Annotated in this window: 41 protein-coding genes and 1 pseudogene (1 of these 42 cut by a window edge); all 42 read right to left on the bottom strand. The window is 67.8% G+C overall.

Annotated elements, in window-relative coordinates; translation table 11 throughout:
• Nucleotides 1-294 precede the first annotated feature (294 nt).
• Nucleotides 295-2,670 (bottom strand): methyl-accepting chemotaxis protein, encoded by a 2,376-nt coding sequence (locus M2299_RS02045; protein ID WP_032975460.1) that lies wholly within the window; start codon nt 2,668-2,670, stop codon nt 295-297.
• 98 nt (nt 2,671-2,768) lie between these two features.
• Nucleotides 2,769-3,152, bottom strand: coding sequence for a hypothetical protein (locus tag M2299_RS02040; protein ID WP_025878966.1), 384 nt, complete (start codon nt 3,150-3,152; stop codon nt 2,769-2,771).
• A 137-nt stretch (nt 3,153-3,289) separates the two neighbouring features.
• On the bottom strand, nt 3,290-3,781 hold the full coding sequence (locus tag M2299_RS02035; protein ID WP_025878967.1) for a chemotaxis protein CheW: 492 nt from the start codon (nt 3,779-3,781) through the stop codon (nt 3,290-3,292).
• Between the two features lie 229 nt (nt 3,782-4,010).
• A complete protein-coding gene (locus M2299_RS02030) occupies nt 4,011-4,784 on the bottom strand; it encodes a flagellar brake protein (RefSeq protein ID WP_025878968.1) in 774 nt (257 codons plus the stop codon).
• A gap of 213 nt (nt 4,785-4,997) precedes the next feature.
• Nucleotides 4,998-7,244 carry a methyl-accepting chemotaxis protein gene (locus M2299_RS02025; RefSeq protein ID WP_280883756.1) on the bottom strand — a complete coding sequence of 749 codons (2,247 nt, stop codon included), beginning with the start codon at nt 7,242-7,244 and terminating at the stop codon, nt 4,998-5,000.
• Nucleotides 7,245-7,629: 385 nt separating this feature from the next.
• Nucleotides 7,630-9,609, bottom strand: coding sequence for a chemotaxis protein CheA (locus tag M2299_RS02020; RefSeq protein ID WP_100436237.1), 1,980 nt, complete (start codon nt 9,607-9,609; stop codon nt 7,630-7,632).
• Between the two features lie 45 nt (nt 9,610-9,654).
• A complete protein-coding gene (locus M2299_RS02015) occupies nt 9,655-10,020 on the bottom strand; it encodes a response regulator (RefSeq protein WP_025878971.1) in 366 nt (121 codons plus the stop codon).
• Nucleotides 10,017-10,325: an STAS domain-containing protein gene (locus M2299_RS02010; protein ID WP_032975458.1), complete on the bottom strand. Its 309-nt coding sequence runs from the start codon at nt 10,323-10,325 to the stop codon at nt 10,017-10,019. Before M2299_RS02010 ends, M2299_RS02015 begins: the two co-directional genes overlap by 4 nt.
• A 94-nt stretch (nt 10,326-10,419) precedes the next feature.
• A complete protein-coding gene (locus M2299_RS02005) occupies nt 10,420-11,784 on the bottom strand; it encodes a chemotaxis protein CheW (protein ID WP_280883755.1) in 1,365 nt (454 codons plus the stop codon).
• A complete protein-coding gene (locus M2299_RS02000; protein WP_280883754.1) occupies nt 11,781-12,563 on the bottom strand; it encodes a ParA family protein in 783 nt (260 codons plus the stop codon). Before M2299_RS02000 ends, M2299_RS02005 begins: the two co-directional genes overlap by 4 nt.
• Nucleotides 12,564-12,684: 121 nt before the next feature.
• Nucleotides 12,685-13,581: pseudogene (gene motD / locus M2299_RS01995) on the bottom strand (flagellar motor protein MotD); the annotation flags it as partial.
• Between the two features lies 1 nt (nt 13,582).
• The gene (locus M2299_RS01990; protein ID WP_025878976.1) at nt 13,583-14,323 is read right to left on the bottom strand and encodes a flagellar motor protein; all 741 of its coding nucleotides are present in this window, start codon (nt 14,321-14,323) and stop codon (nt 13,583-13,585) included.
• A gap of 146 nt (nt 14,324-14,469) precedes the next feature.
• Complete coding sequence (locus M2299_RS01985) at nt 14,470-16,296, bottom strand: chemotaxis protein CheA (RefSeq protein WP_059064123.1); 1,827 nt, start codon at nt 16,294-16,296, stop codon at nt 14,470-14,472.
• A gap of 2 nt (nt 16,297-16,298) precedes the next feature.
• Nucleotides 16,299-16,904, bottom strand: a complete 606-nt coding sequence (locus M2299_RS01980; protein WP_025878978.1) for a protein phosphatase CheZ — start codon at nt 16,902-16,904, stop codon at nt 16,299-16,301.
• A complete protein-coding gene (cheY, locus tag M2299_RS01975) occupies nt 16,904-17,296 on the bottom strand; it encodes a chemotaxis response regulator CheY (protein WP_005413247.1) in 393 nt (130 codons plus the stop codon). The genes M2299_RS01980 and cheY overlap by 1 nt, the downstream gene beginning before the upstream one ends.
• A 19-nt stretch (nt 17,297-17,315) precedes the next feature.
• A complete protein-coding gene (locus tag M2299_RS01970; RefSeq protein ID WP_025878979.1) occupies nt 17,316-18,059 on the bottom strand; it encodes an RNA polymerase sigma factor FliA in 744 nt (247 codons plus the stop codon).
• Nucleotides 18,056-18,943 carry a P-loop NTPase gene (locus tag M2299_RS01965; protein WP_025878980.1) on the bottom strand — a complete coding sequence of 296 codons (888 nt, stop codon included), beginning with the start codon at nt 18,941-18,943 and terminating at the stop codon, nt 18,056-18,058. Before M2299_RS01965 ends, M2299_RS01970 begins: the two co-directional genes overlap by 4 nt.
• Nucleotides 18,930-20,561 (bottom strand): flagellar biosynthesis protein FlhF, encoded by a 1,632-nt coding sequence (flhF, locus tag M2299_RS01960; protein ID WP_280883753.1) that lies wholly within the window; start codon nt 20,559-20,561, stop codon nt 18,930-18,932. The genes M2299_RS01965 and flhF overlap by 14 nt, the downstream gene beginning before the upstream one ends.
• Nucleotides 20,562-20,706: 145 nt before the next feature.
• Nucleotides 20,707-22,809 (bottom strand): flagellar biosynthesis protein FlhA, encoded by a 2,103-nt coding sequence (gene flhA / locus M2299_RS01955; RefSeq protein WP_032974843.1) that lies wholly within the window; start codon nt 22,807-22,809, stop codon nt 20,707-20,709.
• Nucleotides 22,806-23,936, bottom strand: a complete 1,131-nt coding sequence (flhB, locus tag M2299_RS01950) for a flagellar biosynthesis protein FlhB (RefSeq protein ID WP_280883752.1) — start codon at nt 23,934-23,936, stop codon at nt 22,806-22,808. The genes flhA and flhB overlap by 4 nt, the downstream gene beginning before the upstream one ends.
• 166 nt (nt 23,937-24,102) lie before the next feature.
• Complete coding sequence (locus M2299_RS01945) at nt 24,103-26,232, bottom strand: bifunctional diguanylate cyclase/phosphodiesterase (protein ID WP_280883751.1); 2,130 nt, start codon at nt 26,230-26,232, stop codon at nt 24,103-24,105.
• A gap of 161 nt (nt 26,233-26,393) precedes the next feature.
• Nucleotides 26,394-27,185 carry a flagellar biosynthetic protein FliR gene (gene fliR, locus M2299_RS01940; RefSeq protein WP_105164005.1) on the bottom strand — a complete coding sequence of 264 codons (792 nt, stop codon included), beginning with the start codon at nt 27,183-27,185 and terminating at the stop codon, nt 26,394-26,396.
• 16 nt (nt 27,186-27,201) lie between these two features.
• Nucleotides 27,202-27,471, bottom strand: coding sequence for a flagellar biosynthetic protein FliQ (locus M2299_RS01935; RefSeq protein WP_005413254.1), 270 nt, complete (start codon nt 27,469-27,471; stop codon nt 27,202-27,204).
• Nucleotides 27,472-27,580: 109 nt separating this feature from the next.
• On the bottom strand, nt 27,581-28,360 hold the full coding sequence (fliP, locus tag M2299_RS01930; RefSeq protein ID WP_025878986.1) for a flagellar type III secretion system pore protein FliP: 780 nt from the start codon (nt 28,358-28,360) through the stop codon (nt 27,581-27,583).
• A gap of 1 nt (nt 28,361) precedes the next feature.
• The gene (gene fliO / locus M2299_RS01925; protein ID WP_280883750.1) at nt 28,362-28,769 is read right to left on the bottom strand and encodes a flagellar biosynthetic protein FliO; all 408 of its coding nucleotides are present in this window, start codon (nt 28,767-28,769) and stop codon (nt 28,362-28,364) included.
• A complete protein-coding gene (gene fliN / locus M2299_RS01920) occupies nt 28,766-29,101 on the bottom strand; it encodes a flagellar motor switch protein FliN (protein WP_025878988.1) in 336 nt (111 codons plus the stop codon). Before fliN ends, fliO begins: the two co-directional genes overlap by 4 nt.
• Nucleotides 29,098-30,102, bottom strand: a complete 1,005-nt coding sequence (gene fliM, locus M2299_RS01915; protein ID WP_025878989.1) for a flagellar motor switch protein FliM — start codon at nt 30,100-30,102, stop codon at nt 29,098-29,100. Before fliM ends, fliN begins: the two co-directional genes overlap by 4 nt.
• A 10-nt stretch (nt 30,103-30,112) precedes the next feature.
• Complete coding sequence (locus M2299_RS01910; RefSeq protein WP_099842429.1) at nt 30,113-30,628, bottom strand: flagellar basal body-associated FliL family protein; 516 nt, start codon at nt 30,626-30,628, stop codon at nt 30,113-30,115.
• Between the two features lie 222 nt (nt 30,629-30,850).
• Nucleotides 30,851-32,014 carry a flagellar hook-length control protein FliK gene (locus M2299_RS01905; RefSeq protein ID WP_099842430.1) on the bottom strand — a complete coding sequence of 388 codons (1,164 nt, stop codon included), beginning with the start codon at nt 32,012-32,014 and terminating at the stop codon, nt 30,851-30,853.
• Complete coding sequence (gene fliJ, locus M2299_RS01900; RefSeq protein ID WP_025878992.1) at nt 32,014-32,481, bottom strand: flagellar export protein FliJ; 468 nt, start codon at nt 32,479-32,481, stop codon at nt 32,014-32,016. Before fliJ ends, M2299_RS01905 begins: the two co-directional genes overlap by 1 nt.
• Nucleotides 32,478-33,878 (bottom strand): FliI/YscN family ATPase, encoded by a 1,401-nt coding sequence (locus M2299_RS01895; protein WP_025878993.1) that lies wholly within the window; start codon nt 33,876-33,878, stop codon nt 32,478-32,480. Before M2299_RS01895 ends, fliJ begins: the two co-directional genes overlap by 4 nt.
• Nucleotides 33,875-34,516, bottom strand: a complete 642-nt coding sequence (locus M2299_RS01890; RefSeq protein WP_140227014.1) for a FliH/SctL family protein — start codon at nt 34,514-34,516, stop codon at nt 33,875-33,877. Before M2299_RS01890 ends, M2299_RS01895 begins: the two co-directional genes overlap by 4 nt.
• The gene (fliG, locus tag M2299_RS01885) at nt 34,513-35,499 is read right to left on the bottom strand and encodes a flagellar motor switch protein FliG (RefSeq protein WP_025878995.1); all 987 of its coding nucleotides are present in this window, start codon (nt 35,497-35,499) and stop codon (nt 34,513-34,515) included. The genes M2299_RS01890 and fliG overlap by 4 nt, the downstream gene beginning before the upstream one ends.
• Nucleotides 35,500-35,509: 10 nt before the next feature.
• Nucleotides 35,510-37,156, bottom strand: coding sequence for a flagellar basal-body MS-ring/collar protein FliF (fliF, locus tag M2299_RS01880; protein ID WP_025878996.1), 1,647 nt, complete (start codon nt 37,154-37,156; stop codon nt 35,510-35,512).
• Between the two features lie 12 nt (nt 37,157-37,168).
• Nucleotides 37,169-37,534, bottom strand: a complete 366-nt coding sequence (fliE, locus tag M2299_RS01875) for a flagellar hook-basal body complex protein FliE (protein WP_025878997.1) — start codon at nt 37,532-37,534, stop codon at nt 37,169-37,171.
• A gap of 520 nt (nt 37,535-38,054) precedes the next feature.
• Nucleotides 38,055-38,471, bottom strand: coding sequence for a hypothetical protein (locus M2299_RS01870; protein ID WP_280883749.1), 417 nt, complete (start codon nt 38,469-38,471; stop codon nt 38,055-38,057).
• 249 nt (nt 38,472-38,720) lie between these two features.
• Nucleotides 38,721-40,226, bottom strand: a complete 1,506-nt coding sequence (locus tag M2299_RS01865) for a sigma-54 dependent transcriptional regulator (protein ID WP_025878999.1) — start codon at nt 40,224-40,226, stop codon at nt 38,721-38,723.
• Complete coding sequence (locus M2299_RS01860; RefSeq protein ID WP_280883748.1) at nt 40,223-40,600, bottom strand: response regulator transcription factor; 378 nt, start codon at nt 40,598-40,600, stop codon at nt 40,223-40,225. Before M2299_RS01860 ends, M2299_RS01865 begins: the two co-directional genes overlap by 4 nt.
• A 14-nt stretch (nt 40,601-40,614) precedes the next feature.
• A complete protein-coding gene (gene rpoN / locus M2299_RS01855) occupies nt 40,615-42,024 on the bottom strand; it encodes an RNA polymerase factor sigma-54 (protein ID WP_025879001.1) in 1,410 nt (469 codons plus the stop codon).
• 300 nt (nt 42,025-42,324) lie between these two features.
• Complete coding sequence (locus M2299_RS01850; protein WP_025879002.1) at nt 42,325-42,957, bottom strand: response regulator transcription factor; 633 nt, start codon at nt 42,955-42,957, stop codon at nt 42,325-42,327.
• A gap of 91 nt (nt 42,958-43,048) precedes the next feature.
• Entirely contained in the window at nt 43,049-43,627 is a 579-nt protein-coding gene (locus M2299_RS01845; RefSeq protein WP_025879003.1) for a PilZ domain-containing protein, read from the bottom strand.
• Nucleotides 43,624-43,731 carry the 3' end of a hypothetical protein gene (locus M2299_RS01840; protein ID WP_025879004.1) on the bottom strand. It continues 186 nt past the right edge of the window, so 108 of the gene's 294 nt are visible here — the last part of the coding sequence; its start codon lies off the right edge, out of view; the stop codon is at nt 43,624-43,626. Before M2299_RS01840 ends, M2299_RS01845 begins: the two co-directional genes overlap by 4 nt.

The raw sequence follows: 43,731 nt of genomic DNA, 5'->3' as shown, positions 1-43,731 counted from the left end.
GGGGGGGGGGGCCCCCCCCCCCCCCCCCCGGCGGGGGGGGCCCCCGCGCCCCCCCCCCCCCCCCCCCCCCCCCCCCCCCCCCCCCCCCCCCACGACTCATCTGGCATCCCGGTGTCGGACGGCAAGTGCGTTGAGTTTCCAATTGGAGAGAGGGGTCAGATCCGTATTCCTGCGGAAAGCGGATCTGACCCCGGAAGCGCTGCGCCCTTGGCTGGACAACACCTGGCGAGGCCGCAAAAAAAAAACGCCCCAGCGCAGGGCCGGGGCGTTTTCGTGCCTCAGGTCAGGCGGGAATCAGAATTCCTGCCAGTCTCCATCAGCCAGTTCGGTGGCCATGGATCGGCCGCCGGTGCTGCGGCGGGCCGGCGGTGCGGCCGCTGCCGGAGCCGGGGCTGCCGGTGCAGACGCGCGCGGTGCCGGTGCGCGCGTGGCGACCACGGCTTCTGCTTCGTCGACCACGAAGATCGAGACTGCCTCGCTCAGGTGGCCCGCCTGTTCTTCCATCGCACGTGCGGCGGCGGTGGCTTCTTCCACCAGCGCGGCGTTCTGCTGGGTGGTTTCGTCCATCTGCACCACGGTCTGGTTGACCTGTTCGATGCCGGCGCTCTGCTCCTGCGAGGCAGCAGAGATCTCGGACATGATGTCGGTCACGCGCTGCACCGAGGCAACAATTTCGCCCATGGTGGCGCCGGCCTTGTGCACCAGCGCCGAGCCGTCGTTGACCTTGCCGACCGAGTCGTCGATCAGGCCCTTGATCTCCTTGGCGGCGGCGGCCGAGCGCTGGGCGAGGGTGCGCACTTCGCTGGCGACCACGGCGAAACCACGGCCCTGTTCGCCGGCACGGGCCGCTTCCACCGCCGCGTTCAGCGCCAGGATGTTGGTCTGGAAGGCAATGCCGTCGATGACCGAGATGATTTCCGCGATCTTCTTCGACGAGGCCTGGATGGCCGACATGGTGGTGACCACCTGGCCGACCACTTCGCCACCCTGCGAAGCCACGCCGTGCGCGCCGATGGCGAGCTGGTTGGCCTGGCGTGCGTGCTCAGCGTTCTGGCGCACGGTGGAGGTCAGTTCCTCCATCGAGGCGGCGGTTTCTTCCAGATTGGCGGCCTGCTGTTCGGTACGGCGCGACAGGTCGCTGTTGCCGGAGGCGATTTCGCCGGCGGCCGAGCTGATCGCACGGCTGGACTGCTTGATGCGGGTGACGATCTCGCTCAGCTGCGCGGCCGTGGCATTGGCATCGTCGCGCATGCGGGCGAACACGCCCTGGTAGTCGCCGTGCATGCGCACGGTCAGGTCGCCCTGCGACAGTGCGGCGAGCAGGCCGGAAATCTGTTCGATGCTGCCCGAGTTGGCGTCCAGCAGGCCGTTGATCTGCTGGGCCAGCTGCAGGAAGAAGCCTTCCTTGTCGTTGGCATCGATGCGGCCGGACAGGTCGCCGGCAGCGGCCTGGGCGATCACCCGTGCCACTTCCGCCTCGACCTGCGCTTCCTGGGTGCGGTCGCGCCATTCCACCACGTAGCCGACGGTGTCGCCGTCTTCGTTGCGGATGGTCGACACGACTTGGGCGAACTGGGCATCGCCGTACTGCATCGGGCGGCGGGCAACGCCATGCTGCTTGAGGTTGGCCAGCAGGGTGTTGTCCATCTCGCCGCGGTGTTCAAGCACGGTGACCGGCTTGCCGACCAGCGAGGCGTGGACGTCGAAGTCGGGCAGGTCGCGGCGCAGCTCGTCCTGGTACTGGGCCAGGGTCTGCTGCAGGGCGCGGTTGCTGTAGACGATGGTGTTGTTGGGGTCGGTGAGGTAGACGCCGGTCGAGCTGTAATCCAGCGCGGTGCGGATGCGCAGGTTCTCGCGGGCGATGGCCTGGTCGGTTTCGGTGCGCTCGCGCAGGTCGCGCTGCATGCGCTGCATGGCCTGCATCAGTTCGCCCACTTCGTCCTGGCGGCTGACATCGATGTGACCATCGAGCTTGCCACCGGCGACGTCGTTGGCCACCGAGACGGCGCCACGCACGCTGCCGACCAGGGCACGGGCGAACAGCCACACCAGCACCAGGCCGAGCGCGGCGCCGCCGAGCAGGGCGATGACGGTCAGCACGGCCGAGGCGGAGTAGGTGGAGGCCGCTTCGTCGCGCGAGGCGCGGGCGAGGCGGTTGTCTTCGGCGATCAGCGCTTCAAGCGCGGCGCCGGCCTTGCGGTGTTTGGTGCGGGTCTCGCCGACGAAGGTGTCGATCGCATCGTCGGGCAGGTCCAGCTCCAGCATTTCGGTGACGCTGTCATAGGAGGCCAGCGCGTCCTTCCAGTCCTTGGCGAAGGTGTCGAACAGCTTCTTCTGCTGTGCGTTGTCGACCAGCTTCGGATAGTCCTTGATCGACTTGTCCATGCTGGTGCGCAGTTCGACGGCCTGCTTGCGGGCGTCGGCCTTGACGTCGTCGCTGGCGCGGATCAGCTGCTGGTAGGCGCTGTTGCGGTACTCGCCGAGCATGCCGCGCATCTCGCCGGCCATGCGGATGCTCTCCATGCGTGAACCAGCCAGTTCGGTGGTCACGTTGTTCAGCGAATGCAGGCCACGGTAGGCGACGATGCCCTGCAGCAGCATCACCAGCAAGAGGACACCGAAGGTCAGCATGAGCTTCGGCATCAGTTTCAGGTTGTTGATCCACGGCATGGGCGTTGCGATCTCCTAAGGCAGACGCGGCCGGGCGCGGGGCCCGGTTGCAACAGCCGCGCCGGCACGCTGGCCGGCGCGGTCTGACGGACAGCGGATTACTTGATGTTGGCCAGCTTCAGGCTGGACGGCGAGCTGACTTCGATTTCCGCGCGCGAGGCGTCGCGCTGGATCTTGCCGATCACGCACACGGTCTTGCCTTCCAGGGTTTCCAGCGGGAAGGAGAACTTGCCGCGGTTCTCGCCGGCGATGCGTGCCGAGAAGGTGTGGCGCGGGAAGGCGCCGCCCATGTACAGGAAGGTCGGCTGGCCTTCGGAACCTTCTGCGAAGCGGGCCTTTTCGACCTTGCCGCAGACCATGCCGTCCTTGCCGACGGCGCGCGGTGCCATCTCCGGCGGAATCATCTCGGCCGACTGCGCGAAGGCGGAGGAAGCGGTGGTGGCCAGGACGGCAGCCGAAACGAACGCAAGCAGGGACTTCATCGGGGTGATTCTCCGGGGATGGTGATGGTGGATCCGGCCTTGGCGCGTTCCTGCGCGACCGGCTTCTGTCCCCCTATCGGCGTGGATGAGGGGAACTGAAGGGCTGCGTAACAGAAACGTGAAAAAGGTCCGTTTGCTCAGGCGGCAGCGTCTTCGACGACGTTGGTCTGGCCCATGTCGGCGCTGTCCAGCAGGGTTTCGATATCCAGCAGGATCAGCATGCGGTCGTCGTGGGTGCCGATGCCGGAGATGAAGCGGGTGTCGACGGCCGCGCCGAATTCCGGGGTCGGGCGGATCTGCTCGGCCGACAGCGGGATCACGTCGGAGACGCTGTCGACCACGATGCCGACCACGCGGTCTTCCACGTTGAGCACGATCATCACGGTGAAGGCGTCGTAGCGGGCGTCTTCCAGGCGCAGCTTCAGGCGCAGGTCGATCACCGGCACGATGGTGCCGCGCAGGTTGATCACGCCCTTGATGTAGTCCGGGGCATCGGGGACGCGGGTGACGGCGTCGTAGCCGCGGATTTCCTGCACCTTGAGGATGTCCACGCCGTAGTGCTCGGCACCGAGGGTGAAGCTGAGGAATTCGCCATCGGCGCCGGCGGCGGAGCTGTTCTTGTCGTTCATCGAGGGGTCCTGGTTCTGCCGGAAGTGCCGGTGTCAGGCTCGATATCGGCTCCTGGGTGGGGGACTTTAGGCATCTGGTAGTGGCGGCCGCTGGCCGGCAATCCTGCATCCACGCATGGCGTGGATCTACTGGCTCCCGCATCCACGGATGGCGTGGATCCACCGGCTCCTGCATCCACGCGGTTTCGAGGTTGCCGGCCAGCGGCCGGCACTACCCGCCGTGGGGGTGTCAGAGCTCGCCGTTGCGGCGTGCCTTGCGCTGGCGGTCGATGCGGAAGATGTAGCGCTGGATGGCGCTGTCGCCACCGCGCGGCAGGTCGTCGAAGCGCATGCCGACGCGCTTGACCTCGGTGCCGTTGGGCAGGCGTTGCGGCAGCAGGTTGCAGACCACCAGTTCGATCTGCAGGTCCGGGCCATCGGGCATCGACAGCTGCGCCCGGTAGCGCTGCTGCAGGCTGAAGATGGCGCAGTCGGTGGGCACGGTTACCGCCAGGCCGCCGCCACTGATGTCCACCACCCGCATCGACAAGGCTTCGGCGCGGGCCTCGCCCGGTGGCAGCAGCAATTGCGGTGAGTCGGTGATGGGGGTCTCCAGCCGGTACAGTTCGCGCCGCTGCAGGTGCACCAGTTCATCGGGCAGCGGTGCACGGAACGCCACATGGCCCTCGTTGTCCACGCGCTGCAGGTCATGCAGGCGGAAACGCACCAGTACCCGTTCCAGCTGGGCGAAGCAGAGCAGGTGGTCGGACTGTTCGGCGGCGCGGTTGGAAGCCTCCTGCGGGCTGCCATCGAGCAGCAGGAAATCCTCGTCGTCGTCCAGTTCAAGCAGGGCGGTGGGGAAGGATCGATCGCGGCCGTCGATATGGGCGTTGATCAGTGATCGCTGGTCGATCAGTGAACGCAGCAGCTGCCGCACCTGGCGGGGGTTGCGGACCAGAAAGCGATCATCCGCGGCGTCGGCCGCATGGACTTCGGGCAGTGCAGTGTCGTGGCCGTCGGACATGGAATCTGTGGTCAGGGGCGGGCGCCGACGCGTGTGGGCGCGTGGCTCGAAAGAGGTATCGGCTGCGTTGCGGATTTATGTAGCACCGAACGCACTCGTTTGCTCCGTTGTGCCATGCCCGCGGCGGTCGGGCAAGCGTGGTGCCCGGGCCGGGCATGGCCCGGCGCTGCCTTTCCGCTGACGGGGTGGCGCGCGGCCACCCCGATGCTGCGATCAGAACTCCTGCCAGTCGCCGTCACCGGCCAGGGCCGGCTGCGCCACGGGCTTGCGCACGCGCGCGGGTGCGGCGATGGATGCGGGCGCTGCCTTGCGCGGAGCACTGCTGGCCACGGCCATGGCTGCGCGCGGTATCGCATTGCCCGCGCTCGGTGCGGCCAGGCGGAAGCGTGCGACGGCCTCGCCCAGCTGTGCGGCCTGGTCTTCCATCGCCCGCGCTGCGGCGGTGGCTTCTTCCACCAGCGCGGCGTTCTGCTGGGTGGTTTCGTCCATCTGCACCACGGTCTGGTTGACCTGCTCGATGCCGGCGGACTGTTCCTGCGAGGCGGCGGAGATCTCGGCCATGATGTCGGTCACGCGCTGCACCGACGCGACGATCTCGCCCATGGTGCTGCCGGCCTGGTGGACCAGGCTGGAACCCTCGGCGACCTTGCCGACCGATTCGTCGATCAGCCCCTTGATCTCCTTGGCGGCGGCGGCCGAGCGCTGGGCGAGGGTACGCACCTCGCTGGCGACCACGGCAAAGCCACGGCCCTGTTCGCCGGCACGGGCCGCTTCCACTGCGGCATTCAGCGCCAGGATGTTGGTCTGGAAGGCGATGCCATCGATGACCGAAATGATCTCGGCGATCTTCTTCGAGGAGGCTTCGATGGCCGACATGGTGGTGACCACCTGGCCGACCACTTCACCGCCCTGCGAGGCCACGCCATGCGCGCCGATGGCGAGCTGGTTGGCCTGGCGCGCGTGGTCGGCGTTCTGGCGCACGGTGGAGGTCAGTTCCTCCATCGAGGCGGCGGTTTCTTCCAGGTTGGCCGCCTGCTGTTCGGTACGGCGCGACAGGTCGCTGTTGCCGGAGGCGATTTCGCCCGAGGCCAGGGTGATGCTCGAGGTGCTGGCCTGGATCTGGCTGACGATCTGGGTCAACTGGGCGACGGTGGTGTTGGCATCGTCACGCATGCGGGCGAACACGCCGTGGAACTGGCCGTCCATGCGTGCGGTCAGGTCACCTGCGGCGATGGACTGCAGCAGCTGCGACAGCTGGCCAAGATTGCCGTCGGCGACCTCCATCATGCTGTTGAGCTGCTCGATCATCACGCGGAAATCGTGATCGAAGCGCTGCGCATCGCCGCGCTGGCTGAAATCGCCGGCGGCAGCAGCCGATGCCAGCTGCTGGATCTGCGTGTTGATGGCCAGCAGGCTGGCCTTGGCCGCATCCATCGATTCGTGCAGGATCGCGCGGCTGCCCGGCAACCGGCGCGCATCGGGGGCGAGGTTGCCGGTGGCGTACTGGTTGAGCACATCGATGGCATCACGGATCGCATCGAGGTGTTCGAAGATCACCGTGTTGATGCCGCCGGCGAGCTGGCCATAGACGCCCGGGAAGTCTTCCGGAATGCGGTGGCTGATATCGGGGCCGGCATGCATCTGTGCCATCAGCTGGGTCTGCTCGGAGAAGCGACGCAGCATCGCGGTCATCTCCGCGGTGGCCGCCAACATGCGACCCGCCTCATCCTTGCCGGTGGCCTGGGTAGTGACACTGAGATCGCCGCGGGCGACGGCCTGGATGGCATGCACTGCCTTGCCCAGCGGGCCGACCACGGCGCGCGAGATGATCACGGCCAGGGTGGCGGCGACCACGACCAGCAGCACGATGGCGGCGATGATGGCCAGCATGCTGTTGCGGTGGGTCGCGTTGGCGTCGTCGATCTTGCCCTGCATCTGGGTTCCCAGCAGCGCACCCAGCGCCTTCAGGTCTTCGAAGGCTTTGCGGCGCAGGGGGCGCGACTGCTCATCGGAAATCTGCCGGGCCGCTTCGCCATCACCGGCGGTGGCCGCTTCGCGCAGCTTGGTATTGGCGGCGAAGTAGCCATCGACGTCGGCCTGCACGGCCTGGTACAGCGTGCGCTCCTTGTCGCCGGACGGCAGCTTGGCATAGGCCGCCAGCTGCTCGCGCACCACTGCAGCGGTGTCGTTCATGCGCTTGTTGTAGTCGGCCACTTTCTCCGGCTGGTCCAGCATGCTGATCTGGGCCAGTTCATAGGTGCGGAACTCACCCAGCTGCGAGCGCACTTCACCGAGGTACTGCACCGATGGAATGTCGTTGGTCGCCATCGAGGTCAGCTTGGCGTTGGCTTCGGACAGGCGGACCAGGGCGAACGCACCCAGCACGACGGTCATCAGGGTGGTCAGGGTGAATCCCACAGCCAGCTTGCGGGCGATGGGCAGATCGTGGAACCACTTCATGCAGGGTGCTCCAAGGTGGGCAGAATACCGGCGGCGGCGCCGCGGGCAAAAGGTCGTTGCAGGAGGAAACGGTGGTGCCGGGTGAAGGATCGGTGACTGCCGTCAACCCGAGATAGCGGCGCAGCTGCGCCGTACTTTATGGACCGATGTCACATTCGCTGGCGTAGGGGAAACCAACGGAAAGCAAGCAGTGGCGGGGCTTTTGCAGTGACGGCGTGGTTTCAGGCGAAACCATGCGCCCGATCAGGTTCACGACGCAGGACGACGGAGTTCACAGTTGCGGGCGCCGCCGCGTTGCGCGTGGGTACGATTGCTGCCTGCGCCCGCGCGCAAACGAAAACCGCCGCCCCGGAGGGCGGCGGTCAGGTACAACGTGTAGCGCAGCTCAGGCGGCCTGCGGCACCCGCAGCGAACGCACCAGGCCGCCGATGTCGACGATCAGGGCGACGCGGCCATCGCCGAGGATGGTGGCACCGGAGACCCCGCCGATGCGGCGGTAGTTGTTCTCGATGTTCTTCACCACAACCTGCTGCTGGCCGACCAGTTCGTCCACTTCCAGCGCGATCTTCTGGCCATCGCCTTCAACCACCACCACCAGCGATTCACTGCCGGGTGCACGCTGGCCATAGCCGTAGTACTCGCTCAGCGACAGGATCGGCAGGTATTCGCCACGCACGCGCAGCACGCGGCCTTCGCCGGCCATGCTGCGGATGTCGTCAGGCTGCGGCTGCAGTGCTTCAAGCACGTAGGCCAGCGGCAGGATCAGGGTTTCGCCGGCCACCGCCACGGTCATGCCGTCGAGGATGGCCAGGGTCAACGGTAGCCGGATCAGCGTACGGGTGCCGGTGCCGAGGCCGCTTTCAATCTGCACCTCGCCACCGAGCGCCTGGATGTTGCGGCGGACCACGTCCATGCCCACGCCACGGCCGGACAGGTCGGTGACCGCATCGGCGGTGGAGAAGCCGGGCTGGAAGATCAGGTCCCAGACCTGCGAGTCGGTGGGGTTGTCCGGTACGGCCAGGCCGCGTTCCTGCGCCTTGGCCAGGATCTTCTCGCGGTTCAGGCCGCGGCCGTCGTCGCTGACTTCGATGACGATATGACCGCCCTGGTGCGAGGCAGCCAGGGTGATCGTGCCGGTCTCGTCCTTGCCGGCATCGCGACGCACGTCCGGCATTTCCAGGCCGTGGTCGATGGAATTGCGGACCAGATGCACCAGCGGATCGGCGATCTTCTCGATCAGGCCCTTGTCCAGCTCGGTGCCTTCGCCGATGGTGCGCAGGCGCACGTGTTTGCCCAGGCGGCCGGACAGGTCGCGGACCAGGCGCGGGAAGCGGCGGAACACTGCGTCGACCGGCAGCATGCGCACGCCGATCACAGCCTCCTGCAGGTCACGGGTATTGCGTTCAAGCAGGTCCAGGCCGGCGAACAGGCTCTCGGCATGCACCGGGTCCAGCGCGTGCGAGACCTGCTTGAGCATGGCCTGGGTGATGACCAGTTCGCCGACCAGGTTGATCAGTGCATCGACCTTGTCGACGCTGACACGGATGGAGGTTTCTGCTTCCTGGCTGGCCCCGGTGCTGGCCGTCGGTGCGGCAGCGGCGGGCGCAGGCGCAGCGACCGGCGCGGCAGCCGGTGCCTGCGTGGCCAGGCTTGGCGGTGCGGCCGGACGGATGTCCAGTTCGCAGTCGTCCAGCACCCAGGCGAAGGTGTCTTCGATCTTGCTGCGCGGCACCTTGCCGACCAGGCCCAGGTCCCACGCCAGGTGGGCTTCAAGCGGGTCGAGCTGGGCGAAGCCGGGCAGGCGATCCATGCGCGCGGCCACCTGCAGCGAACCCAGGTGTTCCAGTTCGCGGATGATGCGCAACGGGTCGTTGCCACTCATGAACAGTGACGGCGCCGGGGTGAAGCCGATCTGCCAGGCTTCCGGCGTGTCGTCCACCTTGCTGGCGGCAGTGGGTGCAGCGGCGGCGGGTGCCTGGCCGGACAGCACCGCTTCCAGGCGCGCCTTCACCGCAGCGACCGCTGCAGGATCGGCGGGCTGGCCGTGCTCGGCCTCGCGCAACAGGGCGCGCAGTACGTCCACCGACGACAGCATCGCATCGACGGCGTTGCCTTCCAGTGCGCGCTTGCCGGCCCGCAGCTCATCGAGCAGCGTTTCCAGCACATGGGTCAGCCCGGCGATGGCATCGAAACCGAACGTGCCTGCGCCACCCTTGATGGAGTGGGCGGCACGGAACACCGAGTTGATGATCTCCGGGTCCTGTTGTCCCGATTCCAGGGCCAGCAGGCCAGCCTCCATGGCGTCGAGGCCTTCGCGGCTCTCCTCGAAGAAGGTGGCGTGGAAGCGTTGCAGGTCCATGCTCATGGCAGTGGCGATCCGGAAGCGAAGAGGGGGAGCAGTGCGGGGCGATCAGCCCAGCACTTTCTGCACGGTGGCGACCAGCTGTTCGGGATTGAACGGCTTGACCAGCCAGCCGGTGGCACCGGCGGCCTTGCCTTCGGACTTCTTGTCCGCTGCCGACTCGGTGGTCAGCATCAGCATCGGCGTGAACTTGTAGTCCGGCAGCTGGCGCAGTTCGCGGATCAGCGCGATGCCGTCCATGTTCGGCATGTTGACGTCGGTGACCACCGCATTGAAGCGCTGGCCCTTGGCACGTCCGAGCGCGACCGCGCCGTCTTCAGCTTCTTCGACGGCAAAACCGGCCGAGGTGAGGGCGAAGGAAACCATCTGGCGCATCGACGCCGAATCGTCCACCACCAAGATACGTGCGCTCATGCAGCGTTCTCCACAGATTTCAGGTTGTCATGGGGTACGTCCAGGCCCAGGGCCTGGGTGACGCCCAACAGGCGTGCAGCGTCACGGAAGGTTGCAGTGCAACCGTGGAAGCCGGTGCCCAGGCCTGCCTCGCGACGGGCCTGCACGAAGGCGCACAGCACCTGCATGCTGGCGGTGTGGATGCGGCCGACCTGGCTTGCATCCAGGGTCAGCTCGCCTGCTTCCGCCACCAAGGGCGAAAGGCGGTTCTTGAGCTCGGTGCTGCTCTCGATGCCGAGATCCTCACCCAGTTCGACAGTGCTCATCGTTGCTCCGGACAAACGGTTCCAGCATTCATAACGGCACCATGGGGCGGTTCTTTAGGGGTATCGGCGCTGCGCGCCGATTCAGAGCACGGATTCACCCCAGCAGCTGCGTGGCGTCGAGCAGGATCATCGGCCGCTGGCTGATGCGGGCCACACCACGGAACAGTTCATTGGAGATCTGGCAGATGCGGGCGGTATCGGGTGGTTCGATCTGCGAGTCGGTCAGGTTGGCGACGTCCTCCACGGCCGACACACGCAGGCCCAGGGTCTCGCCGTTCTCCTCAAGCACGACGATGCGGGTCTGCGCGTCATCCTCGGCGGAGGCCGCACCCAGGTGCAGGCCGAGATCCATCACCGGCACCACCTGGCCACGCAGGTTCATGATGCCGAGCATTTCCGGGGCAGTGCCGCGCAGTGGCAGCAACGGCACCGGCAGCACCACTTCCTGCACCTTCAGCAGTTCCAGCGCGTAGGCCTGGGTGCCACAGCGCAGGCGCAGCCAACGCGACGTGCGTTCGCCGGCGCGGCGGTTCTGCGGATGCGGGCTGCTGGCGGGCTGATGCGCCTGGGCCTGCAGCTCCTGCCAGGAACCGGGGCGGTTGCTGGAGGGGGTGTCCACCGCGAACTGCGGCGGCGGTGCGACAGCGGCGCGGGTCATCGATGGCATCGGTGCTGGTGCGGGGCGCGCGGCGGCCTTGGCAACGGCCGGCGCAGCGACGGCAGCAACCACCTCGCCTTCGGCGGCGGCTTCGAAGGCGGCCTGCAATCCGGGGCTGTCGGTGTGCGCCAGGCTGTCGGCGGCGTCGGTTTCGTAGATCACTTCGTCCGGCAGGTCATCCCAGGTGGGTTCGGGCGCGGGCGGTGCGACAGCGGCAGTGGCCACGGGCGCGGTTTCATGGACGACCTCGGCCGGCAGGTCGTCCCAGGTGGGCTCGCGGTCAGCGTCGGCGGCAGGTGCGGCAGCAGCGTCGAAGGCGGCTTCCAGCGCCGCATCATCGTTGGCCGGAGCGGCTGCGACGGCGTCGGTTTCGTAGATCACTTCCGCCGGCAGATCGTCCCAGGTCGGCTCGCGCCCGGTATCGGCCGCAGGCGTGGCAACGGCGTCGAAGGCGGCTTCCAGCGCCGCATCATCATTGGCCGGAGCGGTTGCGACGGTGTCGGTTTCGTAGATCACTTCGGCCGGCAGATCGTCCCAGGTCGGCTCGCGCCCGGTATCGGCTGCAGGCAAGGCAACGGCGTCGAAGGCGGCTTCGAGCGAAGCATCGTCGTTGGCCGGGGCCACTGCGAAGGCGTCGGTTTCGTAGACCACTTCGGCCGGCAGATCGTCCCAGGTCGGCTCGCGCTCGCCGTCGGCTGCTGCGCTCGTCGGGCGTGGCGCGGCATCAGCGGCGACCGGTGCGACGGCAATGTCGCCGAGCAGTTCGTCCAGATAGTCGTCCAGCATCCCGGTGGTGTTCATGCCGCCTGCTCCAGGGCACGTGCGTCCTCACCGAGGATCCAGTTCAACGCACGCCGATAGGCCGCCAGGCCGCGTCCCGGGTAGTCCTCGCCGATGCTCGGCAGGGTCAGGCCGGCCGCGTTGCTGATGCGGGTGTCGATCGGAATCGCGTCTTCCCAGACGCGGCTCGCGTGGCGGTCCTGCATGGCGCGCAGCGATTCATTGCCGGTGCGGGTGCGGCGGTCGAACAGCGTCGGCAGGATCGAGATCGGCAGCGGCCGGCGGCGCGAACGCTCGACCATCTCGCCGGTGCGGACCATGCCATCCAGGCCGTGCAGGGCCAACGGCTCGGCCTGGGTGGGAATGATCAGGCGATCGGCCGCGGCCAGCGCATTGATCATCAGCAGGCCCAGGGTCGGTGCGCAGTCCAGCAGGATGTAGTCGTGCTGGCCCTGGTGGCGGGCGAGCGCGTTCTGCAGGGCCAGGCCGAGGCCAGGCTGGTTGGCGCTGCGTCGTTCCAGCGTAGCCAGCGAAGCCTGCGCGCAAACGTAATCGAGTCCGCCGATGTCGCTGGCATGGCTGAGCGTGGACAGGTCGGCCGGCGGTGCGCCGAACAGTTCCAGCACGCCGGCCGGTGCCGGCTCGATCGGCACGCCGAAGGCGCGGGTCAGCGAGGCATGTGGATCGAGATCGATCAGCAGCACGCGGTGGCCGAGCGCGGCCAGGCCGCGACCGAGGGCGAGGGTGGTGGTGGTCTTGCCGACTCCGCCCTTCTGGTTGGCGACTGCCCAGATGCGCATCGGATTACTCCTTCATTGCCGGGGGAACGGCGGCGCCGACACGGCTGCCAGCCGGCACCGGTGGCAACTGCACCGGTGCGATGGGGGAAGTGGGGGTGGTGGCCGGTGCTGCGGTGGCCTGTTCGCTGGCGCCGCGGGCAGTGCCGGTGGCGGCATTCAGGCGTTCGCCGAGCGGGTCCACCGAATGACTGGTGTCGGCCAGGATGATGACCATCACCCGCCGGTTGCGATTGCGGCCCTGTGCGCTGTCGTTGTCTTCGCGGGGGCGGAACTGGCCGTAGCCGACCATCGCCAGCCGCGATGGCTGCAGCCCCTGGTCGGCAAACAGATGCACCACGCTGGCCGCGCGCCCGGCCGACAGCTCCCAGTTGGACGGGAAGGTGGCGGTGGCGATCGGCACGTTGTCGGTGTGTCCTTCCACGCGCACGCTGTTGGGCACGTCGCGCAGCACGCCGGCCAGACTGGCCAGGGTGTCGCGCGCATGCACGTCCAGCGCCGCCGAGCCGGTCGGGAACAGGATGTCGCTGTTGATCTCCACTTCGATCCACAGCTCGGTGCGGCGCACGCTGATCATGCCGCGGTCGATCAGTGGCGCCAGCGCGGCGGTCAGGCGGTCGGCGATGCTGTTGAGCTGGCGCTCGGCACGCGCGATCTGTTCCTGGTTGTGCACCGACACCGGCATGCGCATCTGCGAGGCCATCGCCGGCAGCAGGGTGGGGTCGTGCGAGGGCGCGGGAGCGGACGGCCCGATCTTGGTGCCGGACTTGATCACCGACGGGCTGTCCCAGCCGCCGCCCTGCACCTGCTTGTTGCCCACCTGCACCGGATTGATGGTGCGCGGCGCACCACCGAAGGCATCGGTGAGGGCGTCGGCCATGATCCGGTACTTGCCCTCGTTGACCGAGGAGATCGCGTACATGACCACGAAGAAGGCGAGCAGCAGCGTCATCAGGTCGGCATAGGGGATGGCCCATGCCTCGTGATTGGCGTGCTCTTCGTGGTGCTTGCGGCGGGCCATGTCAGTGCAGGAAGCCGGAGAGGTTGGTTTCGATGTTGCGCGGGTTCTCGCCCTGGGCAATCGAGATCAGGCCTTCGATGACCATTTCGCGGTCGCGGCTGGAATGGGCGATGACGCCCTTCAGCTTGGCGGCGATGGGCAGGAACAGCAGGTTGGCCGAGGCGATGCCGTAGATGGTGGCGGTGAACGCGGCGGCGATGCCGTGGCCGAGCTTGCTCGGGTCGGCGAGGTTCTTCATTACCGCGATCAGGCCGAGCACGGCGCCGATGATGCCCAGCGTGGGTGCATAGATGCCCATGCTTTCAAACACCTTGGCAGCGGCCTGGTCCTGGTGCTCCTGGCTGCCCAGTTCGATCTCCAGCATGTGCCGGATCGATTCGGGTTCAACGCCGTCCACCAGCAGCTGCAGGCCCTTGCGCAGGAACGGGTCCTGCTGCGCTTCCACCTGCGATTCCAGGCCGAGCAGGCCCTGGCGGCGGGCGATGTTGCTCCATTCCACGATCTGCTGGATCAGTTCGCGACGGTCGCTGTGCGGCGGCCGCACGACCCAGCGCACGATCTTGAAGGCGTGCTTGAACACCGCTGGCGAGGTGTGCAGCAGGATGGCGGCGATGGTGCCGACGATGACGATCACGAACGCCGCAGGCGACCACAACGACGCCAGGCCGGCGCCCTTGAGGATGCTGCCACCGACCAGCGAGGCCAGGGCGAGGAAAAGTCCAATGAGGCTGAGTCTATCCATGGGTCCGGTATCGGCTTGTATGAATGGGACTTGAGACACCGGTAGGTCGTGTACAGACGGTAGTCACAGTTTTCGGGTCGCCGGGCATGGCCCGGCGCTACCCTGCGGGGCCGTTTCCGGTAGCGCCGGGCCATGCCCGGCGGGCTTCAGCGCAGCCCGTCCACGTCCAGGATCAGCGCCATGCGACCATCGCCGATCAGGGTTGCACCGGCATAACCACGCAGGCCGCGCAGGGCCTTGGGTAGTGGCTTGATGACCACTTCCTCACGCCCGCGCACCTGGTCCACCACCAGCCCGAAGCGTGCTTCACCGGCCTGCAGCACGACGATGGTCAGCAGGGGCGAGGTGGCCGGCGTCACATCCAGCCATTGCCGCAGGTCGACCAGCGCCAGCGTGTGCGAGCGGCGGTCGAGCACGGCGCGGCCGTCGAACCAGCCCAACGAGGTGCGCGGCGCATGCAGCACTTCCATCACACGGGCCAGCGGCAGTGCGTAGACGTCTTCGCCGGCCTGCACCAGCAGGGTCGGCAGGATCGCCAGGGTCAGCGGTACGCGGATCATGAAACGGCTGCCGCGGCCCAGTTCCGACTGGATCTGGATCTGCCCGCTCAGCTCGCGGATGCGCGACTGCACCACGTCCATGCCGACGCCGCGGCCGGAAATGTCGGTGACCTGCTGCTTGGTCGAGAACCCTGGCAGGAACACCAGGTGCAGGCATTCCTCGCTGCTCAGGCGGGCGGCGGCTTCCGGATCGATCAGGCCCTTCTCACGCGCCTTGGCGCGCAGTTTTTCCGGATCGATGCCGGCGCCATCGTCCTGCACTTCGATGCTGACGTAGTCGCCTTCCTGCTGTGCCGACAGGCGCACGTGGCCCATCCGCGGCTTGCCCTGCGCTTCGCGCAGGTCAGGCATTTCCACGCCATGGTCGATGGCGTTGCGGACCAGGTGCACCAGCGGGTCGGCCAACGCTTCGACCAGGTTGCGGTCGAGCTCGGTTTCGGCGCCGATCAGTTCCAGGTCCACTTCCTTCTTCAGCGAACGCGCAACGTCGCGCGCCACCTTCGGGAAGCGCGAGAACACCTTGCCGACCGGCTGCATGCGGGTGCGCATCACCGCCGACTGCAGGCGCGCGGTGGCGATATCCAGCGTGGACACGGCGCGGTCCAGCTCTTCATCGCGCAGGCGCGCGCGCAGCGTCTTCAACCGGTTTCGTGACAGCACCAGTTCGCCGATCAGGTTGACGATGGCGTCCAGGCGCTTGGTGTCCACGCGCACGGTGTGTTCGGCTTCGGCGACAGGCTTGTTGGGTGCGGGCTTGGCAGCGGGCGGGGCCGGCGAGGGCGCCGGTCGCGGTGCCGGTGCCGCAACAGCCGCTGCGGTGGTGTTGCTGCCCGGGGCGGCGCCGCCGTGCAACTGGTCGAGCAATGCCTCGAACTCGTCCTCGCTGATCATGTCGTCGGCCTTCTTCGCCGCCGCCACGGTTGTCGGCGCCTTGCCGCCATGCAGCTGGTCGAGCAGGGCCTCGAATTCGTCGTCGGTGATCAGGTCGCCACCGCCCGCACCCGGCGTCGCGGCCGCAGGCGCGGCGGCGCCGCCGCCATGCACGTCGAACTGGGCGACCAGTTCGGGCGGGGCAAAGCCCGGCTCGGTGCCCGAAGACACCGCGTCAAGCATCGACTGCAGGTAGTCCAGTGACTGCTGGGCGGCATCGAAGTGATGCGCCTGCAGGACGGCCTGGCCGGCGCGTGCGGCGCCCAGTGCTTCCTCGGCGGCGTGGCACAGCTCGACCATTGCGGTGATGCCGAGGAAACCTGCGCCGCCCTTCAGCGTGTGGTAGCCACGGAACACCGCGTTGAGCTGTTCATTGTCCTGCGGTGCCTGTTCCAGCGACACCAGCTGTTCGCCGAGGCGATCCAGGATCTCCTGGGCCTCGATGATGAAATCGGCAGTGATGTCGTCGGCTACTGCGCCCATGGTTACAGCCCCAGATCCGACAACAGGTCGTCGGCGTCGTTCTGCGAGACCGCATGGCGGTCCAGTCCCTTCAGTGCCGGCCCAGCCAGTTCCGGATCGGTGCGATGCTGTTCCGGCGGCAGGCCGAGCGCGCCGAAGCCTTCGTGCACGCGGCGGACGATGCCCACCACGCGACGGATGATCTGCCCGGTCAGGTCCTGGTAGCTCTGGGTCAGGGCGATCTCGGTGAGGTTGTGGCGGATGCGGTCGAGCTGCACGTCCTGGCCCGGCTGCAGGCCGTCGGCGCGCAGCTGTTCGGTCAGGCTGCGGCACTCTTCGGCCAGGTCCAGGGTGCGGTGGGTGGCCTGTTCGGTCATCGCCACCACGTGGTCCAGGCGCGCGCAGGCATCGTCCAGCTCGCCGGCTTCATCGGGCACGGTCGGCAGTTCGCCCAGCGCCTGGCCCAGCTCGCGGGCCAGCCGCGAAAGGCCGCTCATCATCGGCTGGGTGCGCAGCGCGACCAGGCCGTCGATGCGCTGGCGCCACGCCGCCTCGTCGCCGGATTCCAGTGCATCCAGGGCTTCCTGCAGGCGCAGGGCGAGGGCGCTCTTGTCGACCGTGGTATCCATCAAGCGCTGGCCGCCAGGCGTTCGAAGATCTTGCCGAGCTTCTCTTCCAGCGTCTGTGCGGTGAACGGCTTGATGATGTAACCGTTCACGCCGTTCTGCGCCGCTTCGATGATCTGCTCGCGCTTGGCTTCGGCAGTCACCATCAGCACCGGCAGGGTCTTCAGCTTGGCATCGGCACGGATGGCTTTGAGCAGTTCGATGCCGGTCATCACCGGCATGTTCCAGTCGGTGACCACGAAGTCGAACGGCTGGCTCTGCAGCAGCGACAGCGCGGCATGCCCGTCCTCGGCTTCGGCGGTATTGGTGAAGCCCAGATCGCCCAGCAGGTTCTTGACGATACGACGCATGGTCGAGAAATCGTCGACGATCAGGATGCGCATGTTCTTGTTCAAAGCAGAGTTCCTTTGTTGATCAGCTCTCGAGGCCGGCGTCGGCCGCCTCGAAAATCTTCAGTCGGCCACGCAGGCGCAGGACCGCCTGGCCGTGGATCTGGCAGACCCGCGACTCGCTCACGCCGAGCACTGCGCCGATCTCTTTCAGGTTCAGTTCCTGCTCGTAGTAGAGCGACAGCACCAGCTGTTCGCGCTCGGGCAGGTGGCCGATGGCATTGCCCAGCTCGCGGCCGAATTCACCGCGCTCCAGCACCTGCTGCGGGGTCGGGCCGCCCTGGGCGACGGTGTCCAGCTCGCCCTGGTCTTCAATGCGCGACTCCAGGCTCAGTACCTGGCCGCGCGAGGCGTCCTCCATCAGGCGCAGGTACTCGGGCAGCGGCATCTCCATCGCGGCGGCCACTTCGGTGGCACTGGCGGCGCGGCCGGTGCTCTGCTCCAGGCGGCGGATGGTGGCCGCAGCGTCACGTGCACGGCGGTGCACCGAACGCGGTACCCAGTCGCCACGACGGATCTCATCGATCATCGAACCGCGGATGCGGATCGAGGCGTAGGTCTCGAACGAGGCACCCTGGTCGGCGTCGTAGCTGCGCGAGGCTTCAATCAGGCCCATCATGCCGGCCTGGATCAGGTCGTCCACCTCAACGCTGGCCGGCAGGCGTGCCGCCAGATGGTGGGCGATGCGCCGCACCAGGTCCGAGTGCTGGGCGATGACCTCGTTGGCCGCCGTGCGCTGGACCTCTCTGTACTGGGCGGCGCCTTTCATGCTGCCACCCCGCGCTGCTTGATGATGCGTTCGAGGAAGAACTCGACGCCGCCGCGCGGCTCGGTCGGTGCCTGCCAGCGGGCGGTGCGGCGGGCGATCTCGGTGATCGCCAGTGCCGACGGGCTGGACGGATAGGCTTTCACCACCGGCTGCTGGCGCTGCACCGACAGGCGCAGCCAGTCGTCCTGCGGCACGCAGCCGAGGTAGTTCAGCGAGACATCGGCGAGGAATTTCTCGCAGACGCGGGTCAGCTTCTCGTACAGCACGCGGCCTTCGTTGGGGTCGCGCACCATGTTGGCCACCACCTGGATGCGGTCCACGCCACGTTCGCGCGACAGCACCTTGATCAGCGCATAGGCATCGGTGATCGAGGCCGGTTCATCACAGACCACCACCACGGTGTCCTGCGCGGCCTGGCAGAAGGTCAGCACGCCATCGGTGATGCCGGCGGCGGTGTCCACCACCATGATGTCCAGCTCGCGCTCCAGCTCGGAGAACACGTTGACCAGGCCCACATGCTCGGCCGGGGCCAGCTCGGCCATGTGCCGGCGGCCGGACGCAGCCGGTACCACCAGCACGCCGTTCGGGCCTTCGATGATCACGTCATCCAGGCTGCAGCGGCCAGCGACCAGATCGGCCAGGGTGTTGGTGGGGCTCAGGCCCAGGATCACGTCGATGTTGGCCAGGCCCAGGTCGGCATCCAGCAACAGGGTGCGTTTGCCCATTCCCGCAAGCGCCACGGCCAGGTTGGCCGATACGTTGGTCTTGCCGACGCCGCCCTTGCCGCCGGTCACGGCAATCGTGCGCACAGGGCCGAGCGGCTCGCTGCGGGTCGCCGTCAGCGGGAAGGTGGTGGTCAGCTTGGCGTACTCACGCGACGGCATGGTTCAACTCCGGGTTGCAGGGCATATCGGCCGCGCGGCGCAAATCTTCAAGGCGAAGTACAAGATTGGCTGCACTGGCCCGGTGCAGGTCGTCCGGGACGTCCTGGCCATCGGTCACCCAGGTGATCGGCAGCTTGTGGTCCACCGCCACCGACAGGGCGTTGCCGAAGCGGCCGGTCTCGTCCAGCTTGCTCAGCACCAGGCCCTGCAGGTTGGCCGCGCCGAAGCGGCGGACCACCTCGTCCATGTCGCCGAAGCTGGTGTTGGCCGGCAGTACCAGCAGGGTGCGGACCTGGCGGGCGGCGCGCAGCCACTGCAGCTGGGCGGCCAGCGCACGGTCGCGCGGGCCCAGGCCGGCGGTGTCGATCAGCACCAGCTTGTAGTCCTTCAGGCGTTCCAGCAGCTGGTCCAGGTCGGTGCCGCTGTTGGCCTCGTGCACAGCGATGCCGAGCTGGCGGCCGTAGCCGTACAGCTGTTCGCGGGCGCCGATGCGCATCGTATCGGTGGTGACCAGGGCGACGTCGCGGGCGGCATGGGCTTCGGCGAAGCGCGAGGCCAGCTTGGCGATGGTGGTGGTCTTGCCGGCGCCGGTCGGGCCGACCAGGGCGATCACACCGCCTTCCTCCATCGGATCGACCGGGGCGATCGGCAGCTTGCGCGAGATCAGCCCCAGCATCAGGCCGCGGCCGCGATGCGCTTCGGTTTCCAGCGGGATCTGCATGGCCACGTCGCGGGCGATGCCGGCATCGAAGCCGTACTCGTCCATCAGGTCCAGCGCGGTGGCACGCACCGGGCTGCCGCGCAGGCGCTCGTCGGTGAAGCGGTTCATCTCGCGCTCGATCACCTGGCGCATGCCGGCCACTTCCTGGCGCAGGTGGCGGATCTCGGCGTCATCGGCGACCAGGGTCAGCGCAGGTGCTGGCGCCAGCGTCGGCATCGGTGCCGGTGCAGCTTCGATCGGCTGCACGGCAACCGACGCGTGGGAGGCTTGGTCTTCGGGTGCCGTGTTGGCTTGGAGGGCAACCGGCAACGGCGGCGGCGTCACTGCCGGCAGCTGCGCGCTGTCTTCCAGTGGCGGGTCGATCTGGAAGCGGGCGCGGTTCACCGGCGCGGCTGCCGCAGGCGAGGGCGAGGGCGAGGGCGCCACGATGGCGTCGGCAAACGGGGCGAAGATCTGTTCCGGCAGCGTCGATTCATTGACGGCGGCGCGCGCCAGGGTGGCGGCAAAGCCGGTGCTGCCACGCGTCGGCACGATCTCGTCGGCGCTGTCCAGGGTGCGGCCGGTAGCGCCGACGGCGGCGCGGGCGAGGGCGGCGACGGCCGAGGTGGTGGCGGCCACCGGCTCCGGTGCCGGGGTGCCGCTGCGACGGCGGGTGACCGCGGCGATCACTGCGTCGGCGGCGCTGCGCGGCTTCGGCGCGGGCGGCGGTGCCACGTCGCGGCGCGACGCTTCCAGGGCGCGCTGCACGGCGCTCTCATCGTAGTTGGCGGCGGCCACGATCTCGATGCCTTCCTCGATCCGGCGGTTGGACAGGATCACGGCATCAGGACCATGCTCCTTGCGCACCAGGTTCATGGCCGAGCGCATGTCGGCGGCGACGAATCGTTTGATTTTCATGCTGTGGTCACGGGACGAAGTCGGCGGAGTGGCGGTCGGAGAACGCGGATGGTCGGTGGTCTGCACGGTTCGGGTTCCCCTTGGAATCTGTCTGTTGCGGGTGTTTGAAAGTGGTGTCTGTTTTCTGGCGCGTTGCAGGGCGGCGTCAGCTGATCGTTCCGACCAGCTTCAGGCGCTTGTCCTCCGGCACCTCGCTGTAGGCCAGGACCGACAGCGACGGAACGCTGTGGCGGACCAGGCGGGCCAGCGCGGCTCGCACCGGGCCAGGTACCAGCACCACCGCGGGCTCGTTGCGGGCTTCCTGCTTGCTGACACATTCGGCCAGGCTCTGGTGCAGTCGCTCAGCGAGTCCGGGTTCCAGCGCGGCGCCGTTGCCCTGCGTGGACTCCTGCAAGACACGTTCCAATTGCGGGTTGAGGGTGAACACCGGCAGCTCCGCCGACATTCCGGCGATCTCCTGCACGATGAAGCGGCCCAGTGCGGTGCGCACGGCGGCGGTCAGCGTGGCCGGGTCCTGGCTGTGCGGGGCGTGTTCGACCAGTGCTTCGGCGATCTTGCGCAGCTGGCGGATCGGAATGCGCTCGACCAGCAGGTTCTGCAGCACGCGCACCACCGCCGACAGCGGCAGCGCCTTCGGCGTCAGATCTTCGACGAGCTTGGGCGCGCTCTTGGCCAGGTTGGCCAGCAGGTGCTGCACTTCCTCGTGGCCGAGCAGTTCCGGTGCGTGCTCGCGGATCAGGTGCGAAAGGTGGGTAGCCACCACCGTGGCCGGGTCGACCACGGTATAGCCCAGGGTTTCGGCCTGGGCGCGCTGGTGTGGCTGGATCCAGGTCGCGTCCAGTCCGAAGGCCGGGTCCTTGCCGGCGATGCCTTCCAGCGGACCGAGGGCACTGCCCGGGTCCAGCGCCAGTTCGCGGTCGGGATGGATCTCGGCAGTGGCCACCGGCACGCCATGCACCAGTACCCGGTAGCCGTTGGCCGGCAGTTCCAGGTTGTCGCGGATGTGGACCGAGGGAATCAGGAAGCCGACGTCCTGGGTCAGCTTGCGGCGCACGCCCTTGATGCGCGGCATCAGCTCGCCGCCCTGGTTGCTGTCCACCAGCGAAATCAATCGATAGCCCACTTCCAGGCCCAGCGGATCGACCGGGCGCAGCTCGTCCCAGCTCAGTTCCGCGGTGGGTGCGGGGGCCGCGGGGCGGCCCAGCGCGTTCAGTGCGTTGGCGTCGCCTGCAGCGGTGTCGGCCTGCGCCGGCACCAGGCCCTTGCGGTACACCTTCCAGGCGATGAAGCCGAGGATGGCCGCCAGCGTCAGGAAAGCGACGTTGGGCATGCCCGGTACCAGGCCGACCACGCCGAGGATGCCGGCGGTGATGGCCAGCGCACGGTACTGGCCAAACACCTGGCCGGTCATCGCCTGCGCCATGTCCTGCGAGCGCGAGGCACGGGTAACCAGCATCGCCACCGCGCTGGAGACCAGCAGCGCCGGCAGCTGCGCCACCAGGCCGTCACCGATCGACAGCAGGGTGTAGGTGGCGGCGGCATCGCCGAAGGGCATGCCATGCTGCAGCACGCCCACGGCCAGGCCGCCCAGCATGTTGATGAACAGGATCAGGATGCCGGCGATCGCGTCGCCGCGGATGAACTTGCTGGCACCGTCCATCGCACCGTAGAAGTCGGCTTCCTCGCGTACTTCCTCGCGGCGCAGCTTGGCTTCCTCGCGCGTCAGCAAACCGGCGTTGAGGTCGGCGTCGATCGCCATCTGCTTGCCGGGCATGGCGTCGAGGATGAAGCGCGCGGTCACTTCCGAGACGCGGCCGGCGCCCTTGGTGATGACCACGAAATTGATGATGGTCAGGATCGCGAACACCACGATGCCGACGGCGTAGTTGCCGCCGATCACGAACTCACCGAATGCGGCGATCACCTTGCCGGCCGCTTCGTGGCCGTTCTGGCCGTTGAGCAGGATCACGCGGGTGGAGGCCACGTTCAGCGCCAGCCGCAGCATGGTGGTGATCAGCAGCACGATCGGGAAGATGGTGAAGTCCAGCGGGCGCTTCACGTAGACCACCGCCAGCAGCACCATCAGCGAGATGGCAATGTTGAAGGTGAACAGTGCGTCGAGCACCGGCGCGGCCAGCGGCACCACGACCATGGCCAGCAGGGCCAGCACGATCAGCGGCGCGCCAAGGCCCTGGCGGATCATTTCAAGCGCGCGGCGGGTATTGAAGCTGGATGCCTGGGCGCTCATGGATGGCCCCCGTTGCCGAACTCATCAACCTGGATGTGCGGCGTGGACGGCATCGGGCCGGTCCGCCAGCTGCGCAGCTGGTAGACGTAAGAGAGGACCTGGGCGACGGCTGAATACAGTCTCACGGGGATTTCCTTGCCGAGTTGGCCTTCCCGATACAAGGCGCGTGCCAAAGGCGGGGCAGAGACGATGGCGACCTTGTTGCCGTCGGCCACTTCACGGATGCGCAGGGCGGTTTCATCCACGCCCAGGGCGACCACGGTGGGTGCGTTCATGGCCCCGCCTTCGTATTTCAGGGCCACCGCGTAGTGGGTGGGGTTGACCACCACCACGTCGGCAGTGGGGACCGCCTCCATCATCCGGCGGTTGGCCATCTGCTGCTGCAGCTGGCGGATGCGGCCCTTCACTTCCGGGCTGCCTTCGCTTTCCTTCATCTCCCGGCGCAGCTCCTCGCGGGTCATCTTCAGCTTGCGCATCCAGTTCCAGCGCTGGTACGGCGCGTCGATGGCGGCCAGCACCAGCATCGCCCCGGCGGTGGCCAGCAGCAGCCGCAGGGTGAAGCCCAGGCCGTCGCCGATGGCCGTTTCCAGCGGCTGGTGGATCAGCCCGCGCAGGGTGTTGAAGCTGGTCCAGACCACCATGCCGGCGGCGACGCCGACGAAGGCTACCCGCAGCAGCGACTTGATGAACTCGGCGATGGCTTCGGGGCCATACAGGCGCTTGAGCCCGCTCATCGGGTTCATGCGGTTGATGTCGGGCATCATCGCCTTGGCCGACCAGCGCAGGCCGCCCATCACCACCGGCGCCAGGAAACTGGCCAGCAGGCAGACCAGCACCAGCGGGGCGATCACCCACATCAGCTGCAGCAGCAGGTCGCCGAAGTGGCCGAACAGCGCCTTCGGGTGCTGGCGCAGGCTCTGTTCGGGGCTGAGCGCATGGCGCATCCAGGCGCTGGCGCCGCTGGCCATCGAGCCGCTCATGGCCATTACCGCGATCACCCCGGCGCCGAACACGGCGGCCGTGCCCAGTTCACGCGAGCGCGGCAGGTTGCCCTGTTCGCGGGCGTCGCGCAGGCGTTTTTCTGTCGGTTGTTCGGTTTTTTCGCCGGCGGATTCGTTCTCGGACATCACAGGCACTGCAGCAGGGGATGCCGGGGTGCGTGCAAGAATCGTTCCGTTACGGGTGCATGTGCCAACTGAAGTGGGCGCCTGCCGGAGCAGGTACCGGTAGCGCCGGGCCATGCCCGGCGAGCGGGCAGCCTGGATCATTGCATCCGCCGGGCATGGCCCGGCGCTACCCCGGGGGCCGGTCCTGCGGGCCCTGCGCCAGTTCCACCCGTGGCCGCGGCAGGTCGTGCAGCTGCATGAAGCGGGCCGCGTCCACTGGCCGGCCCAGCAGGAAGCCCTGCAGGTAGTCGCAGCCGAGGCGCTCCAGGTAGGCGCGCTGCGCGGCGGTCTCCACGCCCTCGGCCACGATGTCCATGTCCAGCGCATGGCCCAGCGCAACGATGGCCGACACGATCACCACGTCTTCGGCGCTGTGTTCCAGGTCGCGCACGAATGCGTGGTCGATCTTGATTTCGGTGGCCGGCAGGCGCTTGAGGTACAGCAGGCTGGAGTAGCCGGTGCCGAAATCATCGATCGAGATGCCCACGCCCAGGGCGGAGAAACTCTGCAGCAGGCGCAGGCTGGTATCGGTATCGCGCATCACCGTGCTTTCGGTGATCTCCAGCACCAGGTTGCGCGGGGCGATCGCGTAGCGCTCGATCACCTCGCGCACGTCCTGCAGCAGGTGCGGCGAACTGAACTGCACCGGTGACAGGTTCACCGACATCGTCCAGCTTTCATGGCCGGCATCGTGCCAGTGCCGCAGCTGCTGGCAGGCCTGGTCCAGCGCCCAGCGGCCGATCTCGTTGATCGCGCCACTGCGCTCGGCCAGGCGGATGAAGCGGTCCGGCGGAATCAGGCCCTGTTCCGGATGACGCCAGCGGATGAGCGCTTCGGCACCAGCCACCTTCTGCGTAGCCACGCGGATCTTCGGCTGGTAATGCAGGAACAGCTGCTCGCTGCCGATCGCGCGGCGCAGGTCGGCCAGCAGGCGGAACTGCTGCTCGGCGCTGTCGTTCATCCAGTCGGCGAACAGCACGAACGCATTGCGGCCCGACTCCTTGGCCTGGTACATCGCCGCATCGGCAAAGGCCATCAGCTGGCGTTCGCTGGCGGCATGGTCGGGGCAGATCGCGATACCGATGCTGGCGCTCACCTGCAGCTCGTGGTCCGGCAGCAGCGGGCCGCTGCCCACCGCCTGCAGGATGCGCCGGGCCAGGGTCGGCAGGTCCTCGTCCTGTTCGATGCGCACCACCAGCACGAATTCGTCGCCGCCCAGCCGTGCCAGCATGTCGTGCGGCCGCAGCAGCTGGCGGGTACGTTCTGCCACGGCTACCAGCAGCGCATCGCCGGCCTGGTGGCCATAGGCATCGTTGACCTGCTTGAAGCCATCCAGGTCCATGAACATCACCGCGAAGCGGCTGCCGCCCTGTTCGGCCTCGGCCAGGGCCTGCAGGATGCGCCGCTGCAGCAGCAGCCGGTTCGGCAGGCGGGTGAGCGGGTCGTGCAGCGCGGCCTGGGTCAGTTCCTGCTGGGCGTCGGTCAAGGAGGTGCTGAGCAGCGAGTTGCGCAGGCGCAACAGCTGCGCCTCCACCCGCTGGTCCAGCCAGGACACCACCAGCACCACCGCCAGGATCGCCACGGTCAGCACCACCACCAACATCGCCAGCCAGTTGTTCTGCAGGTCATCGCCCACCGCTGCGCCGCAGACGCTGCCCTCGGGGAAACGGGCGGCAGCCATGCCGGTGTAGTGCATGCCGACGATGGCCAGGCCAAGCAGGCCGGCGGCGGCCAGGCGGTCGCCGATGCGGGTGTGCTGCGCGCGCAGGCGGAAGGCCACGTACAAGGCAGTCCACGACGCGGCCACCGCGACCAGCAGCGACAGCAGCAGCCACACCGGCTGGTAGTCAATGCCCGGTTGCATGCGCATCGCGGCCATGCCCACGTAGTGCATGCTGGCGATGCCGCTGCCCATCAGCAGCGCACCGCCGGCCAGGCGGGGATGGGGCAGGGTGCGCAGCGATACCAGCCAGAGCGCGAACACCGACGAGCCGATTGCCAGTGCCAGCGACAGCAGGGTGATGGGCAGGTCGTAGCCCAAGGGAATGGGCAGGTCGAAGGCGAGCATGCCGATGAAGTGCATCGACCAGATGCCCAGCCCCATCGCAAAACCGCCGCCCAGGCGCCACCACCAGGTCGCGCCCTTGCCGGGCGCGGTGACGGTGCGCCCGGCCATCGCCAGTGCGGTGTAGGACGCCATCACTGCAACCAGCAGTGAGGTCGCCACCAGCCATGGGTTGTACGTGCCTACCAGCATTCGTCAGTCTCCCGGACCTGCCTGTCAACGGAAAAACTACGGTGGGGCATGCGCAAGGCGGGCGACCAGAGCCGCCGGTTGCAGCGTCCCCCCGGTCGCTGCGCATTCACTCTAACGCGGGCACCGGGGGGGACGGCAAGCAGCAGAACGTGACGACCGCGTCAGCGGGTCACTGCATCGGCAGCCTGGAAGGCAGCATCGAACAGGCGCTGCACCGGCGGCCCCATTTCGCCGACCAGCAGGGTCAGCAGGAACAGGCCCAGCAGCAGCGAGACCGGCAGGCCCAGCTGGATCGGATTCAGCGCCGGCGCGGCGCGGGCCAGCACGCCGAAGGCCAGGTTGACCGCCAGCATCGCTACGGTCAGCGGGATGGCCAGGGTCAGCGCGCCACGCAGCACGGTCAGCAGGAAGGTCGGGGCGATGCTGAAGAAGGCGTGCGGGTCGGGCAGGGGCGCGCCGATGGGCAGGGCGCGGTAGCTGTCCACCACCAGCGAGATCAGTGCCAGGTGGCCGTTGGCGGTGAAGAACAGCAGGCCGAACAGCAGATAGAACCACTGGCCGATGACACCGGAGGTGCCGCCGCGCAGCGGGTCGCTCATCTGCGCAAACGCCAGGCCGGTGCCCTGGGCGACCAGTTCGCCGGCCATGGCACCAGCCTCGAACACCAGCCGCAGCATGAAACCGATGGCCACGCCGATCGCCAGCTCGCGGGCGATGGTCAGCACGGTAGCGGCGTCGAAGCCAGTCCAGTCCGGTACCGGCGGCAGCAGCGGCGCCAACGCAATGGCCAGGGTGCCGGCCAGCATCACCCGCACCCGACCGGGCACCGCGCGGGTACCGATCATCGGCATTGCCATGGCCACTGCGCCGATGCGCAGCATGGTCCACAGCACGGTGCCGATCATGCCGAAGGCGTTCAGGCCGTCGGCAGCCATCTGGGTGGCGGCGTCCATCTGCGTGCGCGTCCGTCTAGCCGATCAGGTGCGGGATGCGCTGGAACAGCAGCGTGGTGAATTCGACCAGATGGCCGATCAGCAGGCTGCCCAGTGCAAACAACACCGCTGTGAGGGCCGCGGCCTTGGCAACGAAGGCGATGGTCGGCTCGTTGAGCTGGGTCGCCGCCTGCACCACGCCCACCACCACGCCGACCACCAGTACGGTCAGCAGCAGCGGGCCGGCCACCCAGAGCACGGTAATCAGGCCGCCACGCAGTTCGGTCAAGGCAAGTTCGGGAGACATCATGGTTCCATCGGTAGCGCCGGGCCATGCCCGGCGGTGGTCAATGCGACGGCCGGCACTGCCCGGCGTCGCCTCTGTAGAGCCGAGCCATGCTCGGCTGACCTTCGGATCAGGCCGGATTGAAGCTTGCCGCCAGCGTGCCGACGGTCAGCACCCAACCATCGACCAGCACGAACAGCAGGATCTTGAACGGCGCAGAGACCAGCATCGGCGACAGCATCATCATGCCCATCGACATCAGCACGCTGGCCACGACCAGATCGATGATCACGAACGGGATGAAGATCAGGAAGCCGATCTCGAAGGCGGTCTTCAGTTCGCTGGTGACGAACGACGCAACCAGCACCGGGAACGGAATCGCATCAGGGCTGGCGTAGGTGCCGTGACCGGCGATGCCGGCGAAGGTCATCAGGTCGGTCTCGCGGATCTGCGCCAGCATGAAGGCGCGCAGCGGCGTGGTGGTCAGCGTCCAGGCAGTCTGGAAGTCGATCTCGCCATTGAGGTACGGCGCCATGCCGGTACTCCAGGCCTTGTCCCAGGTCGGCAGCATGATCATCGCGGTGAGGAACAGGGCCAGGCCCAGCAGGACCTGGTTGGACGGCGTCTGGCCGGTGCCCAGCGCCTGCCGCAGCAGGCCCAGCACGATGATGATGCGGGTGAAGGAGGTCAGTACCAGCAGCATCGACGGGATCAGGGTGATCGCCGTCATCAACAGCAGTGTCTGCAACGGCAGGCTGACCGGCGCACCGCCGATCTTGCCGACGTTGATGTCCGGCAGCGGCGTGGTCGGCGCGCCCGGGGCGGCGAACGCCAACGCAGGCAGCAGACACAGGGCGATCAGGCTCAGCCACGGCAGCAGGGTGGCAAGACGGGAACGGGTCACACGCATGTCAGGGGTCCTTGCGCAGCCGCTGTTGCAGCAGCTGGGCGAAATTCGGCAGGTTCTTCAGGTCGGGTACGCGTACCGGCGCAGGCGGTGGCAGCGGTTCGGGCAGGGTGTGCAGGGCGTTGATGCCGCCGGCGGTGACGCCCAACAGCAGTTGCTGACCATTGACCTCGACCACCACCACGCGTTCCTTGGCGCCGACATTCAGGCTCGCCACCAGCTTCATGCCCTCGGCCGGGCGGAAGCCGCTGCCGGGCAGGCGCTTGAGCAGCCAGCCCAGGCCGATGACCAGGGCCAGCACTGCCAGCAGGGCCAGTACCGCACCGAACAGGCTCGGTGCGGCCGGCGCATGCTGGCCGATCTGCGGGGCCGTCGTGGCGACGGCCAGGGTGGTGGCGGCGAGCAGGCTCAACGCAGTCTCCGGATCCGCTCGCTGGGGCTGACCACATCGGTCAGGCGCACGCCGAAGCGGTCGTTGATCACCACCACTTCGCCATGGGCGATCAGCGTGCCGTTGACGAACACGTCCAGCGATTCGCCGGCACCCCGTTCCAGCTCTACCACCGAACCCTGGTTGAGCTGCAGCAGGTTGCGGATCGGCAGGCGGGCGCGGCCGACTTCCAGCGACAGCGTCACCGGCACATCGAGGATCACGTCCAGGTTCAAATCCGGGCCGGTCGCTTCATCGGCCTGCAGGTTGCTGAACTGGGCCGGGGTCGGTTCGAGGGCGTCGATATCGTTCATTGCGGGTCTTCCTGGATGACGGGTACGCGCGGACGGGTGCCCGGCGGATGGGTAGCGGTGATCTTTACGGCGTTCATGCCGTTGGCGACGCCGAACTCACCGGTGAACACCGGGATGTTCTCCACGCACAGCGGCACCTGCGGGCTCAGGTCGATCGGCAGGATGTCGCCGACCTTCAGCCGGGTCAGGTCGCGCAGGGTCATGCGCTTGCTGGCCAGTACGCTGGACAGGGTCACTTCGGCCACGTTGAGCTGCTCGCGCAGGGTGCGGCCCCAGCTCTCGTCGCGGTCGTTGCGGTCGCTCTGGATGCCGGCGTCGAGCAGTTCGCGGATCGGCTCCAGCATCGAGTAGGGCAGGGTCACGTGGATGTCACCGCCACCGCCGTCGAGTTCGACATGCAGGCGGCACACCACCACGTATTCGCGCGGCGTCACGATGTTGGCGAAGTGCGGGTTGATCTCCGAGTTGATGTACTCGAATTCCACGTCCATCACCGGTGCCCACGCTTCACGCAGGTCGGCGAAGGTCTGCTTCAGCAGCAGGTGGATCACCCGCATTTCGGTGGCGGTGAATTCGCGGCCTTCGATGCGCGTCGGGTAGCGCCCGTCGCCGCCGAAGAAGTTGTCGACGATGGCGAACACCAGGGTCGGTTCGAACACGATCAGGCCGGTACCGCGCAGTGGCTTGAAGCGGATCAGGTTCAGGTTGGTCGGCACATACAGCGAGTGCATGTAGTCGTTGAACTTGATCAGCTCGATGCCGCGCACGGACAGTTCGGCCGAACGCCGGATCAGGTTGAACAGGCCGATCCGCCACAGGCGCGCAAAGCGCTCGTGGACCATTTCCAGGGTCGGCATGCGACCGCGGATGATGCGGTCCTGGCTGGCGAAATCGTAGGAGCGTGCTTCGCCACTGGGGGCGTCCGGCTCGGTTTCGACCGCGCCACTGTCCACGCCATGCAACAGGGCATCGATCTCATCCTGGGACAGCAGGTCATTCATCGGGGAGCCCTTACTGGGTCACGAAGCTGGTGAACAGCAGGTCGTCGGCACCGTTGCTGCCGGTCTCGGCCTTCAGCACCTTCTGCACTTCGGCCAGCGAATCGGCCTGCAGCTTCTGCTTGCCGGCGATGTCGGCGATCTGCTGCGGGCTGACCTGCGAGAACAGCATCAGCAGGCGCGCGCGGATGGCCGGGGCATGGGTCTTGATCGCTTCCAGCGCGGCCGGATCGCGGGTCATCAGCTGCACTTCCACCTGCAGGTAGCGCGGGCCGTCGATCGAGCCGTTGAGGTTGACCACGAATGCCGGTTCCAGCGCGAAGTACTGGGCCGGGGCCGGGGTGGTGGTCTTCTTCGGCGCCTGCGCGGCCTTGTCTTCGTGCTTGGACTGGGTGAAGAACCAGACGCCGCCACCGGCGGCACCGGCGGCCAGTACGGCGACCAGGGCGGTGATCAGGATCGGACTGCGCGGCTTGGCGGTCTTGTCCTTGTCGGCGGTCTTCTTGGTTTTGTCAGCGGCTGCGGCCACGGGGTGAAGCTCCTGAGGGTTGCTTCACCGGGATATGCAAGGGGTGTGCCGGAGCGGCCGGAGAGGGCGGTGACGGAATTCCGTCGGGTGTTCAAATCGGTAGCGCCGGACCATGCCCGGCGGAATGTCGGGAATCCGCCGGGCATGGCCCGGCGCTACCCGTGTTCTGGTGGGTGCCAACCGTCCCGCTCTGGTGGGTGCCAACCTTGGCTGGCACGCCTGTCAGGCGTACGCGTCCAACAACCCGCGCTGGCGGATCAGCTGCGACGCCGACACCGTGGTGTCGCCCAGTGACGGTTCTCCGTCACCACCACGACCGCCGCCGCCCGCCGGGCTGCCCGGAGTGCCGTCGCCACTGTGCTGCTGGCCGACATCGGCATGGGCCAGCTGGAAGCCCTGCTCGCCCAGCAGTTCACGCAGGCGCGGCAGGCTGCTTTCCAGCGCCTGGCGTACATCCACATGCGGGCTGCTGAAGCTGGCATGGACCTTGTCACCGTTCATCTGCAGGCGCACGTCCACCGGCCCCAGGTCTTCCGGATTGAGGCGGATGTGGGCATGGCCGATCTTCTGGTCGGCCAGCCAGCCGATGCGCGCGCCGATGGCCTGGTCGAAACCATCATCGCCCAGCACCGGCTTCGGAGTCGGTTCGCCATTGAAGACGGCATTGCTGGCCAGTGCGGCCTTCAGGTCCTGCAGGGCGGCGGGCAGGGGGGGCTGCAGCGGTGCCGGAGGTGCGCGGTCGCCGATCTGCAGACTGTCACCGTCGTCGGCACGATCCAATGCCTTGCCACCCATCACCAGCTCCGGCAACGGCAGGCCACTGGCCTCATCATCGCCGGCAGCGGATGCCGGAGCGCTGGCGGCCGGCGCTGCCGCGCCCTGGCTCGCGTTGGTCGCCACTGCGGCGGCCGCGGGTGCCAGTGCAGCGGAGGGCAGCGCGCCGCCTTCGGCATCGCTGGCCGCTGGCGGCGGCAGCACAGGCGCCGGATCGACGCCGGTGGGCACGGCCAGCATCAGGCCGGCCAATCCGAGTGGCGGCCAGGGCGCGTCGTCCGCGTTGGCCGGGGTGTCCTTGTCGTCGCTGGCAGCCGACGTTGCCGGTACAGCAGGTGTCGATGTGCTGGCGTCCGTGGCGGCTGCTTCGCCGTCGGTCGGCCGCGGCGTCGCCTTGCCCGGGTTGCCGTCGGGTGGTGTTGCAGCGTTGGCCGGTGTTGCCGGATTGCTGGCGTTTGTGGCGGTACCGGGCGTGCCGGTCGACGCGCTGCCACCCTGCAGCATCTGGCCGAAATCCTTGCCGGAATCGCTGCGCGAGGCGCGTGTGCTGCCGGCATTGCCACTGCCGCCGGGCGTCGGTGCGCTGGCGTTGCTGCTCAACGGGGAGGGCATCACGACCGGCCTCCCTGCTCGCCATCGTCCTGGTCTTCGGTCTGCGCCAGGCGCGCGCGGCGTGCGCCGATGTCATCCATCTCGCGCTGGTCGCGGCGGTCGGTCACCACTTTTTCCTGCGCGCGGTAGCTGGCAGCCAACTGCTCCAGCACGGCCTTGTCACGGCTGGCCAGGATCAGGCGCGCGCGTTCGGCCTCCACTTTTTCGAGGTTGCCGTTGACGGTCTGCTGCTGCTGTTCCACCGCGCTGTCCAGCCGGTCCAGGAATGCGCGCCGGTTCAACAGCTGCGCCGGGCTGGTCGCGGCCATCTGCGCGTTGGCGTACTCCTCGGCGTAGCGCCGCAGTTCGTCCAGGCGCGACAGATGGGTGTCGAGCACGTTCTGGCGTTCGGCCAGGTCGCGGGCGACCGCGTCCTCGTGTTCCTGGGCCCGCTTCAGCAGGGGGTCGATGCGCTTGGACTGGATCATGTCAGCCTCTCGTTCTCTTGTTCCACCAGGCGCTGCAACGCCGCCTGGCTGTGCGGTAGATCTGCGGCCTTGGCCACATCCTGGCCGAGGAATTCCATGATTTCCGGCCAGCGCTCAAGGGCTTCATCGGTTGCCGCGTCGTTGCCGCGCTGATAGGCGCCGATGGCGATCAGGTCGCGGTTGGCCGAGTAGGCCGAGACCAGCCGTTTCAGCTTGCGGATGCGCAGACGCCACGGTTCGTCGGCGATTTCCGTGACCACGCGGCTGACCGACGATTCCACGTCGATGGCCGGGTACAGGCCGCTGTCGGCCACCCGGCGCGAGAGCAGGATGTGGCCGTCAAGAATCGCGCGCGCTGCATCGGCGATCGGATCCTGCGGATCGTCGCCTTCGGTCAGCACGGTGTAGAAGGCGGTGATCGAACCGCGCCCCTTGGCGCCGTTGCCTGCACGTTCCACCAGTGCCGGCAGCTTGGCGAACACCGATGGCGGATAGCCGCGCGTGGTGGGCGGCTCGCCCACCGACAGGCCGATCTCGCGCTGCGCCTGCGCGAAGCGGGTCAGCGAATCCATCAGCAGCAGGACGTTCAGGCCCTGGTCGCGGAACCACTCGGCGATGGCGGTGGCGCGGTAGGCGCCATGCAGGCGGGCCAGCGGCGGCCGGTCGGCCGGGCTGGCCACTACCACCGCGCGGCGCAGGCCTTCCTCGCCCAGCGTGCTTTCAACGAAATCGCGCACTTCGCGGCCACGCTCACCGATCAGGCCAACCACGATCACGTCGGCGGCGGTGTAGCGGGTCATCATGCCCAGCAGCGTCGACTTGCCGACGCCGGAGCCGGCGAACAGGCCCACACGCTGGCCGCGGCCGATCGGCAGCAGCGCGTTGATCGCGCGCACGCCCACGTCCAGCGGCTGGGTGATGGGTTCGCGCGCCAGCGGATTGATCGAAACGCCGGCCATGCCGACGTGGCCTTCAGCGCGGATCGGGCCCTTGCCATCCAGCGGTACGCCATCGCTGTCGATGACACGGCCGAGCAGGCCTTCGCCCACTTCCACGCCGCCACGACGTGCCGAGGGCACCACCCGCGCATTCGGCAGCAGCCCGTGCAGTTCGGCGCTGGGCATCAGGTAGGTGCGTTCGCCGGCGAAGCCGACCACTTCGGCATCGACCCAGCCGCCGTCAACCACTTCCACCTTGCAGCTGGCGCCGAGCGGCGCTTCGCAGCCGACCGCTTCCAGGGTCAGGCCGACCGCCCGCCGCAGCACGCCTTCGCGGATCAGCCCGCGACCGTGCGCGGTGTCGACTTTCAGGCCGTCGAGGCGGTTGGCCAGGCGCAGGTTGCGGGCAACGGCCCAGTCGGCCGGCGGCGACGGCTGCGAAGCGGTATTGGTATTCATGCGATGGCTCCGGTCTGGCGGATCACGGCGTCCAGCGCGCCGCGCAGGCGGGCTTCCAGGGTGCCGTCGATGCGTACCGCTTCGGCATGCACGCGCAGGTCGCCACGGCTCAGGCTGGTATCAGGCACCAGGCGCTGCTGCGGCGACAGGGTCAGCAACGGGGCGAGGGCGTTGATGTCATCGGGGTGCAGGCGTACTTCCACCTCGCGGTTGCTGCCGCCGACGGCGTCAATCGCCTCGCCGACCAGTTGTCCCAGCAGCGCCGGATCGGCCTCGTAGGCACGGCCTACCAGCGCACCGGCAATGCGTACCGCCAGTTCGCCGAGGGCGCCGACCACTTCATTTTCCAGGCGTGCCAGCGGCCGGCCGAAGTTGTCGAGGATACCCTCGATCTGCGCGACCAAGCGGCGCACTTCGGCTTGGCCCTGGCTGAAGCCATCGGCATGGCCCTGGTCGAAACCTTCCTTCTCGGCGCTGTCCTGGATCGCCTGGATTTCCTCCAGGGTCGGCAGCTGCAACGGCGGCTCGGGCTCATGCTCCGGGTCCGGCTCGGTGAGTTCGAAGGCCTCGTCCTGGTCCAGCACCGGTTCGGGCTGGGCCAGCAGGTCCGGGGCAAGCCAGCGCACGACGTTGCTCACAGCATCGCCTCCGCGCTGCCGCCGATGGTGACAGTGCCCTCATCGGCCATGCGCTTGACGATGGCGAGGATCTCGCGCTGCGCCACTTCCACGTCGGACAGGCGTACCGGGCCGCGCGCTTCCATGTCTTCCAGCAGGATCTCGGCTGCACGCTGGGACATGTTGCGGGTGATCTTGTCGCGCACCTTGATGTCGGCGCCGCGCAGGGCCAGGCCCAGTCGTTCGCCGCTGACTTCGCGCAGCACCAGCTGCATCTCGCGGTCGTCCAGGTCCACCAGGTCGTCGAACACGAACATCAGGTCCTGGATGCGGCCACTCAGCGGTGCGTCGATGCGCGCGATCTCGCCCAGGATCGCCTGGTCCTGGCCGCTGTCCATGAAGTTGAGGATGTTGGCCGCGCACTGCACGCCGCCGATGTTGGACGACTTCAGGTTCTGGTTGCCGGCGAACTGGCGTTCCATGATCTCGTTGAGTTCGTTCAGCGCATTGGGCGGAATGCCGTCGAGGGTGGCGATGCGCAGCAGCACGTCCACGCGGGTGCGCTCGGGCAGCAGCTTCAGCGCGTCGGCAGCCTGGTCGGTTTCCAGGTGCGCCATCACGATGGCGATGATCTGCGGATGCTCGTTGCGCACCAGGTCGGCCACCGCGCGCGGGTCCATCCACTTCAGTGCGTCCAGGCCGGTGGTGTTGCGGCCCAGCAGGATGCGGTCGATCAGGTTGCCGGCCTTCTCGCTGCCCAGCGCCTGCACCAGCATGTTGCGGATGTAGTCGTCCGAGCCCACGCCCAGCGAGGTCTTCGAGCCCAGTTCCTGGCTGAACTGGTCCATCACCCGTTCCACCTGTTCGCGGGTGATGTCGGACATGGTGGCCATGGCGATGCCGATCTTCTGCACCTCCTTCGGCTCCATGTGGCGCAGCACTTCGGCCGCGTCCAGTTCACCCAGCGACAGCAACAGGACGGCGGCGCGCTGCACGCCGGTCAGGGGCGCGACCTCAGTCATTGGCCACCCAGCCCTTGACCACCTGGGCCACGCGCTTGGAGTCGGTCTTCACGGCTTCACGGGCCATCCGCAATCGTTCCTCATAAGAATCCACCGGCAGGGCCAGCGCTTCCGGCCCGCCCAGGCTGACCCGGTCGGCGCCCAGCGCCGGCAGCGGGGTGCCATCGTCATCGACCAGCTGCACGTCCGCGGTGTGCGGTTCCAGCGCCAGTTCTTCGTTCTTGCGGTTCTGCCCGGTGATGCCGCGCAGTGCCGGGCGCAGCACGCCGAACAGCAACGCCATCACCACCAGCGCACCCAGCAGCATGCGGCCGGCATCGTGCACCCACGGCAGTTCCCACCAGGCCGGGCCTTCCACCGGCGTGGTGTCACGCACGAACGGGGCATTCATCACCGACACGGTGTCGCCACGCTCGGCACTGAAACCGACGGCCTGCTTGACCAGTGCCTCGACCCGGGTCAGTTCGGCCGCCGACAGCGGCTGCGGTGCAACCTTGCCGTTGGCGCCGGCGCGCGGCACGTTGTCCACCAGCACCGCCACCGACACGCGCTTGATGCGGCCGGCCGGCTGGCGGGTGTGCTGCAGGGTACGGTCCAGCTCGTAGTTGCGGGTCGCGTTCTTGCTGCTTTCGGTCGGTGCCTGCGCGGTGGCCGGTGCCGCGGCCTGGCCCGGCGGGCTGTTGCTGGTGGCACCCGGTACGCCCTGCGGGCCCGGCGTGCTGCTGGTGTTCTCGCTCATCTGCTCGCTGCGCAGCTTCTGCGGCTCGCCGTTGTACAGCTCGCGCGCTTCCTCGGTCACCGAGAAGTCCATGTCGACACTGACTTCGGGGTTGACCCGGCCGGGGCCGGTCATCGGTTCCAGCAGCTCGCGGATACGCTGGTTGAACGAGGTTTCCTGGCGGCGCACCTGTTCGAACTGGGCAGCGTTGACGGCCGCTTCGCTGTTGGGGTCGCTGACGCTGAGCATGCGACCGCTCTGGTCGACCACGGTGACGCGTTCCGGCGCCAGATCGGGAATGGCTGCAGCAACCATGTGCACGATCGCATCAACCTGGCTGCGTTCCAGCTGCTGGCCGCCACGCAGTTCAAGGGTGACCGAGGCACTGGCCACATCACGCTGGCGGGTGAACGCACTGGGCTTGGGAATGGCCAGGTGCACGCGCGAATCGCGCACCGGGCGCAGCGTGTTGATGGTGCGCGACAGCTCGGTTTCCAACGCGTGCTGGTAGCGCGCACTTTCCACGAACTGGCTGACACCAAAACCGGGGTCGCGCTCCATCAGCTCGAAGCCGAGCTTGCCGCTGTCGGTCAGGCCCGAGCCCGCCAGTTTCAGGCGGGCATCATGCAGGTTCTTCTCCGGCACGGTGATGCCGCCGGTGGCCGGGTCCAGCTGGAACGGAATCTGTGCGGCACGCAGCAGATCGGTCGCTTCAGCGGTGGCCTTCTGGTCCAGGCCGGTGTACAGCGGCACCATGCCCGGCTTCTGCGACCAGAAGAACACGAACAGCCCGGCCGCGACGGCCACGGCGATCATCGCCATCAGTCCGAGCCGACGGGTGATCTGCAGGCTTTGCAGCCGATCGAACCACTGGCCCGCCTTTTCGGCGTTCAGGGATTCCTTGGAGAGCGACAGGGCCATGCGGTTCTATCCTTACAGCGGCATGTTCATCACGTCCTGGTAGGCCTGGACGAGACGGTTGCGGACTTCCACGGTGGCGCGGAAGGCGATCTGGGACTGCTGCGAGGCGACCATCACCTTGGCCAGGTCGGCACCGGGTTCACCCAGTTCGAAGGCCTTGGCCAGCGCGCCGGATTTCTGTTGCGCATCGTTGACGCCGGCGATGGCGCCGCGCAGGGTTTCAGTGAAGCTGGCAGGCTGGACCTGCGGCGCATCCAGCACCGTGCCCGGCAGGGCATTGCTACGCGGCGCTTCGGCCAGCGGGTTGAGCGCGGGCTGTCCTACCTGGGTCTGGTAGGAGCGGATCTGGGAAAGGATCGAAGTGACGGAGTGGGACATCTGCAACGGTTCCAGAAACAGGGATGGGGGTGTCTGCTGGAGCTAGTGCAAGTGCCGTGCCGAAATGGCTGATCGGTTCAGTGAAGTGAGGGGGGTATTGCTTTGCGGGGTTGCACCCCGCGCCCCGCGGTAGTGCCGGCCGCTGGCCGGCAACCTCAACAGCGACAGCCAAAGCGGGTTTCCTGTGGGATGGCGGGGTGGGTCCGGTTGCGGGGGACGCCGTGAACCCGTCCATGGGGGCTTGGCCGCGGCATCCATGCCGCGGACACCCCCGCAACCGGACCCACCCCGCCTTCGACAGGTTCCCGCTGCTGTTGGTGGGTGCTGACCGTTGGTCGGCACGCTGCGCTTGGTGGGTGTCGACCTTGGTCGACACGCTGCTGTTGGTGGGTGCTGACCGGTGGTCGGCACGCTGCTCTTGGTAGGTGTCGACCTTGGTCGACACGCTTGATCCACGCCATGCGTGGATGCTGCTCTCGAGGCGCGTGACGCGTCATTTCACCGGCGTCGGTTTTTTGGCCTATGGCTGCAGGGTCCAGCGGCTGGAATTCTGGCGCTGGCGTGGGGCGATGGGGCCGTCGTGCTGGGTGTAGATGAAGCGGCCCTGGTGGTCGGTCAGGCAGGTCAGCAGCAGGGTGTAGCGGGCGGGGCCGGCGGGGTGGGCTTCTGTCATCTGGATTTCCGCAATGTGCGGAGCCAGTTGCTGGTAACGGTAGCTGCCGCCGATGCGGAGGTCGGTGCCGAGGATGTGCAGCACGTACTGATTGCTGCCGAAGCTGACCTGCACCATGCGTCCGGCATTCGGATTATCTGGCTGGTACAGCGGATCGCTGAGGTTGGTGAACTGGCGCTGGTCGAGTGTGGTGGGCAGCGTGCAGTTGGATGCTGCGGCCAAGGCCGGGCAGAGCAGGGCGGCAAGCAGAGTCAGACGATGCATGGCGGAACCTCGTTGGGATGTCCTTGCCATGCTCCGCGGTGCGGTTGCGTTGTCTGTAGGAAAACGTGCAAATGCAGCGAAATATTCTCGGTACCGTCGCCCGGCATCCACGCATGGCGTGGATCTACTGAGCAATCCGGCCGCTGCCATGGAACCGTCGGACCCGCCCGCGCATCAGGCGGACCCCCACAAACACCAACGCCCGGGCAAGCCCAGGCGTTCGTGCCCCCTTCATGCTGGTGACGCGTGTCAGCTGGCCAGTTCGGCCGCTTCGCGTTCGATGCCGTACTTGCGCAGCTTTTCCACCAGGGTGGTGCGGCGCAGGCCGAGCAGCTGGGCGGCGTGGGCAACCACACCCTGGGTGCGCTCCAGTGCTTCGTTGATCAGGCCCAGTTCGATGTTGGCCATGTGGTTGCGCAGGTCCAGGCCGTCGTCCGGCAACGCGGCCGGCGCTGCGGCGCGGTTGACGGCGATGCCATGCTCGAGCGACGGCTGGTTGCCGCTGCCCGGGGTGTGGAACGAGAAGCTGCGCAGGTCCAGGCGTTCTTCGCTGGCGACCACCGGAGCGGCCGCGACCACAGCGGGTACGGCCAGCGCGGCGTCGCCGCGGTAGCGCGCCGGCAGGTCCTGCACGCGCACCGAGCCACCCGGGTGCAGCACGGCCAGGCGCTCGACCAGGTTGGTCAGTTCGCGCACGTTGCCCGGCCATTCGTAGCCGGCCAGCGCCTGCAGCGCTTCCGGGGTGAAGCGCACTTCGCCGCGGCCGGTGCGGGCCAGCTGGGTGGCGATGGTTTCCACCAGCGCCGGCAGGTCTTCGCGACGCTCGCGCAGGGCCGGCACATCGATCGGGAACACGTTGAGGCGATAGAACAGGTCCTCGCGGAACTTGCCATCGGCAATGCGGCTTTCCAGGTCGCGATGGGTTGCGGCGATCACCCGCACGTTGCAGCGGATGGTCTGGTTGCCGCCGACGCGCTCGAAGCTGCGCTCCTGCAGCACGCGCAGCAGCTTGACCTGCATCGGCAGGCTCATGTCGCCGATCTCATCGAGCAGCAGCGTGCCGCCCTCGGCCATTTCAAAACGGCCCTTGCGCGCGGTCAGCGCGCCGGTGAAGGCGCCCTTTTCGTGGCCGAACAGCTCGCTTTCCAGCAGTTCGGCCGGAATCGCGCCGCAGTTGATCGCCACGAACGGACCATCGCGGCGCGGCGAGCGCTGGTGGATGCTGCGCGAGACCACTTCCTTGCCGGTGCCCGATTCGCCCAGCACCAGCACGGTGGTGTCGAACGCGGCGACCTGCTCGATCATCGTGCGCAGTGCGCTGACCGCCGGACCGTTGCCGGTCGGTCCCTGGTCCTGCACGGCACCGGCCTGGTGTTCGGCATCCAGGCGCTTGAGGCTGGCGCGGCGCAGCAGGGCTTCCATCTGTGCGTGACGCAGCGGCGCTTCCAGCGGCCAGATGTTGGCTTCGTGCAGGCCATGCCGCTGCGCGAACGCAGTCGCGTCACCGTCGGCCAGCAGCACCGGCGGCGGCAGGCTGCTGCCCCCCAGCCAGGCGTACAGGGCGGTGCTGGCGGCACTGTCGTCCAGGCTGCCGACGATCACCGCCATCCAGTCGTTCTGGCGCTGGCGCGTCAGGTCGAAATCGGCCGCGTCGGAAACCCAGCGCGGGTTGAAGTCCATGAATTCCAGCAGGGCCACGGTGCGCTCGGCACGCACCGCGTCGTTGTCCAGTACCAGGATGCGCGATTCGCTCACCACCGTTCCTCCCTGAGGCCTTCCAGGATCGGCATGACTTCCTGGATGTAGGACAGCTTGCTGACGAAGTTGTCGGCGCCGGCGCGCAGTGCGTGCTCGCGATGCTCGACGTCATCGAAGTGGCTGGCGATCACGATGTACGGGGCATCATCCTGCGACTTGATCAGGCGGGTGGCCTGCAGGCCGCCCATTTCCGGCATCGCCAGGTCCATCAGCACCACCTGAGGGCGCAGGCTTTCCGAGCGTTCGATCGCTTCCAGGCCGTTGCCGGCGCTGCCGACGATCTGCAGCCAGTCGATCTTGCGGAAGTGGCGCATGGCCGCGTTGATGAAGCCCTCGTGGTCATCGACCAGCAGAACTGTGAGCTTGTTCATGTCCAACATCCTTTTCAGCCCACCCGGGCCAGCTGCGGTTGCCTGGCGTTGACCCGGCGCCGTTCGCGGGCCGGGGCGATATCCAGTTGTTCGCGGTATTTTGCGACGGTTCGACGGGCAATGTTCACCCCTTGGCGGGACAGCAGGCCAGCGATGGCCTCGTCCGCCAGCGGGCGTCCGGCCGGTTCGGCGTCGATCAGGCGGCGGACCATGGCCTTGACCGCTTGGCCGGACACGCTGGCCCCTTCCAGGCGCACGGCGAAGAAGTGCTTGAGTTCGAAGGTGCCGCGCGGGGTCTGCAGGTACTTGCCGGTGGTGATGCGCGAAACGGTGGATTCGTGCATGCCGATTTCTTCGGCCACTTCCTTCAGGGTCAGCGGTGCCATGGCTTCCTCGCCACGCACCAGGAAGGCTGCCTGGCGCTCGACGATCACCCGCGCGGTGCGCAGCAGGGTGTCGTAACGCATCGACAGGCCGCGGCTGAACCAGCGTGCCTCCTGCAGCATCTCGCGCAGGGCCGGCGCAGCCTCACCGCTGTCAGCCAGGGCCTGTTCGTACTGGCTGTTGATCGACACCCGGCGGCTGGTGGCCGGGTTCAGCGCCACCTTCCATTGTTCGTCGGCGTGCCAGGCGACCACGTCCGGCACCACCACTGCATTGCGCTCGGGCAGCAGGCTGTCGCCCGGGCGCGGCTGCAGCGACAGGATCAGGCGGACGGCTTCGCGCACGTCCTCGATCTCGGCATCGTGCTGGCGGGCGAGGGCGGGGTAGTCGTGCGCGGCCAAGGCATCGAGCGCGCCCTGCAGGATGCGCGCAGCCAGATGCCGGGCCGGCACCACGCCGTGCAGGCTGCACAGCTGGGCCAGCAGCGATTCGCGCAGGTCCTGCGCGGCCATGCCGGCCGGCTCGCCCTGCAGCAGGTGCTGGCGGACAGCTTCAACGCCGTCGGCATCGATGTCGAACTGCGCACTGGCCAGCAGCTGCAGCTGCGCCAGCGGTGCCTGCAGGTAGCCGGCATCGTCGCAGTGTTCCAGCCAGAAGGCGGCCACGGCCAGTTCGTGCTCGTCCAGGTCCAGCGCCAGGCGCTGCAGCACGCGCAGCTGCGGGTCGCTCGACTCGCCCGCGGCGATGCGCGCCATGCGGTCGTCGTCGCCGTCCTGCCAGTTGGCGCCGGACACCTCCCACATCGAGGATTCGGGCAGTTCGTCGAACGCGGCCGTATCCAGCGTGGTGGTGGCCGGATCGGTAGCTTCGGCGGCGGGCGCTTCGGCGTCTTCGATTTCCAGCAGCGGATTGGAGTCCAGCAGGCGCTGGATTTCCTGTTCAAGGTGCAGGCCGTCGAGCTGCAGCAGCCGGATCGACTGCAGCAACTGCGGGGTGAGGTGAAGTTGTTGGCCCAGCTGGGTCGAGAGTGAAGCCTTCATCGTGGTTCCCCGGCGCCGCTCCCCGACGCCTTGTGGAACACATCTTGCTTTTGATCCGGCAAGGGCGGAATCGGGGGGTTCCTGAAGGTGTTGGTGGTGTTCCCGACACCGTGTAGGGAAAGCCCCTACACAAGCGCGGGATTTTGACGATCATGCGCGCCAAGTCATTGATTCATGGTCAGCGGCCACGGCGGCAGGTCGTGCGTGCTGTACGGAATCCCGTCGGGATGCGTGTGGGTGACGGTATTTCGGCGCCAGCCCTGCCAGTGGCGCTGCGGCGTTAGCGCCGACGCGGGGACGTCATTCCAGTTCGTGCTGGTGGCGCGCGGCCAGCAGCAGCAGATCATTGGCGCGACGGCAACCCAGCGATTCCATCATGCGTGCGCGATGGGTCTCCACCGTCTTGACGCTGATGCCAAGATCGGCGGCGATTTCCTTGTTGCTCTCGCCCTTGCCGATGCGGCGAAGGATCTCGCGCTGGCGCGGCGACAGTGCGGCAATGCCGGTCGGTTTTTCGCGACCGAGCATCGGCGCCAGCATCTTGGCCGAGATCTGCGGGCTCAGGAATACCTGGCCGGCATGCGCGGCACGCAGCGCCAGTTCCAGCTCCTGCGGTGCGGCATCCTTGACCACGAAACCGACGGCACCCCGATCCAGGGCGTCGCGCACGTGGGCGGCGTCGTCGTGCATGGTCATCATCACGATGCGCGTGCCGGGTGCGCGCAGGCGGATGTCGCTCAGCGCTTCCAGGCCGGTGCGGCCGGGCAGCGACAGGTCCATCAACACCACGTCCGGTGCGTGCTGCAGGGCCATCTGCAGTGCCTGTTCGGCATTGCTGGCCTCGGCGACGAGCTGCACGTCGGCAAACCCCTGCAGCAGCCGCGCCAGGCCGGCGCGAACCAGGGTGTGATCGTCGACGATGAGAACTCGCACAGGCACGCTGGAGGTTGGGGAGGGGGCTCCACCTTAACTTAGCTGAACGGGCACGCCAAGGGCTGTCCGTCCGCCTGCATGGTGGCAGATTTCAGCGTGCGCGGCGGGCCTCGGCCACCTGCCGGCGGTGCAGCCGGAACAGATGCCGTTCCATCGCCATTTCCAGGCCATCGCCGAGGCGATGGAAGCGCAGCCACAGATAGTGACCACCACCGCCATCGGCCGCTTCGGCGATGACTTCCACCGGCAGGTCGATATGGTCGGGCAGCCAGTCGCTGGGTTGCAGGCGGACAACGCCGGCCTGGCCGGGCGTGCTGCCGCTGCGTGGGCCCAGCTGCAGGCGGATGCCACGGCGCGACCAGCGCACCGGGCGAAGCGTTGGTTCCTGGCCCTGCTGGCGGATCAGGCGGCCGAGCAGGACCATGGTCAGGTCCACCTTGGCTTCCAGGCGCTGCAGCTGCAGGCTGGCTTCGCTGCGTTCCTCGTGTTCGTCGATGCGGCTGTCTTCGACCAGTGCCAGGCTGCGCAGCAGGCCTTCGGCACTGCTGGTCCGGCCCACTGCACTGCCGGCCTGGAACTCGGCGGGCAGGGCCAGTTCACAGCTGAGCGTTTCGTCGAACAGCTCGCTTTCAGCCGGGTGGTGCAGGGACGTGGTCGGCAGCACGGTCATGCCAGCGATTCTGCCTGCAGGTAGGCATGCGCGGCGCGAAGGGAGCGGCGGCCGTCCTGCATCTGCACGGAGACTGCGTCGCGACGCTGGCGCAGCAGGCCGAG

Origin of the sequence: Stenotrophomonas sp. 1278, assembly GCF_029892765.1 — a bacterium.
Lineage (GTDB): Bacteria > Pseudomonadota > Gammaproteobacteria > Xanthomonadales > Xanthomonadaceae > Stenotrophomonas > Stenotrophomonas indicatrix.
Note: the sequence above shows the minus strand (reverse complement) of the source record. Positions and strands in the feature narration are given on the sequence as shown.

Bases quoted from the DNA above. Each gene is read 5' to 3' on its own strand.
- M2299_RS01895 (WP_025878993.1), bottom strand. From the start codon at position 33,878: ATGAATACCAATACCGCTTCGCAGCCGTCGCCGCCGGCCGACTGGGCC.
- M2299_RS01845 (WP_025879003.1), bottom strand. From the start codon at position 43,627: ATGACCGTGCTGCCGACCACGTCCCTGCACCACCCGGCTGAAAGCGAG.
- rpoN (WP_025879001.1), bottom strand. From the start codon at position 42,024: ATGAAGGCTTCACTCTCGACCCAGCTGGGCCAACAACTTCACCTCACC.
- M2299_RS01935 (WP_005413254.1), bottom strand. From the start codon at position 27,471: ATGTCTCCCGAACTTGCCTTGACCGAACTGCGTGGCGGCCTGATTACC.
- fliM (WP_025878989.1), bottom strand. From the start codon at position 30,102: ATGAATGACCTGCTGTCCCAGGATGAGATCGATGCCCTGTTGCATGGC.
- fliN (WP_025878988.1), bottom strand. From the start codon at position 29,101: ATGAACGATATCGACGCCCTCGAACCGACCCCGGCCCAGTTCAGCAAC.
- M2299_RS02035 (WP_025878967.1), bottom strand. From the start codon at position 3,781: ATGAACGACAAGAACAGCTCCGCCGCCGGCGCCGATGGCGAATTCCTC.
- flhB (WP_280883752.1), bottom strand. From the start codon at position 23,936: ATGTCCGAGAACGAATCCGCCGGCGAAAAAACCGAACAACCGACAGAA.
- M2299_RS01965 (WP_025878980.1), bottom strand. From the start codon at position 18,943: ATGCCGTCGCGTGAGTACGCCAAGCTGACCACCACCTTCCCGCTGACG.
- M2299_RS02005 (WP_280883755.1), bottom strand. From the start codon at position 11,784: ATGAACACCACCGGGATGCTGGACGACTATCTGGACGAACTGCTCGGC.
- flhA (WP_032974843.1), bottom strand. From the start codon at position 22,809: ATGAGCGCCCAGGCATCCAGCTTCAATACCCGCCGCGCGCTTGAAATG.
- fliE (WP_025878997.1), bottom strand. From the start codon at position 37,534: ATGTCCCACTCCGTCACTTCGATCCTTTCCCAGATCCGCTCCTACCAG.
- M2299_RS02045 (WP_032975460.1), bottom strand. From the start codon at position 2,670: ATGCCGTGGATCAACAACCTGAAACTGATGCCGAAGCTCATGCTGACC.
- M2299_RS02030 (WP_025878968.1), bottom strand. From the start codon at position 4,784: ATGTCCGACGGCCACGACACTGCACTGCCCGAAGTCCATGCGGCCGAC.
- fliF (WP_025878996.1), bottom strand. From the start codon at position 37,156: ATGGCCCTGTCGCTCTCCAAGGAATCCCTGAACGCCGAAAAGGCGGGC.
- M2299_RS02015 (WP_025878971.1), bottom strand. From the start codon at position 10,020: ATGAGCGCACGTATCTTGGTGGTGGACGATTCGGCGTCGATGCGCCAG.
- M2299_RS01945 (WP_280883751.1), bottom strand. From the start codon at position 26,232: ATGCTGGTAGGCACGTACAACCCATGGCTGGTGGCGACCTCACTGCTG.
- M2299_RS02010 (WP_032975458.1), bottom strand. From the start codon at position 10,325: ATGAGCACTGTCGAACTGGGTGAGGATCTCGGCATCGAGAGCAGCACC.
- M2299_RS02020 (WP_100436237.1), bottom strand. From the start codon at position 9,609: ATGAGCATGGACCTGCAACGCTTCCACGCCACCTTCTTCGAGGAGAGC.
- M2299_RS01860 (WP_280883748.1), bottom strand. From the start codon at position 40,600: ATGAACAAGCTCACAGTTCTGCTGGTCGATGACCACGAGGGCTTCATC.
- M2299_RS01990 (WP_025878976.1), bottom strand. From the start codon at position 14,323: ATGGATAGACTCAGCCTCATTGGACTTTTCCTCGCCCTGGCCTCGCTG.
- M2299_RS01870 (WP_280883749.1), bottom strand. From the start codon at position 38,471: ATGCATCGTCTGACTCTGCTTGCCGCCCTGCTCTGCCCGGCCTTGGCC.
- fliJ (WP_025878992.1), bottom strand. From the start codon at position 32,481: ATGATCCAGTCCAAGCGCATCGACCCCCTGCTGAAGCGGGCCCAGGAA.
- M2299_RS02000 (WP_280883754.1), bottom strand. From the start codon at position 12,563: ATGCGCATCTGGGCAGTCGCCAACCAGAAGGGCGGAGTCGGCAAGACC.
- flhF (WP_280883753.1), bottom strand. From the start codon at position 20,561: ATGAAAATCAAACGATTCGTCGCCGCCGACATGCGCTCGGCCATGAAC.
- M2299_RS01970 (WP_025878979.1), bottom strand. From the start codon at position 18,059: ATGAAAGGCGCCGCCCAGTACAGAGAGGTCCAGCGCACGGCGGCCAAC.
- M2299_RS02025 (WP_280883756.1), bottom strand. From the start codon at position 7,244: ATGAAGTGGTTCCACGATCTGCCCATCGCCCGCAAGCTGGCTGTGGGA.
- M2299_RS02040 (WP_025878966.1), bottom strand. From the start codon at position 3,152: ATGAAGTCCCTGCTTGCGTTCGTTTCGGCTGCCGTCCTGGCCACCACC.
- M2299_RS01980 (WP_025878978.1), bottom strand. From the start codon at position 16,904: ATGGATACCACGGTCGACAAGAGCGCCCTCGCCCTGCGCCTGCAGGAA.
- fliP (WP_025878986.1), bottom strand. From the start codon at position 28,360: ATGCGTGTGACCCGTTCCCGTCTTGCCACCCTGCTGCCGTGGCTGAGC.
- M2299_RS01985 (WP_059064123.1), bottom strand. From the start codon at position 16,296: ATGGGCGCAGTAGCCGACGACATCACTGCCGATTTCATCATCGAGGCC.
- fliR (WP_105164005.1), bottom strand. From the start codon at position 27,185: ATGGACGCCGCCACCCAGATGGCTGCCGACGGCCTGAACGCCTTCGGC.
- M2299_RS01905 (WP_099842430.1), bottom strand. From the start codon at position 32,014: ATGCCCTCCCCGTTGAGCAGCAACGCCAGCGCACCGACGCCCGGCGGC.